Genomic DNA, 55,317 nt, shown 5'->3' on the forward strand with positions numbered 1-55,317 from the left:
CCACTGCCTCCAGAAACACGAACTGTTCGACGAACAGACCGCGTTCCCAACCCAACTTGCCACCGCAGCTTGACACTTAGCCGCGTGAGGTGTCTCAGTGGGCGGGAGGCCGTCCCCGCCAACTCAGCGATGACGACGAGGATTTCGTCATCGCGACGGCCACCACACGACCGGTCAAGCTCGGCCAGCCGTTCACTCGCTGGTCGCTGCGCAAGCTGGTCGCCTACCTGCGGAAAGTGCACGGCCGGGTGATCCGCATCGGCCGCGAGGCGTTACGGTGCCTGCTCGCCCGCCGCGGCATCACCTTCCAGCGCACCAAGACGTGGAAGGAGTCCCCGGACCCCGAGCGCGACGCCAAGCTCGACCGTATCGAGGAAGTCCTGGACCGCTTCCCGGACCGGGTCTTTGCGTTCGACGAGTTCGGCCCGCTCGGGATCCGGCCCACCGCGGGCTCGGGCTGGGCCGGACAAGGGCGTCCCGACCGGCTGCCGGCCACTTACCACCGCACCCACGGAGTCCGGTACTTCCACGGCTGCTACTCCAACGGCGACGACACCTTGTGGGGCGTGAACCGCCGCAAGAAGGGCGCCGGGAACACGCTGGCCGCACTGAAGTCGATCCGCGCCGCACGGCCCGACGGCGCACCGATCTACGTGATCTTCGACAACCTGTCCGCCCACAAGGGCGCCGACATCCGCCGCTGGGCGCGGAAGAACAAGGTCGAGTTGTGCTTCACCCCGACCTACGCCTCCTGGGCGAACCCCATCGAGGCGCACTTCGGACCGCTGCGGCAGTTCACCATCGCCAACTCGAACTATCCCAACCACACCGTGCAGACCCGGGCCCTGCACGCCTATCTGCGCTGGCGCAACGCCAACGCCCGCCACCGCGACGTCCTGGCCGCCGAACGCAAGGAACGCGCCCGCATCCGCAGCGAGAAAGGAATCCGCTGGGGCGGACGTCCTCTCAAAACCGCAGCTTGATCCAACCCAGTGTACCTATGCGGTCACAGCGCCAGCCGAAGACGCCTGCGGGCGATCGGCGCCGCCCCTGACTACGCACCCGCCCGGCCCGGCTCCGCTACGAGCCGCTTTCCACCACGAAGCGCAGGTACCGTTCCGCGGAACGTTGGACCGCGGCCGCCCCGTCGGCGCTGACCACACGCCCCCAGAACGCCCCGTAGATGCGCTCGAAGGCGAAAGGTTCGACCAGCGCAAGCGCGCGGCGGATGATGCTCGGTCGCTCCGGAATGAAGTTGGGGATGCTGTACATGAAGCTGACCCACCGCCGGTCCATCACCACCATGAAGATGTCACCGCTGAACAGCGCACCGCGCCTCTCCGGGTCGTCAGCCCAGTGCAGCACGGTGCCTCCGGCGAAGTGCGTGCCTGCGTTGATCAGCGTCATGCCAGGCGCGATCTGGTGAGTGTCGCCCGTCCAGTACTCGATCACCGGATCGGGCCGTCCGACCCAGTCACGGTCCGCAGCATGGACGTACACGGGAACGTCGAAGGCCCGGCCCCACTCGGTCATTACGCCGTAGAAATGCGGATGGCTGACGGCGATCGCGCTGATCCCACCCAGATCCTCAATTTCGGCGGCAAGGTCGTCATCGAGGTAGCCCACGCAGTCCCACAGCACGTTGCCCGACGGTGAGCGGATCAGCAGCGCGCGCTGGCCGACGGCCACCGACGGCACCGCACCCACCCCGATCACGCCGGGTCCCTCCTCATCAAGCCGACCGCGACGGCCGCTGGCGCGCAACTCGGCCAGCGTCGTCCACTGTTGGCCATCCCAACCGACGTACTGCCGCTCGTCCAGGCAGATCGGGCAATCAGCGCGCGGTGCCCCGTACTGCACGCCGCACGTGCTGCAGATCGGAAGCCGCACACCCGTGACCGACGCGACCCGCTTCGAAGACGACACCAGAACCTACCCCTCCATGAACTCACCACTTGACGACGCCGACATCAACAGCCGACCCTGCTGGGCCTCTTCCCGAGACCCTCCCCGACGAGACAATCCGCTGAGGCAGTTCACCCACTGGTACCGGCGCTGGCGCAACGCCAACGCCCGCCCCGCTGGGGCGAACGCCTCGTCGCACCCGCAGCCTGGCCGACCCGGCGAACCTATGCGGTCACAGCACTAGCTAGATGAATGAGTCCAAGGGCTCGTGGCCATAGGCCGCCAGCGAGCGGTGACACATGGCTGCCATCGCTCGCCCAGCTGGAGAACAGCCTTGAGTCTCCAGTGACTGGAGACGGCAGAGTGAGGGACATGGACGTTACGACCCTCTACTCAATCGGGGAGCTGTCCCGGCGGACCGGCTTGTCTGTGAGGACGATCCGGTTCTACTCCGATTCGGGGGTGGTAGCGCCGACCACCCGAAGTCCCGCCGGTTATCGGCTCTACGACCTCAACGCACTGCTTCGTTTGGAACTCCTCCGCACACTGCGCGAGCTGGGCATGGACCTGCCCACGATTCAACGGGTACTGGACCGGGAGCTCTCGGTGGCGGAAGTCGCCGCGGCGCACGCCGACGCCATGGACGTCCAGATCCGGATGCTGCTACTGCGTCGGAGCGTTCTGCGAGTCGTGGCCAGACGCGGGTCCAGTCCCGAGGAGACCAAGCTCATGCACAGGCTCACGCGGTTGTCCGGCGAGGAACGCCGGCGTTTGATCGACGATTTCGTGGATGGCACCTTCGGCACAGTGGATGCCGACCCGGCCGCGGTGGCCATGGTTCGCGCTGCCACTCCCGACCTCCCCGATGATCCGACCAGCGAGCAGGTCGCCGCGTGGGTGGAGCTCGCCGAGCTGGTCGGCGACGAGGATTTCCGTGCCCGGATGCGCCGGACGGCCATGTGCCAGGCCGCCGGGCGCACGCTCGACATCGAGAGCGATGCCGGCGAGGAACTGATGGAGTTCACCCGTCAGAAGGTGGCCGAGGCCATGGAGTCGGGCATCGACCCGCTCAGCGACAGGGGCGCACCCGTCATCGACGACCTCGTGCACCGCTTCGCCGAGGTGTTCGCACGCACCCCTGACACGGAATTCCGGGCCTGGATGGCGCAGCAGTTCGAAGAGGCGCACGATCCCCGGGTGGACCGGTACTGGCGGCTGGTGTGGATCGTCAACGGCTGGCAGGTAGTACCGAACCTGATCCCGGTGTACCCCTGGCTCATCCAGGCCCTGCGAAACGACCACGCCGCATAGTCACTGCAGTAGGGATCGCCCGGGATCCCTGAATGAATCCAAAGGGTGGCCTGCGGACATGGCGCGAGGGTGTCCAATGCCGGTGTGTGATGACTGACTCGGACACTCTCGCAACGGCACTGTACGTCAGGGTCGACGACGCGTTGAAGGCTTCGCCGCATCTGGTTCCGTGGCGTCCGGCCGTTGGAATCGCGCCCACGCTCAGTGACGCCGAACTGGTCACCGTCGCGGCGATGTCAACGCTGCTCGGCTACATCTCAGAGCGGAGGTGGCTGCGGCGCGCCGGCCGGGACTTCCGCCACCTCTTCCCGTACCTGCCTCAGCAGTACGGCTACAACAAGCGACTCCGCAACGCATCCGAGCTGCTCAAGCACATGATCAGGATGCTGGCGCAGGACACCTCGCTGTGGAGCGACGACGTGTGGGCGGTCGATTCCACCCCGGTCGGCTGCGGCTGCTCCCGTGAGACCGCCAGGCGCTCGGACCTCGCAGGCTGGGCACAGTACGGCTACTGCGCGTCGCACTCCCGGTACTTCTGGGGCCTGCGCCTGCACCTGATGTGCACGCTGGGCGGACTGCCCGTCCTGTTCGCGCTCACCGGCGCGAAGGCCGACGAACGCGAAACACTGCACGACATGCTCGACACCGCACCCGACGTCGCCGCCACCCATCCAGGACAGACGATCATCGGCGACAAGAACTACTACGGCCGCGACTTCGAGCGCGATCTCACCGATCGGCACCTGGACTTGTTACGCCCGGCCCGCAAGGGCGGGGCGGCGACGCCGCGTGCGCCGTGGTCGGATCCGGTGCCCGGTCCTGGCCGCCGCTCGCGGAACTCACGCCGGTGAGTACGTCGTGAAGATCGCGTCGGGGCGAGGGGCCGCGTACGGCGAGGCCGGGGCCGTGTTCCCGGCCGGCCCGGGTCAGCCCGGGTGTCGCTGCGGTTCGGGCTGGGTGTCCTCGGCGAGAGCGGTGCGTGCGGCCTGCAGCAGCTCTTCGGAGATCGGATTGCCCCGGGTGGCGCGAGCGAGGACGAGGGCACCGACCATGGTGCACAGCTGGGCCATCCCGTCGTCATCGCCGGTGGCCAGCCGAGCGGCACGGTTGCGTACTCCGTTGATGTAGACCTGCTGGGTGCGGGCGGCCTGCTCGGGCTCGCGCCCCAGGTCGGCAGCGAATCCGGAGACAGGGCAGCCCTCCGCAGGGTGATCACGGTGCCAGACCGACAGGTAGTCCTCGATCAGCGTCCGGCGGGCGGCCTCGTGCTCCCCGGTGTGCTCCTCGAATGTCATCGCCGAGTGTGCCGCCTGCTCGGCGAAGGCGTGGGCGATGGCCTCGTCGACCAGGTCCTCCTTGGAGGCGAACTGCTTGTAGAACCCGCCATGGGTGAGCCCGGCGGCCTTCATCAGATCGGCGACGCTGACCGCGGTGCCCTTCTCGCGGAACATCCGGGAGGCGGTGGCCACGACACGCTGTCGGTTCTCCTGTGCCTGCGCTTGGGACACGCGGCCCATGCGATCACTTCCCTAGGATAGATGTCACTTGCCATCTATCCTATCTCCTGTTTAGATTTCGAGTGACATCTATTTCGGATGGGAGATGCCCTGGCAGATCAAGCAGGGCTCTTTTCCTGCCATCCGCTGTCTGCGGCCGACGGCCTCCGTCCGGCGATCGCAGAACCACCGAAAGCTCTGGAGATCCTTGTGGCATCACCGCCCACCCCCACCGGTTCCCCGACGCCCGGAAGCTCCGCGCCGTCCGCGCCGGCTGCCCGGCACCGAAGCGTTTCCGAGGCAGTGCACCGCCGGCGCTGGGCCATCCTGGCCGTGCTCCTGTGCAGCCTCCTGGTGGTGATGCTGGACAACTCGATCCTCAACGTGGCGATGAAGACCATCGCCCAGCCCGCTCCCGCCGGACTCGGCTCCACCCAGGCCCAGCTGGAGTGGGCGGTCAACTCCTACACGCTGGTCTTCGCCGGACTCCTCTTCACCGCGGGCCTGCTCGGTGACCGGCTCGGCCGCAAGAAAGTGCTGCTCTTCGGCATGCTGGTGTTCGGCGCGGGATCCGCGCTGTCCGCGCTGTCGGACTCCTCCGGGCAGCTCATCGCCTTCCGCGCCCTGATGGGCTTCGGCGGCGCCTTCATCCTGCCCGCCACTCTCGCGATCATCATGAACGTCTTCGAGCGCGACGAGCAGCCCAAGGCCATCGGCATCTGGACGGGCGCGGTCGGTTTCGCCATCGCCGCCGGCCCCATCACCGGCGGCATCCTGCTGGAGCACTTCTGGTGGGGCTCGGTCTTCCTGGTCAATGTGCCGATCGTGGTCGCCGCGATGGCCGCGATGGCCGTGATCGTCCCCGACTCCAAGGACCCCGGACCCGGCAGGCTCGACCCGGTCGGCGTGCTGCTGTCGATCGCCGGTCTGGCACTGCTGGTCTACGGCATCATCAAGGGCGGCCAGCTGGGCGACTTCACCCGGCCCGAGTCCTGGGCGGCGATCCTCGGCGGCCTGGCGGTCCTCGGCGGCTTCGTCGGGTACGAGGCCCGCAGCGACCACCCGGCCCTCGACGTCACCTCTTTCCGCAACCGGCGGTTCTCCGCGTCCGTCGCCGCCGTCGGCCTGGTCTTCTTCGCCCTCATGGGCGTCACGTTCTTCAGCGTCTTCTACAACCAGAGCGTGCGGGGCTACAGCGTCCTGCAGTCCGGTCTGCTCGTGCTGCCGCTGGCCGCCTCCCAGATGTTCTTCGCCCCGCGGGCCCGGCTGGTCGTGGACCGCTTCGGCGCCCGGGCCGTGTGTGCCACCGGCCTCGCCCTGACCGCCGTGTCCTTCGCCGGCTTCCTGCTGCTCGGCCAGGACACCCCCATATGGGTGCTTGAGGTGCTGTTCTTCCTGATGGGCACGGGCATGGCCCATGTGATGCCGCCCGCCACCGTCATGATCATGTCGTCACTGCCGCGGGAGAAGGCCGGCTCCGGATCCGCGGTCAACAACACCTTCCGGCAGGTCGGCGGGGCCATGGGGGTCGCCGTGCTCGGATCGCTGCTGTCCACCACCTACCGCAACGGCATCGACAGCCACCTGGCCGTACTGCCCGCCTCCGACCGGCACACCGCAGGCGAATCCCTCCAGGCCACCCTGGCAGTCGCCGAGAAGATGGGACCGGCCGGCCGGGCGCTGGTACGGCCCGCGAACGACGCCTTCATCCACGCCATGCACCTCACCGCGATCGGGTCGGCGGCCGTCGCCCTGGCCGGCGCGGTCGTCGTACTGGCCTTCCTGCCGGGCAAGGAGTCCGCCCCGGCCGCCGGCGGAGACAAGCCCCGGCGCCAGACCGCAGGAGCCCGACAGTGATCACGAACCATCCCCGCCAGACCCCCGGTCAGCCGCCGCCTGCCGTCCCCTCAGTACCGACGCCGGCCCGCGTGGTGCGGGTGGGGCCTGCACCGGCTTCGCTGTGGCCGGCCCCCATCGGCCCGGCCATCGCACGACGAACGCCAGCACTGCTTCCGCTGACGCTCTGATCACACCCCGACCCGGATGTCCCATCACTCCCAAGGAGATCGACTCATGGTTGCCAGCAACCTTGTTCTCATCCCAGGCGCCGGCGGCGTGGGCCGTACGGTCTTCGAGCAACTGCGCGCACAGGACGTACCGGTGCGTTTCATGGTCCGCCGCGAGGACGAGCGTGCGGATGAACTGCGCGCGCTCGGTGCGGAGGTGGTCACCGGTGACCTGACCCGGCCCGAGACGGTGGCGGCCGCACTGCAGGACGTGACGCGGATGTACTTCGCGATGCGTGTGTCTCCGGACCACCTGCTGGCGGCGACCGTGGTGGCCTCCGTCGCGCGGGAGTACGGGAATCTGGAGGCCCTGGTCGACCTGTCACAGATGACGGTGTCGCAGATGACCGCCACCAGCACCGAGGAGTCGCACCAGCAGCGGCTGCACTGGCTGGCGGAGCAGGTCTTCGACTGGTCCGGCCTGCCCGTGGTGCACATCCGGCCGACGGTGTTCCTGGACTCACCGCTGTTCACCACGATGGCGGCGCGGTCGATCCGGGCGAACGGCACCATCGCGCTGCCGTTCGGCACCGGACGCACCTCACCGATCGCCGTCGACGATGTCGCCCGGGTCGTCGCCACCGTGCTGCGCGACCCGGCTCCGCACGTCGGCCAGGTCTACGAGCTGACCGGGCCGCGCTCGGTGGACATGACAGAGCTGGCCGCGGAGTTCTCCCGGGCGCTGGGGCGGCCGGTGTCCTACGTGGACGTGCCCGCGCAGAGGTGGGAGGCACAGCTCCCGAAGCTGGGGATGCCGCCGCACCTCGTACAGCACATCGCCACCATGGCCCGGCTGCACCGGGACAACCGTTACGACCGCACGGCCGAAGGCGTCGAGCGGGTGACGGGCACCCCCGCCCGGTCCATCGAGGCGTTCGTGGCCGCCCGCAGAGACTTCTACCTGGGCTGAACCGCGGTCGGGATGCCGCGAAACGAGTCGTCCCGGCCATCGTCCCGGCCATCATGCCGCCGGCGAGCGTCTGCGGGAAAGCCGATGAACACACCGGCGGCGATCGCGTAGCGGTGCTCCACACGGGCCTTCCTGGCCGCGTAGCCGGGGTCGCGGGAGGCGCCGTCGATCCGGAACCGCAACCGGGCCGCCCGACGGGGGCCACGGCCTTCCCGAGGGCGTGTGAGCTTCAGTGGTGGGCCGGATCAGGGCCCTGCCAGGAACCCGCACGGGCCCGGGCCGAGGCGAGGAGGCTCGGGTCGTGGGCGTTGACGAGCAGGAGGTCATGGTCCGCGGCCTGCCACAGCTCGGCGAGCCGCTCGTGGTTGGCCCGTACTCTGCGCCAGTCGTGGGCGACGGCACGTTCCATGGCGAGCAGCGACTTCGGCACCTTGCCGACGCCGTCGACCTGGCCGTGGTGGTAGAACGCGTCGCCTGCGTGGAGCACCCAGTGGTCGCCGGCGTCGACGGCGATCGCGGCGTGCCCGCGGGTGTGTCCGGTCAGGCCGATCAGCACGATGCCGGGCGAGATCCCGGTGAGCTCGGTGGCGGCCGCGAACCCGCGCCAGGCCTCGCCCGTCCCGGGTGTGTGGCGGACGAACGCCGGAGCGTGGGCGCGCTGCGCGGGCCTGTAGCGCCCCTTCTCGACGCGGGTGGCCGGATGGAGCGCCGCGGTGGCCTCGGCGTCGGTGAGGTGGACGCGTGCCCAGGGGAAGTCGGCCAGCCCGCCGACGTGGTCGGCGTCGCAGTGGGTGAGCACGATGTCGCGGACGTCCTTCGGGTCGAAGCCGAGCCTCCCGACCTGCCGGACGGCCGTCTCGGACTCCTCGAACGCGGGGCGCACGAAGTGCCGGGCCGGTCCGAACCGCCGGCCGGGTGCGGCCCCGTCGAGGAGGCCGAGACCGGTGTCGACCAGGGCCAGTCCGGTGTCGGTCTCGACGAGCAGGACATGGCAGACCAGTCCCTCGGGCGTGCCCCAGGGACGCATGGTGCCGCAGTTCAGGTGGTGGACCTTCACCCGAGCGCCTCCATCGTCGCGGCCAGGGCAGCGGGATCGCCGCCGATGAGATCGGCGTCGATCTCCTGGATCGGGTTGGTGCCGTCCCAGTTGGCGGCGGCCAGCCTGATCAGGTCGAAGACGAACTTCTTGGTGCCGCCGGTGTCGGAGATCTCGATGACGGTGCCGGGGTGGTGCCCGGTCTGCAGATAGGCGAACCGTCCGTCGGATCCGCCGATCCGGCCCTCCTGCCCGACGGTGAACCCGGCGGCGAGGGCACGGTCGTACAGGTCCTGGTAGTTCTCGCTCCAGTAGGCGATGTGCTGGACGCCTTCGTGGCCGGCGGCGAGGAAGTCCCGGTACATCGAGGGTGCGTCGTTGACCGGGGTGATGAGCTCGATCTGGATGTCGCCGCTGTTGGCGACGGCCACGTCCATGACCAGGTCGGAGGGCTGGCCCCGGTAGGTGAAGTCTCCGGGCCTGACGCCCTTGAGGTGGAACCACGGGCCGATGCCGGCCCTGGTGAAGTTCTCCATCGACGCGTGGATGTCGCGGACGACATAGCCGATCTGCGCGATGCTGCCGAACATGTTCGCCACCGGGCTGGGGGCGGGCGCCGGTCCGGTGTGGGCGTCGGCGAAGGAGATCACGATCTTGCCGGTGGCGTCGCCGGCGCGTAGCCGGCGGGCAGCCTCGTCGGCCCTCGACACCGGGTAGACGGTGTCCAGGCAGGGGGCGATCTTTCCGTCCGCGACCGCGGGCAGCACGTGTTCGCCCAACGCGGCGACCACCTCGCCGAGTTCGGCACGGGTGCGGATGCTGAAGGTGGTGCCGATCAGCTTCTGGCGGCGGAAGGCGACGGTGTCCAGATCGAGGGCGGTCGCGGGTCCGGCGAGCCGCCCGATGCTCATGATGGTGCCGCCGATCGCGGTGGCCGCCGGGAGCACGGCGAACAGGTCTCCGCCGACGTGGTCGAGGGTGACGTCGGCGCCCTGCCCGTCCGTGGCGGCGAGGACGGCGGCGGCGAGGTCCTCGGTCGCGGTGTTCACGGCGACGTCCGCGCCGGCGTCCAGCAGGGCGGCCCGCTTGGCGTCGCTGGTCGTCGTGGCGATGACGGTGCCCGCCCGGAGTGCTTTGGCGAGCTGGATGCCGATCAGGCCGATCGAGCTGGTGCCGCCGACGACCAGAACGGACTTGCCGGCGGTGAACCCGGCCTGGGTGACCAGCGCGTCGTGCTCGGTGACGAGACCGACGGGGAGGGTCGCGGCCTCCTCGAAGCCGAGCCGGTCCGGGATCGGGACGACCAGTCGTGGATGGCACAGGGCGTAGTCGGCGAACGCGCCGACAGTGATGCCCATGACCCGGGTCCCGGCGGGCAGGTGGGGTGCCAGCGGGCTCCCTGTCTCTACGACGCCCGCGACCTCCATGCCGGCGGTGAACGGCCCCTCGCCCTGTGAGTTGGCGGTGTAGGTGCCTTCGAGAGCGTAGAGGTCGGCCCGGTTCAGACCGGCCGCGTGGACCTGGATCCGGACGGCTCCCAGCTGTGAGGGCAGTTCGGTCTCTTCGAGGCTCCAGGCGTCTGCCTTGCCGCCGATGAGCGCGCGCATGGTGGCCGGAGTCGTCGTGGTGGTCGTCGAGGTCATCGGGGATCTCCTCTGATCGATGGTGGTCAACGGACGAAGTCGGGCGGCGTGGTCGTGAGCAGCCGCGGGTCGGGTGCGGCACCGGACATCGAGAGAAGTCCCCTGAGGATGCGAAGAAGCTTGAGCAGACCCCCCGGACTGCGCTTGTCGACGCCGCCGACGAGTTGCCCGAGGATGGTGAGCCGGTCGAAGTAGATCCGCTCGGTGACGAGGTTCTCGTGCTCGTCGAAGATGAAGTACGCCGTCATACGGGTGCGGTGCCTCGATCCGGTCCGGGGGATCGCGCCGAGCGGCCCGTTGTGGGTGCCCAGCAGCCAGAACTCCACGATCACGGCGTCGACGCTGTGCCGGAACGCGATGATCTCGTGATCCTGGTCGGGGAAGGCCACGCGGGTGTCCTGGTAGTACTCGCGCACCTCTCCGTCGCCGTCGTGGACGGTCATCTGGGCGATCAGTTCGTAGTGCGGATGCGGGAACGTCGACAGCGTGGCGTCCCAGTCCTGGCGGACCTCGTCCCGGAAGTGATCGAGCACGAGCTTCTCGCGGGCGCGCAGCACGGGTTCGGACGGCAGGGTGAATCGCGACATGGTGGCTTCCTCAGACCGGCTGGACGCCGTGGGTGATGTGACCGTGGCTGAACGTCGGCGTCGTGCCGGGGTTCGTCCAGGCACCGGTCAGCTCGCTGGAGGGGAAGAACTGCAGGAAGCGTGGGTCGGCCTGGCTGCGGTCGGCCAACGTCTTCTCCAGGACGGCCGAGTTGTACTGGTCGGCGGTGGTCTCGATCGTGTTGGCGTTGAGCACCGCCTCCTGCTGCCACTGCCGCGCCCACTTGGCGATGCCCGGCAGCCTGGAGTGCTCGGGGGTGAGGGCCTCGGCGGCGATGACGTTCTCGCTGCTGACCCAGATGCCGGTCGACGTGTTGACGACGAGGCTCTGGTTGCCGAAGACGTGGCCCGGCGTCCTGACCACGGCCACGCCCGGACCGAGGACGATCGAACCGTCGATCGGCAGGAACGCCTCGGGCGGAACGTCGCGGTAGGTGTCCGGCTGGTACCAGGGCCTCTGCAGCGGGTGCAGTTCGGCCATGCCGGCGAGCTCGTCCCGCTGGACGATGACCTTGGCGCGGGGGAACGCGGCCCGCGGGCGGGCGTCGAGGTCGTCCTGGTGGGCGGTCGTACCCACCCAGCGGCGCAGGTCCTGCGTGTGCAGGTGGTCGAACATCAGGTAGTCGACATCGCCCGGGCGGATGCCGAGCCTGGCGAGGTGCCCCAGCACCGTGCCGTGCTCGCGGACCATCCGCCGCTCCAGGACGCCCGGCGTCTTCTGGGCGAGGTTGTCGAAATACGGCGTGTAGCGGCCCAGTTCGACGTCGCTCGGCTCGAAGAGCAGTACCCGCGGGCGACCGTCGCTGTCCCGCCAGCGGATGACGAGCATGCGGTTGGTGATCGACAGGAACGGGGCGATCGCGCGCGACGCGCGGAACAGGCCGAACCGCGTGGGGTAGGGCAGCGTGACCAGATCGCAGGTGACGACCGTGTCCGGCCTGCCCGTCCGGGCGAACTCACCGCGGAACGCCCTGGCCTGGACACGTGCCGTCCGCAACCGGACGCCCGGCGGCTCTCCCGACCTCGACAGGTCGGACAAGGTGTCGATGCCGGCGCCGACCGTCGGCAGGTCGGCCACGTCACCGGGACCCCACGGAAATCGCATCGCCGCTCCTTCCCTCTTTTACCCACGCTGTGGGTATTAACTGGGCTGGGCCAAATATACCCACGTCGTGGATTAATTCAATGGCGGGCATCATGGGGTGATGACCGAGACACGAGAGCCCCGACGGGGCCGCCCGCCCAAGGGGGCGCCGCTGCTGAACCGCGACGCGATCGTCAGAGCCACCCTCGAGGTCATCGACCTGGACGGCGTCGACGCGGTCTCCATGCGCTCGGTCGCCCGAGTCCTCGGCGTCGACCCGAAGAGCCTCTACAACCACGTCGCCGGCAAGGACGGCCTCCTCGACGCGGTGGCCGAACAGATCCTGGGGTCGATGCGCCTGCCCGAGCCCACCGGAGACGTGCGCGGCGACCTGCTCGCCGTCGGCCACGCCTTCCGCGCCCGCGCCCTCGCCCACCCCCGGGCGGCGCAGCTCGTACTCACCCGCCAACTCGCGTCGCTCGAAGGGCTCGCCCCGGTCGAAGCCGTCCTCACCGCCCTCCGCGCCACGGGCTGCCCACGGCGCGAGGCCGTCTCGATACTGCGCAGCCTGGTCGCCACGCTGATCGGCACCCTGCTCCGCGAGGTGCACGCGGGACCCACGTACGGCATGACCGACGCTCCCGGCATCGCACAGCGCCAGGCCGTGCTGGAGCGGTCGGGCCTCCCCCGGGTCGCCGAAGCCGCTGCCGACCTCGCTCGCTTCGACCGCGACGCCGAGTTCGAGTTCACCCTCGGCCTCGCGCTCGACGCCGTCATGGCCCGCCTCGCCGCGTCCTGATGCGACGCGACCGTGCACAGAGGGCACGGCTGTGGGTCCGCGGAAGCCCCGTGAACTCATCCCGGCGAGCTCATCCTGTGGGCCGTGACGGCGGTCGTCGCCGACGCCGGCACGCGGGGGCGGTGGACTCGCGTACCTGACGGCCGTGCAACCATCCGACATACGTCGGGCGTCCGTACATCAGTACGGTCATGGCTGGTGCACAGCTGCGGTACGGGAGGGGACGACTGTGGACAGTGGTGCGATACGCCGGCGGCTGGCGCTCGGTGTGGCCTTGCTGGCCGCCTCCGGGGTGTTCGCCCTCGTGGCACCGGCCGAGGCCCAGGCCGTGACGACCGCGAACTGCGCCGGACGCGAGGTGCGGACCCTGTCCTTCGCCACCGGCACCGTGCACGTCTACCGGCAGGGCGGCTACGTCTGCGCGATCACCCTCCCCAGAAAGTCCGGCGGCAGGCGGATGATGTCCGTCAGCGTCCAGGCCCGCGGCAACCGCCCGGTCGTCGACAAGGGCAGGTACAGCCACCGCGCGGGCCCGGTCACGGTCCACGCCGGGCACCGGTGCGTGTGGGTGCGGGGCGCGGTGGGGCGCAGTTCGGTGAGCTCGGGGTGGATCCTCTGCTGAGGAGGATGATCCCGCCTGTGCGCATACGACGAGAGGTCCGCTGGGTCCTGTGGGGGCTGTGGCTTGGGTGTCTGGTGTTCTGCGTCTGGTTCTTCGCCGAGGCGGTCACGCTGTTCCGGCAGGCCGAGTCATGGTGACGCGGGCAGGCCGCGAGTAACGTCTGCGGGATGACCGCGACGCCTGTGGACTTCTTGGCACGTGCCCTGGACGCCCCGGGCGAGCCCCGGCTGCGGCCGCTGCCGGCCTTGGTGGCGGAACTGCTGCGATCCCTGAGCGCCCCGCCTCGGCTGGCGGCGCACCTGCGTGCGGTGCACGACGTTGCGGCCGACCTGGTGGACTGGGTGCAGGACCGGTACCCGGAGCTGGCCGTGGACCGCGACGCCGTCCTCTTCGGCGCGGCGACCCACGACGTGGGCAAGGTCCGCCATCCCGAGGAACTCGCCGGACCCGGCTCGGCCCACGAGGCCGCCGGCCGTGACCTGCTGCTGAGCCGCGGCTTCCGGCCCGGACTGGCCCGGTTCGCCGCCACCCACGCCGACTGGGACAACCCCGAGGTGACGATGGAGGACCTCCTGGTCAGCACGGCCGACAAGGTGTGGAAGGACAAGCGCGTCCCCGGCCTTGAGGACAGGGTCGTCAGGGCGCTGGCAGGTGCGACGCGACGGGAGCCCTGGGAGGAGTACCTCGCGCTCGACGACCTGCTCACCCGACTCGGGGCGGCCGCCGCCTCTCGCCTCGCCTTCCAGTCGGCCTTCCCGGTGCACACCTGACCCGGCCTCAGGATCCGGCGGACCTCCCGGACTTCCCGGACCGCTGAGCGTTCACACCCGGCGGGCGCAGCCCACCGGGTGCTCCCCGCCGAGCTGGACGTACAGGGCGGTGGCCGCCGGGCACGCGTCCCGTGCGGTCACCGCCCGCACCACCTGGTACTGCGGCTTCCGCTTCCCCGATCCGTCGCAGGCGGTCTCCCGGACCTGGCCGTGGCCCGAGCCGTAGACGCAGTCGCCGACGATCGTGCGCGGCCCGCCGCCCCCGCCGGGGTCACCGGGGTGCGGCGGCTCCAGGTTGCGCATGCAGGCGTAGCCCTGCGGGATCGTTCCGTCGCCGTCCTCGTCGCCGGTGGTGCGCTGGGCGCCGATGTGCAGCACGAAGTCGGTGGTGGCCGGGCACAGCGGCCCGTCGGCCACGGCGCCGTCGTACCGGGCGATCACCCGGGCCGCCGCCCGTTCGCCGCTGCAGGGCACCTCGGTGAAGCTCGCGGTCCCGAACGAGCTGCACTCGTCGACCGCGAGGAACTGCGCGCCGTACCCGGACAGCGTCGGGCTCGCCGTCGACCGGGCGCTGCCGGCCGGCGCCCCGGACGAGGACGTCCGGCAGCCAGCCGGCAGCAGCACGACGGCCAGCGCCACCAGAACCCCCGCAAAACGCCTGCTGCGCATACCGACCCCCCTGCCAGCGTGGCCCGCGATCACGGTCCACGCCAGCTGTCCGGGAGGCTTTCCGCCTGATGTGGGTGTTACGCCCGGTTCCGTGACGTACGTCTAGTACGTCAGCCCGTGGCCGATCGGATACAGCACCTGCGCCGGATCGTCCGCCCGCTGCACCGGCACCGGCAGCCTGCCGTGCGGTGCCACCTGGCCCGCGATCACCCGTGCCGCGGCCCGCAGTTCGACGTCGGTCCACGAGTAGGTCGCCAAGCAGGCCTTCACAAAGGGGAGTTGGGCGACATCGTACGGATTGCGCACCGCCACCGCCACCACCGGGCGGCCGGTCGCGACCAGCCGTTCCACCAGCCGCTGCTGTCCGCCGCCCGCCGTCACGTTGTACGTCCCGACCACCACCGCGTCCGCCCCCTGCGCCGCCGCGACCGCCTTGTCGGCGTCGGCGGCGGAGGGGTCCGTACCCGTGGACAACGCGGTTGCGGCGAAGCCCAGTTCGGTGAGGGCGGCGGCGAGCACGCCGGTCGGCGGTCCCGTCGTACCGGACGGGGAGGCCGGGTCGGCGCCGACGACCAGCACCTTGCCGTGCGTACGGCGGGACAGCGGGAGCAGACCGCCCTCGTTGACCAGCAGGGTGGTGGTGCGCTCGGCGATCCGGTCGGCGGCGGCGAGGTGCTGCGCCGTGCCGACCACCCGGCCGACGTCCTTCGCGGGCACGTACGGCCGGTCGAGCAGCCCCAGCCGGGATTTCAGCCGCAGGATCCGGAGGATCGATTCGTCGAGCCGTGACTCGGTCAGCTCTCCCTCCTGTACGGCCTTCAGGACGGCGTTCCAGGCGACGTCCGGGTGGGGCGGGTCGAGGAGCTGGTCGACACCGGCCTTCAGGGCGAGCACGGGCACCCGGTCGTCGCCGTACTTCGTGCGGACCCCCGCCATGCCCAGGGAGTCGGTCACCACGACCCCGTCGTAGCCGAGTTCGCCGCGCAGGATGCCGGTGAGGACGGGGTGGGAGAGGGTGGCCGGGTCGCCGGAGCCGTCCAGGGCCGGGAACTGGATGTGCGCGGTCATGACCGAGTCGATGCCGGCCTCGATCGCCGCCCGGAACGGGACCGCGTCCAGCTTCTCCCACAGCTCCCGGCTGTGCGTGATCACCGGGAAGCCGGTGTGGCTGTCGACGGCGGTGTCGCCGTGCCCCGGGAAGTGCTTGACGGTGGCCGCCACGCCCGCGTCCCGGTACCCCTGCGCCTCGGCGGCGACCAGGGCCCCGACCGCGTCCGGACCGGCCCCGAAGGACCGTACGCCGATGATCGGGTTGGCCGGGTTCACGTTGACGTCGGCGTCGGGGGAGTAGTCCTGCCGGACGCCCATCGCGCGCAGCTCCGCGCCGGAGATCCGGCCGAGGGTGCGGGCGTCGGCCCGGGAGCCGCCCGCCCCCATGGCCATGGCGCCCGGGAAGAGGGTGGCGGGCCTGCCGATCCGGCAGACGGCGCCGTGCTCCTGGTCGGTGGCGATGAGGACGGGCAGACCGCGCGGCTGCGCCAGCGAGGCCCGCTGGATCCCGTTCGACAGCTCGGCGATCTGCCGTGGATCCCGGGTGTTGTGCGTCCAGGTGAAGTAGATGATCCCGCCGACGCGGTACTTCGCGATCAGCTCGGCGGCGGTACGGACGCCGATCTCCTTGAGGTTGGCTTCGATGTCGGCCTGGTCGGGGTCGGTGGCCGAGTGCCCGTAGACCCGCATCACGAACAGCTGACCGACCTTCTCCGCAAGCGACATCCGCGCGACGATCGCCCGGAGCTTCCTGTCGTCGGCGTTCTTCTCCTCGGAGTTCGTGTCGCCGGAGCCGAGGGCGTTCGCGCCGGCGCCGACGGCCAGTGCCGCGGTGACGCCCGCGGTCGCGGCGAGAACGGTGCGTCTGGAGGGCACGTGCACTCCTTTTGGTGGGGAATGCACGGTAACCGGAAAGGGGCCGCCATCGGCGCATTGGAGGGGGGCACGTCGATGGCGGCGGGCCGACGGCCGTGGTGCGGCGGAGAGGGCAGGTCAGCTATCGCAGCCAGCAGCGAGGGCCGACACCACACCACGGAGACTCTTCCGGCAGCCTGCGTGTTGGACGGGCGGGGGAGGGGGCGGGTTCCCGGACGGACCGGAATTCCCGGAAGTTGGGAGCAGGAGGACTGCCGGGACGAATGTGACATGCCCCGTCAGGAGCGTCCCGTAAGGGGCGCGGGGAACTGCGCGACAAGCCCCCACCGACCCGCGCACACCGATCCACCTGTACCACCCCATGGACAAACATCCCCCCGCTCACGAGAAACCAGAGATCATCGGCCCATGCCCGCTGTCGCGATCCCCGGTTCCAAGTCCGTCACCGCCCGCGCCCTCTTCCTCGCGGCCGCCGCCGACGGAGTCACCACCCTCGTCCGCCCCCTCCGCTCCGACGACACCGAGGGCTTCGCCGAGGGCCTGGCCCGGCTCGGCTACCGCGTCGGCCGTACCCCCGACACCTGGCAGGTTGACGGCCGCCCGCAGGGCCCCGCGCTGCCCGAGGCCGAGGTCTACTGCCGGGACGGCGCCACCACCGCCCGCTTCCTGCCCACCCTCGCCGCGGCCGGCCACGGCAGCTACCGTTTCGACGCCTCCGAGCAGATGCGCCGCCGCCCCCTCGCCCCGCTCACCCGCGCCCTGCGCGACCTCGGTGTCGACCTGCGCCATGAAGAGGCGGAGGGCCATCATCCGCTGCGCATCGAGGCGGCCGGGGTCGAGGGCGGCGAGGTGACGCTCGACGCCGGGCAGTCCTCGCAGTACCTCACCGCCCTGCTGCTGCTCGGCCCGCTCACCCGCAAGGGCCTGCGGATCCGGGTGACGGACCTGGTGTCCGCGCCGTACGTGGAGATCACGATCGCGATGATGCGGTCGTTCGGGGTGGCGGTGGCGCGCGAGGGCGATGTCTTCGTCGTCCCGTCCGGCGGCTACCGGGCCACCACCTACGCGATCGAGCCCGACGCCTCCACCGCGAGCTACTTCTTCGCCGCGGCGGCCGTGACGGGCCGTGAGGTCACCGTGCCGGGGCTCGGGCGGGGTGCACTCCAGGGCGACCTGGGGTTCGTGGACGTGCTGCGGCGGATGGGCGCGGACGTCGAGATCGCCGAAGGCAGCACGACCGTGCGGGGCACCGGCACGCTCCGCGGCCTGACCGTCGCCATGCGGGACATCTCCGACACCATGCCGACCCTCGCGGCCATCGCCCCCTTCGCGAACGGTCCCGTCCGCATCGAGGACGTGGCCAACACCCGGGTGAAGGAGTGCGACCGGCTCGACGCCTGCGCGGAGAACCTGCGCCGGCTGGGGATCGAGGTCGCCACCGGCGAGGACTGGATCGAGATCCGGCCCGGCACCCCCGCCCCGGCCGGGATCAAGACCTTCGGTGACCACCGCATCGTGATGTCCTTCGCGGTGACCGGCCTCCGCACGCCCGGCATCTCCTTCGACGACCCCGGGTGCGTGAAGAAGACCTTCCCGGGTTTCCACGAGGCGTTCGGGGAGCTGGCCGCGGGGTGGGGGATCCCGTTCGCCGGCGCCTGACCGCGCCGGCGGGATCCGGGCTCACGCCGAGTCGTTGAGCAGCCGCGCCAGGTGTTGCCGCCCCGCCGCCAGCAGTCCGGGCAGCGGGGCCGCCGCCTCGTACCAGCGCTTCTCGTACTCCCAGCACAGCCAGCCGTCCCAGCCGTGCCGGGAGAGCACCTCCACGCACTCGGACAGGGGCAGGATCCCGGCGCCGAGCGGCAACGGGGTGGTGTCGTCGGCCGAGGCGATGTCCTTGACCTGGACATAGCCGAGGTGCGGGGCGAGCGCCGCGTAGCTCTCGGCGGGCTGCTCGCCGCCCAGCCAGGTGTGCATGACGTCCCAGAGCGAGCCGACCATGCGGTGGCCGACCGGACCGAGGATCCGGATCGCGGCGGCGCCGGTGCGGTGCGAGTCATGGGTCTCAAGGAGGACCCGCACACCGAGCGCGGAGGCGTCCTCGGCGACCGTGCCGAGCCGCCGGGCGGCGATCGCGTCGGACTCGGCGGCGGGCAGGTCCGGGTCGGCGCCGGGGAAGACGCGCACGTAGGAGGCGCCCAAGTCGTGGGCGAGCTGGAGGAGTCGGCGCGTCTCGTCGAGGACCGGGGCGTCCTCGCCGGGCGCCGCGACCCGCGCGTACCCGGCGACGCCCAGCACCTCCACCCCGGCCGCCTTGAACTCGGCGGCCACATCGGCGCGCGCGGCCGGGCCGAGGCCGGGATGCACGGGCTCCTCGGGGTGGGCGCGCAGCTCCACGCCGTGGTAGCCGTGGGCAGTGGCGAGCGCCAGCACGTCCGGCACCGGCAGACCGGGAACCCCGAGGGTGGAGAAGGCGAACCTCATGCTCACCAACCTACTTCTCACCGGCCGGTTCCGTGCAGGTCCAGCCGCCAGTCCTGGCCGACCAGGTCCTTGCCGAAGGAGCGGTGCGGTTTCTCGGCGGTGAGGACGAAGCCGTGGCGCTGGTAGATGCGGCGGGCGGCGGACAGGACGTCGTTGGTCCAGAGGACCAGGTCGCGGTAGCCGACCCCGCGTGCGAAGTCGATCACGGCGGTGACCAGCCGGTCCCCGACGCCGAGTCCCCGGGCGTCCGGCTCGACGAGCAGCAGCCGCAGCCGTGCGGTGCCCGGGGCGTCGTCCCGTACGCACATCACGCAGCCCACCGGCCGCCCGGCCCACTCGGCGATCCAGGTCCGCTCCAGGTGCGGGTCGTGGTCCTCGGCGTAGTCGGCGACGATCCGGGCGACCAGGCCCTCGTAATCGGCGTTGAAGCCGTACTCGGCGGCGTACAGGGCGGCGTTGCGCTGCACGATCCAGCCCAGGTCGCCGGGGTGCGGCTCGCGCAGCACGACCTCGCCGGGGCCCTCGGGGGCGTGCCCGTCACCGAGGATCGTGCGGATGGTGCGCATCGCATCGGCGAGGCGCGGCCGCTCGCCGGGGTCGACGGCGCCCAGCAGCGAGCCGACCGATTCCCGGGCCCGCTCGTCCAGCAGCCCGGCGGCGGCCCGGCCGCCCGGGGTGAGCGAGACGCGCCGCCGCCGCGGGTCCTTCTCCGAGGGGGCGCGCTCGACCAGCCCGGCCTCCTCGAACTTGTTGAGGATCCGGCTCAAGTAACCGGCGTCCAGTGCGAGATCGGACCGCAGGTCGGCCGCGTCGGTGTCGGTGGAGTGCGCGAGCTCGTACAGCACGCGGGCCTCGGTCAGGGTGTACGGGGCGTAGAGGTGGCGGCCGTAGTCGAGGGCGCCGATGAGGTTGGTGTAGAAGCGGTTGAAGGCACGGATGTCCTGGACGGTCATGGCTGGATTCCGATGTTTGACTGAGTCAGAGATACCGTGCCTCCGAGGCTATCCCGCCACCCCCTCCGGCCGGAAGGAGTCGGCTCGAACGGCGGTCCCGCAGGCTTTACTTGTTCTTGTTTACTTGGCCGTGGTCCTGCTTTTGACTTCATCGCGGCAGCGCCGTAGATTTGTACATGAACGTCACTAATGTCCGTTTCAACAAGGATGTGACGTGGTCCGCCGCAGAGCCCGAACGGGTGCGGAGAAACCCGGGCAATCGCGGGCGGCGGACGCGCTCGGAGCTGCGCGCAGGTTCCGGAGCGCACGCAGGGCGGCCGGCCCTCCTGACACGGCGGCCGTCGTTACACAACCACACCCTCGGAGAGGGGCGAAACCATGCGCGCGCACACCACACGTATGAAGAGGGTCGCCATTGCTGCGATTTCGGCACCCATCCTGGCGCTCGCCGCCGGAGCCGGAGTCGCCAGCGCGGCCACCCACGCGGCGCCTGACCACGTCGTCTCCTACCAGGACAACGGCGGTGGCGGCGGCGGTCACGGCGGCGGTGGCGGCGGTCACGGCGGCGGTGGCGGCGGCCATGGCGGCGGCGGTGGCTACGGCGGCGGTCACGGCGGAGGCGGCTACGGCGGCGGTGGCTATGGCGGCCACGGCGGCTACGGCGGAGGTGGCTACGGCGGCCACGGCGGCTACGGCGGAGGTGGCTACGGCGGCCACGGCGGCTACGGCGGCTGGGACGACGACTACGGCTGGAGCGGCCACGGCTACGGTGGCTGGGGCGGCGGTGGCTGGGGCGGAGGTGGCTGGGGAGACTAGCCAGGTCACAGCGTTTGAAGCTCCCTGACAGCAAAGGGTGGATCCGGGTGCCCGACCCTTGGGCACCCGGACCCATGCATCCCAACCCCTGCGGGCCCCCGGGTCCCGCGGCCGTGGAGGCGGTGACCGGATGAGGATCGTCTGTGCGGGCGGAGGCCCGGCCGGACTGTACTTCTCGATCTCGGCGAAACTGCGGGACGCCGGGCACGAGATCATCGTTCTGGAGGCGGACCCGCCCGAGGCCACCTACGGCTGGGGCGTCGTCTACTGGAGCGACCTGCTGGACATCCTGCACCGCAACGATCCCGAGAGCGCACGGGCGGTCAGCGCCGGCTCGGTGCTCTGGCAGCAGCAGGACATCCACGTGCACGGCAACCGGTACGACGGCACCGCGTACTTCGGCGGCTACGGCTACAGCATGGGCCGCGCCGCCCTCCTCGACGTCCTGACCCGGCGTGCGAAGTCCCTCGGCGTGGACGTACGGCACGGAGAGCGCCTCGCCGACCCCGCCGACCTGCCCGACGCCGACCTGATCCTGGCCGCCGACGGAGCCGGCAGCCGGATCAGGCAGAGCCGCGCCGAGCGCTTCGGCACCCGCCTGGAGACCGGCCGCAACCCCTTCATCTGGCTCGGCACGGACCGGCAGTTCGACAGCTTCGTGTTCGCCTTCGAGGAGACCGAGGCGGGCTGGATCTGGTTCCACGCCTACCCGTCGTTCAAGGGCGTCGGCACCTGCATCGTGGAGTGCTCCCCGGAGACCTGGCAGGGCCTCGGCCTGGACACGCTCGACGAGGAGGACGCCGTACCCCTGCTGGAGAAGATCTTCCACCGCGCACTCGACGGGCACTCCCTGATCAGCCGGTCGCGCGGGGCGCCCGCCAAGTGGCAGCGGTTCACGCACATCAGCAACAGGACCTGGGTCGACGACGGCGACGGCCGCCCCGTCGTGCTGGCCGGGGACGCCGCGCACACCACCCACTTCACGCTGGGCTCCGGCACCCGGCTGGCGATGATCGACGCGATCGTGCTGTCCGAAGCCCTCAAGGGCTTCCCGGATCCGCGGGTCGCGCTGCGCGAGTACGACAAGCGGCGCCGCGCGGAACTGCATCCCGTCCAGGCGGCGGCGCGCACCAGCATGGCCTGGTTCGAGCGGCTGGACGACTACCTGGACCGCGACCCGGTCGACTTCGCCTACGCGATGGCGGTCCGCCAGGGCGGCCACCAGTCCCCCTGGCGCTACCAGACCCACCTCGCCATCCAGCGCAAACCGGTACGCCGCGCCCGCCGGGCCTACGACACGGGCAAGCGCTGGTACCAGGACCGCAAACGCGGCGAGGCACCGCTGCCGCTGCTGAGCCGCTCCCTGCCGGAGGACCGCTGACGGTCGTCGGTCGGCTGCGGGCCGGTGGGGGCTTGTCGCGCAGTTCCCCGCGCCCCCAAAAGAAGGGGCGCCGCGCAACCCCCTGTTTTTCAGGGGCGCGGGGAACTGCGCGAGCAACCCCCACGCACCCGCAGCCGAAACACGACCCGGCGCGGCGGGAGCGGGCACGCCGGCCGGGACGGGAAGCCGTCGGGACGAGGGATGGTCGGGGGCACCTGAGCCGCGCCCCCCGGTGTCGGGGTTCTCGTCGCCGGTGGGTGGTCAGGTGCGGGGTACGCCCGAGGAGCCCCGCACCATCAGCTCCCCGCGGACCGTCGCGATCCCGCCCGGCGGCGGTTCCTCGCGGCCCATGGCGATGCGGCCGGCCCGCGCCCCCGCCTCCGCCAGCGGCAGCCGTACCGTCGTCAGCGACGGCACCGCGTCGATGCTGAACGGCAGGTCGTCGAAGCCGGCCACCGACACGTCCGCCGGGATCCGCAGCCCCGACTCCCGCAGCGCCGCGCACGCGCCGAGCGCGACGGAGTCGTTCGCCGCCACCACCGCGGTGAGCGACGGGTCCCGGCGCAGCAGCTCCAGCGTCGCCTCGTACCCCGCCCGGCGGTCGTACCGCCCGTGCACGGTCCAGCGCGGGTCCTCCTCGATGCCGGCCTCGGCCAGCGCCGCCCGGTGGCCCTCCAGACGGTGCCGGGTGGTGGTCCGCTCCTCGGGTCCCGCGATGTAGCCCAGCCGCCGGTGGCCGAGCCCGATGAGATGCTCGGTCAGCTGCTTGCCGCCGCCGCGGTTGTCGAAGGTCAGCGCCACCGCGTCGGTGTCCGGCGCCGGCGGGCGCCCGCACAGCACCACCCGGGTCCCCGCGTCCGCCAGCTTGCGCAGCTTCGCCGCCACCGCCGCTGCGTGCGGCGCGTTCTCCATCGCCCCGCCGGTCAGGATCACCGCCGCCGCCCGCTGCCGCTGCAGCAGGGTCAGGTACGTCAGCTCCCGCTCCGGCGACCCCCCGGTGTTGCAGGTCACCGCCAGCCGCTCGCCGCCCGCGCGCCCGCCGGGACCGCCGATCTCGGACTGGATCGCGCTCGCCATGATCCCGAAGAACGGGTCGGCGATGTCGTTGACCAGGATGCCGACCAGGTCGGAGGTGGCCGCCGCGAGCGCGCTCGCCGGCCCGTTGAGTACGTAGTCCAGCTCGTCCACCGCCCGCAGCACCCGTTCCCGGGTGGTCGCCGCCACGGGGTAGTTGCCGTTCAGTACGCGCGACACCGTCGCGGGCGAGACCTGGGCGCGGGCTGCCACGTCCGCCAGGGTCACCGTCATCTCGTCGTCCTCCGGTCGCGCATCTCGTCGTACGCCGTCGTACACAGGCCGATCAACAGCCAGCTCAAAGGAAGCCCCCTTGCCGTGCAGACCATAAGGCCATTCACTCCTGTTGTTCGCCCCCTCGAACAACTCGACCCCATCACGGTCTTGTACAGACCAGGGTTCAAAGGCTAGCTTCTGACCAGATAGAAAGCGCTTGCTGCGTTGCTGAGACGCACGCGGACGAAGGGAAACACGTGAACCGCAAGACGGTGCGTATCGCCATGAACGGCGTCACCGGGCGCATGGGCTACCGCCAGCACCTCGTCCGCTCGATCCTCGCCCTGCGCGAGCAGGGCGGACTCGACCTCGGCGACGGCACGGTGCTGTGGCCGGAACCGGTCCTCGTCGGCCGCCGCGAGTACGCGCTCCGCGAGATCGCCGACCGCCACGGTCTGTCCGACGAGCACATCTCGACGGACCTGTCGGCCGTCCTCGCCGACCCCACCATCGACATCTACTTCGACTCCCAGGTCACCTCGGCCCGCGAGGAGGCCCTCCAGCAGGCCATCGCCGCCGGGAAGCACATCTACACCGAGAAGCCGACGGCCACCTCCCTGGAGGGCGCCCTGGAGCTGGCCCGGCTCGCGCACGCCAAGGGCGTCAAGTCCGGTGTCGTCCAGGACAAGATCTTCCTGCCCGGTCTGCTGAAGCTGAAGCGGCTCATCGACGGCGGCTTCTTCGGCCGGATCCTGTCGGTCCGCGGCGAGTTCGGCTACTGGGTCTTCGAGGGCGACTGGCAGGAGGCGCAGCGCCCGTCCTGGAACTACCGCGCGGAGGACGGCGGCGGCATCGTCGTCGACATGTTCCCGCACTGGGAGTACGTCCTGCACGAGCTGTTCGGCCGGGTGAAGTCCGTCCAGGCCCTCACCGCCACCCACATCCCGCAGCGCTGGGACGAGAACGGCAAGCCCTACGATGCGACGGCGGACGACGCCGCGTACGGCATCTTCGAGCTCGACGGCGGCGCGATCGCCCAGATCAACTCCTCCTGGGCGGTCCGCGTCAACCGGGACGAACTGGTCGAGTTCCAGGTGGACGGCACCGAAGGCTCAGCGGTCGCCGGCCTCCGGAACTGCCGTGTCCAGCACCGCAGTGCGACCCCCAAGCCGGTCTGGAACCCGGACATCCCGGCCACCTACGCCTTCCGCGAGCAGTGGCAGGAGATCCCCGACAACACCGACTTCGACAACGGCTTCAAGGCCCAGTGGGAGCTGTTCCTCAAGCACGTCTACGCCGACGCCCCCTACCACTGGGACCTGCTGGCCGGCGCCCGCGGCGTGCAGCTCGCCGAGCTGGGCCTGAGGTCCTCGACGGAGGGCCGCCGCATCGACGTACCGGAGATCGAACTGTGACCATCCACCTCCCCGCCGCGGACGGGTCGGTGCGGGCGTACGAACCCCGCACCGAGCCGTTCGCGCTCACCCCGGGCACCCCCTTCACCTCGCGTACGGTCTTCTCGGCGGCGCACGTCGTCGCCGACCCGTTCGCCGACACGAACCCCGACGCGCCCGCCGCCGTCGACTGGGACGCCACCCTCGCCTTCCGCCGCCACCTGTGGTCGCACGGCCTGGGCGTCGCCGAGGCGATGGACACCGCCCAGCGTGGCATGGGCCTGGACTGGGCGGGCGCGGCCGAGCTGATCCGGCGCAGCGCCGCCGAGGCCCGTGCCGTCGGCGGCCGGATCGCCTGCGGGGTGGGGACGGACCAGATCACGGGCGGCTCCCTCGCGGAGATCCGGGCCGCGTACGAGGAGCAGCTCGCGCTCGTCGAGGAGTCGGGCGCCCAGGCCATCTTGATGGCCTCCCGGGCGCTCGCCGCCACGGCCACCGGCCCCGAGGACTACCTCGACGTCTACGGCCACCTGCTGCGCCAGGCCGCCGAGCCGGTGGTGCTGCACTGGCTGGGCCCGATGTTCGACCCGGCGCTGGCGGGCTACTGGGGCTCGGCCGACCTGGACACGGCCACCGACACCTTCCTGGAGGTCATCGCCGCCCACCCCGACAAGGTCGACGGCATCAAGGTCTCCCTGCTGGACGCGCAGCGCGAGGTCGACCTGCGCCGCCGTCTGCCGCAGGGCGTCCGCTGCTACACCGGCGACGACTTCAACTACCCCGAGCTGATCGCGGGCGACGAGCAGGGCTTCAGCCACGCCCTGCTCGGCATCTTCGACCCGCTGGGGCCGCTGGCGGCTCAGGCGGTCCGGCTCCTGGACACCGGTGACACGGCGGGCTTCCGCGGCCTTCTGGACCCCACCGTGGAGCTCTCCCGGCACCTCTTCCAGACCCCCACCCGCTTCTACAAGACGGGCGTGGTGTTCCTGGCCTGGCTGGCGGGTCACCAGACCCACTTCACCATGGTCGGCGGCCTGCAGTCGGCGCGCTCCCTGCCGCACTTCGCGCGCGCCTACGAACTCGCCGACGGCCTGGGCCTGTTCCCCGACCCGAAGCTGGCCGAGGACCGTATGAAGACCCTCCTCGCCCTGTACGGAGTCAACCAGTGACCGGCGACCTGTCCCGCTTCTCCATCAACCAGATGACCGTCAAGCAGCTGTCGCTGCCCGAACTGGCCGAGGCCTGCCTGGAACTGGGCGTGCCGGGCGTCGGCCTGTGGCGCGAGCCGGTCCGGTCGTACGGCCTCGACGCCACCGCCAAGCTGGTCCGCGAGGCGGGCCTGACCGTCACCACCCTGTGCCGGGGCGGCTTCCTCACGGCGACCGACCCGGCCGAGCGCGCCGCCGCGCTCGCCGACAACCGGCGGGCGGTCGAGGAGGCCGCGACCCTCGGCACGGACACCCTGGTCCTGGTCTCCGGCGGCCTGCCGGCCGGCTCCAGGGACCTGCACGGGGCCCGGGAGCGGATCGCCGACGCCCTCGCCGAACTCGGCCCCTACGCCGAACAGCACGGCGTCCGCCTGGCCATCGAGCCCCTGCACCCGATGTTCGCCTCCGACCGCTGCGTGGTCTCCACCCTCACCCAGGCGCTGGACCTCGCGGAACGCTTCCCGGCCCACCAGGTCGGGGTCACGGTCGACACGTACCACATCTGGTGGGACGACCAGGCACCCGCGCAGATCGCCCGGGCCGGTGCGGGCGGCCGCATCCACACCTTCCAACTCGCCGACTGGACCACCCCGTTGCCGGAGGGCGTCCTCAACGGCCGCGGCCAGATCGGCGACGGTGCGATCGACATGCGGGAGTGGAAGGGGTATGTGGAGGCGGCCGGTTACACCGGTCCCATCGAGGTCGAACTGTTCAACGACGGGCTGTGGGCGAGGGACGGCCGCGAGGTGCTGGCGGAGACGGCGAACCGGTTCGTGCAGCACACGGCGGACTGACGGCCGGTGGCCTGCCCGCGTCCTGTGATGACGGGCAGGCCACGCCCCTAATATCGGGGTGACACCCGAGCGAACGGACGCCGCCGACCATGTACGTCAGCCGGATCATCGTGGAGGACATCAAGTCCTTCCACGGCCCCCGCGAAGTCGACCTCACGCTGACCCGCCCGGACGGAAGTCACGCCGGGTGGACGGTGCTCGCCGGGCGCAACGGCTCGGGCAAGACGACGCTGCTGCGGGCCATGGCACTGGCGCTCACCGGGCCCGGGGTGGCCCGCAGTCTGGTGCCTCAGTTCGAGAACTGGGTGACGGAGGAGCGAACGGCGGGTCTGGTCGAGGTCGAGATCAGCCGTGACACGCAGCACGACCGGTTCTCGCAGGGCCGTCCGCCCGCTGGTGCGTTCTGGGCCGGGTTGAGTTGGAAGACGCCCCGCGACGGCATCGCAGGCAGGGTTCCGATCCGCCGGGGCGTCCTGTCCGGACCCGACGAGATCAGGTACACCAAGGCACAGACGAGCATCGCCCGCCGCGGTCCCTGGGCCGACGGTCCCGCGGGCTGGTTCTCCGCGGCCTACGGGCCGTTCCGGCGGATGGCCGGCGGCTCGGGCGAGGTGCAGCGGCTGATGCTGGCGTCCGGGCCCGTGGCCAGGCACACGAGCCTCTTCCACGAGGACGCCTCCCTCGCCGAAGGCGTCACCTGGCTGATCGAGCAGCATCTGCGCGCGCTGGAAAGAAGATCGGGCGCCCAGGGACTGAAGGAGTTCGCACTGGCGCTGCTCGGAGACGGGCTGCTGCCGGACGGGTACCGGATCGACGACGTCGACTCCGAGGGCCTGTGGGTCGAACGGCACGGCAGCCGCTTCCCGCTGCGGGAGATGAGCGACGGGTTCCGCACGGTGGCGGCACTCGTCGTCGACATCCTCAAGCAGCTGCACGACGTGTTCGGCGACGACCTGTGGGAGTCCCGTCCCCGGGCGGCCGACGGGGAGCCGATCGCGCTGATGACGCCCGGGGTCGTCATCATCGACGAGATCGACGCCCATCTGCACGTCTCCTGGCAGCGCCGGATCGGGCCCTGGCTGACCGCCCACTTCCCCCGCATCCAGTTCATCGTCACCACGCACAGCCCCTACATCTGCCAGGCGGCCGACCCCGGCGGCCTGATCCGGCTGCCGGGCGTGGACGAGGCGCGCCCGCCCGAGGTCATCGACCAGGACCTGTACGACCGCGTGGTGTACGGCAGCGGCGACGACGCCGTGCTCTCCGACCTCTTCGGTCTCGACACGCCCTACTCCGAGCGGGCCGAGCAGGTGAGGGCCGAGTTCGTGGAGCTGGAGGCGGAGATCTACGACGGCGCCCCGTCGGCGGAGTCGCTCGCCCGCTACCGGGAACTCAAGGGGCGGCTCGCCAGCTCGCCGTCGGCCCGCGTGGACGAGGTGGGTGCGCACCTCCGACGGATCGCGGAGGAGATCAAGGACGAAGCGGAGTGATCCGGCTTCGGCGTGCCGTCCTGCCGGCGGACACGGCGGAACGGCTGAGGGACTACACGGACGACATCCGGCAGCAGGCCACGGAGAAGGAACGCAAGGACAGGGCGAAGGAGCTCTGGGAGAGCCGTCGGCGGGTCCGCCCCGCACTTCTCATGGGGCTCGCGGAGATGGCTCCCGGCCACGAACGCTGCATGTACTGCGGTGACGGCCAGGGCACGGACATCGACCACTTCGAACCGAAGAGTCTCGCTCCGCTGCGTACCTTCGACTGGCTCAACCACCTGCTCGCCTGCTCGTTCTGCAACAGCAACCAGAAACGGAACCTCTTCCCCACCGCGGCCGACGACAGCCCCCTGCTCGTCGACCCGACGGCCGAGGACCCCTTGGACCACCTACGGCTGGTGCTCCCGCTGGGGACGTACCAGGGCCTGACCGACCGGGGGCGGGCCTGCATCGAGGTGTTCGGCCTCAACGCGAGAGCGGTCCTGGTCAAGGGACGCGTGGACGCCTACTGGACGGCCAGGGACTCCATCGAACTGTGGCGCACAGCCATGGACAAGGGCCAACGTGACAAGGCGAAGCGGATCGTCCGGGTCGCCTGGGACCGCCCCCTCATCGATGTTCTGGTAACGATGTTCCACCAGTCCGGCCATCCGGCGGCCGATGCCCTGTTCGCGGGGGAGGAGGAGGTCCTCGACCTCCTCCGCGATTCCGAACTGCGGTCTGCTTTCCTGCACTTCCGGGGTGTCAGCTACTGATACGACCGCCCCGCACGGCCCCGACGAACGCGGCCCAGCCGCCGGACGAGAAGACCAGCGCCGGGCCGGTCACGTCCTTGCTGTCGCGGACGGGCACGCCGATATGGCCACGGGCTGCTTCCAGGCACTCGCCCTGGCTGCCGCCGCTGTAGCTGGACTTGTACCACCCGGTGAGGGTGGACGCATCAGAGACGGTGTGCTCACTACTGGACATGTGCGTGTTCCTCCGCTGCCGCTCTGACGAGTGCAAGTGACTCCTGCTGCGACAACGTTCAGCAGACCAAGACCACCGTCACCCGGCATCACGGTGCTGCTGTGGCGATCGGACGGCGTGGCCTGGGACACAGGATCGGCGTCGGCCAGGTGTGACCGCACCCGACCAGAGGATCGGGCGGCGGAGAGCTACCAGCCAGGCCGTATCCCTCCCCAGGCCGCGCGGGACCACGGGCCCACCCACGACAGCGGGCACGCCCCACCAGGGTGGCAAGACCCGACCGTGCCGAAGTGACCAGCCCGTGCTGTTCCCCGGCCTCGAAGACCGCTCGCGAGGTCACCAGGCCCCAACCGGCCCGGTTCATGGCGAGTTGGCCGACACGCTGGCCGACTCCCACAGGAACGGTTGACCCTCGACCTTGTGCAGGGCCCAGAGTGCCTGGTGTGGAGAACGACATGCGCAGCATCGGGGAGACGGCCCGCGACAGCGGCCTGGGTGTGAGTGCCCTGCGGTTCTACGACCGGGCCGGTGTGCTGGTGCCTGCCTGGGTGGATCCGGTGAGCGGATACCGCTGGTACGAGCCCGGACAGGTGGAGGAGGCCCGGGTGCTGGCCCGCCTGCGTCGCGCCGGGATGCCGCTGGCGGACATCCGTCTGGTGCTGGCCGGCTGGTCCGGCCCGGACACCGATCTGGTCCGGAAGCTGCTCACGGCACACCTGCGCCGTCTCGAACAGGGGCTGTCCGATGCCCGCGCCGAGTTCTCCGCGCTCCGAGCACTACTCGATCAACGGGAGAATGCCATGACCTCGCTCCGCACCGCCTCCGTCCGCCTGTCCGTCGCCTCGCCGGAGCTGGCAGCCGCGCTGGACACGGTTCGTTTCGCGGCGAGCACCGACCCCGAGCTGCCGATGCTCGGCGGGGTTCTGTTCGACATCGAGGGCGAGAGCCTTCGTGCCGTGGCCACCGACCGGTACCGGATGGCGTTCGCGCGGACCGCTGTCGCCGGGCACGACGGGGGCCGGGTGCAGGTCATCGTGCCCACTCCGCTCGCCGACGCGATGCGGGCGCTCTTGGACGGCGAGGGATCTGCGCGACTCTCTCTCGACGGTGACCGCGTGACACTGGAGGCCGGGGACCGGCAGGCGGGCGGCCGGTGCCTCGACCATGACTTCCCCGACTACCGCCGTCTCCTGCCCCGGGCCGGCGGACGCCGCGCCGTCGTCGAGGTGGCGGCCTTCCGGCACGCTCTGGAGACGGGTCCGGTCCGCTCCGAGGGGTCCGGGGCACCCGACCTCAGCGTGCTCCGGGTGGAGGACGGCGGGGCGGTGACCCTCTGCGCCGATGGCGACGGAGCCGATGCCGGCGAAGACCCGAACCGTGTCGCCGTCAACCGTGAGTTCCTGCTGGCCGCGCTGGCCGCCGGGGCCCGTGAGCGGCTGATTCTGGAGTTCGGCGCGTCCACGGCGCCGATCGTGATCCGCCGGCCCGAGGACGAGGGCGCCTTCTCGCTCCTGATGCCGGTCCGGCTGGAGAACTGACGGTACGTTCACGCTGCGGGGAGCCGGAACCTGTGTGAGGAGTTCTTCACACAGGTTTTCTTTATTTTCCCTGCTCAGCGTTTGCGGCATTTCACATTTGCTGTGGCTCACCTGTCAGTTCAGGTTTTTTGCAATTGCTCGGAACCGGGTCCGGCCAGGTCGTGTCTATAGGATTCGAGTCAGCCGCAAGGGGCGAGCAAAGGGCCCGACATTGCGGTTGGAAAAGGCAATTAAAAACCAAGGAGCTCTCTGTGAACATGCGTATCGCCGCCGTTGCCGTGGCCTCCGCCGCGCTCGTCGCCGCCGGTGCCACCGCCGCCGTCGCCGCCCCGGCCCCGGCCTCCTCGATCACCCTCAAGGCGAGCGCCGCCACCGTCAAGCTGGGCGATGTCGTCACCTTCACCGGCAAGGTCGACGGCATCAAGGAGGGCAGCAAGGTGACCCTCCAGGTCAAGGACGGCAAGAAGTGGGTCTCGCTGCCCGCGACGGCGAAGGTCTCCAAGGCGGCCTACAAGCTCACCGACAAGTTCGACAAGAAGGGTGTCGAGGTCCTGCGCGTCAAGGACGGCAGCACCGTCTCCAAGAACGTGTCCGTCACGGTCCGCTGAATTCGCCCACGGCACGCTGACGCCGAATACGTCGGTTTCCCCTGACCGACGGCCCTGAGATCCTGCCCCACCCCGTCCGATCCGGGGTGGGGCAGGTGTCGTGGGGGCGCTCACGCGCTCGCCGAATCCTATGGATCCTATGGGTGACCTGTCTTTACGGCTTCCTTAGATTGTCGTTAATTGACGCAGGCGTGGTGGTCGCGCTGGGGCGGGACCCGGCCGCCTTCGGCTGTGTGGGCACGGCGGGGCATCGGCGGAGTCAAATCGGCGGTCGCGTTGTCGGTGTCGTGCTGCACGACTCCCGCCACCTCGTCGGCGCTGTCGACTGCGCACCAGTGGAATAGGGCAGATCGGTCACCGACGGCAAGCACGACTATGAGGCGGGCGACGGGTGGTGAGGGCATCGGCGCTGTTCGGGATGCGGCCGTGGCAATTTGGTTTCGGCATCGTTCACGGGCGAGACCATCCGGCCCACGTTTGTGATTCCGAATCCTGCCGTTCATCTCTCCTCAGAAGACATGGTGTTCGACAGCGGGTGGTCCTGTCCGCCTGCTACTTGACCCTGAGCGAGTGAGTACCGGGCCGGCGTCCGCCTCGCAGCTGTAGCCGACGATCGTGAAGCCCCGCGCGAGGTGCCAGATGAGCCCCGGTCGGGCCTCGTCGTCGACCGACAGGGGGCTTCCCTGCCCCAGGATCTCGACACTGACGCCTGGAGTGTCCCCGCCGCATTCGGCGAGGCGGTGCTCGTAGAGCATGCCGCCGATGCCCATGCCTCGGAACCGGGGGAGGACTTCGGACGAGCACAGGTACACCCCCATGGCGCGGACGGCCGTCCCGTCCAAGGCCACATAGGTGTGCCGATACTGTTGGTACCAGGAGGTGCAGCCGATCACCTGACCCCGATGACGGGCGTAGAGGACGCTCTGGCCCGGGGCGAGGCGATGGGCGGTGCGCGCGGAGGCGAGGCTGTTCAGAGTCGTCCGGTCCGCGAATCCGAGAAAGGCGGCCGGCCACGGGTGCTCCAGTCGCTCTATGAGGACTTCGCTCTTGTCGATCAACAAATTCCCCCAGCTCCCGGGTCCGGTGTCCTACCAGCCGGTGCGGAACCGCGTTGTCCTGAATTCCTTGAGCATGGGTCTGCCCGGCATCAACTGAGGCACGTTCATGCCCCAGTTCGGGTTGCCCTCCAGTACGACGGGCCCGCGGTCGGACAGCCCCACGTCCCAGCCGACCGATCCGACGCAGGGGAAAAGGTCGTGTGCCCTCGTGCACATGTGCCGGACGGCGTCCGCCCGCGTCGGGGGCAGGACGTAGGTGCACGGGCCTCGGTGCACGCCCTGTGCGTCCAGGCCGGCCCCGCAGGACCCGTCTTCGTGGACCAGGTGCGCGAGCCCACCCTGTCTGCGGTTGGCCGCCACGGTTCCGGGCGCGCCGCGGAACAGGACCATGCCCACTGCCTCCGTGTGTCCCCCGAGCCTTGAGGTGACAACTCGCAGAGTCGGCAGGGCCGTGTCCCCGGAATCCGCGAACCAGACCTCTGGGCTGAGCAGTTCTTCCGCCACCAGGCGACCGGAGCGGACCAGCTCCGTCAGCACGACGCCTGCGGTCTCCGGCTCAGGACGCGAGTGGGCGGCCCACACGGACTCTCCCTGCAGCCCGAAGCGGTCCTTCAGCATCCAGCGTGTCCCGTGCGGGACGGTCGTGTGCGAGAACTCCAGAGAACCCCCGATGACCTCTTCGGTTCCCTTCCACACGCGCGTTTCCGGGCTGAGGGGTATCTGATGCGGGACGTCGATTCCCGCGTCACTCAGCCGTCGGTTGCACTCCGCCTTGTCGTTGAGCAGCGCGGCAGCCACGGCGCAGTTGTTCCAGTCGCGGTATTCCGTGCGGCGTGCCCTTGGCACCACACCGCGCAGAGCGTCGAGGTCCCGTCGGCCGCACTTGCGGAGCGCCGCGACATCACGGCTGTCGCAACTCGTGCGCAGCGCCATGAACACGGCGTCCCGTACCGGGTACTCCTGCGCTATCGCCTGTCGGTGGCGCCAGACATCCATCGCGCCCTTGATCCCGTAGAGGAGAGAGCGCAGTGCTCGACCTGCGGCCGTCGGACCGGTCGTCGCGGTAAGGACGGTTCCCCAGGCCAGACGAGGGGCGTTCGCGCGCGTCAGTTGCCGTCGGTGCGACCCGCACACGAACCGGATGGCCAGCCACTGTGGCAACGGACGAGCCGGCGCCCCGGAGGCGCTAGTCATGGACCATCATGCGCGACCGCTCCTGTGCGACGTCCGACCAGCTGCGCAGTACCCGGTTTCTGACGGTGCGTGACTGCGCGGCCTCGAACTCGGACACCGCTGCGGACACCGGGCCCGGGCCCTCCGGTATCCGCCCGGTCTCAAGGAACTCACGGAGCTGGGTCAGAGCGGTGCCGTCCAGGCCGGATCGGACGAACGCTTCGTAGTTCAGCCGGAGGAAGGATGCCGGGTTGCCCACCACGAGTTGCCCTATGCCGACCGTGCGGGTCACCACGGCGGCCATGCCGGCGAAGGACCAATGACCCATCACGGTGCGGGGATGCAACGAACTGCCGATCCCCAGGCCACTCCAGTCGAGCAGGACGCTGTGGCCCCCCACGGAGCAGTTGACCGACAAGGTGACCTGGGAGCCGACGCACGAGTCGTGAGCGAGCAGGCTGCCTGCGCCCACAGAGCTGTTGTCGCCGATCACCGTGGCCTGGCCGACCGGGGCATGCATCACGGCGTGTTCTCCGAAGTAGTTGCCGGAGCCGATGCAGACCCTGCCCTTCCTCTGCCGGGCCGTGCCCTGGCGGTGAGCCTGGCGGCACCGACCGCCGATGACCGAGTACGCGCCGAAGAAGTTGTCGTCTCCGATGACCGCGGGGCCGGAGATCACCACGCCCTGCTCGAAGGTGTTCCGGCGGCCCATCTCGATGTCGCCGATTATTGTCGGCCCCTTGGCCACGGCAGCCCCCCTTCACCAACCGGGTATGTCCAAGGCTTTGCGCACTTCGCCGGTACATGTTCTGATCAGGTCGATCGTCTCTTCTGACAGCGTCGGCTTCAGCCGGGGCGCGGAGCGCCGCCACTGACTGACGATCTCGCCGAAGCCGTCCCTGCGGGCATGATCGGGCAGGTGCTCGTAAGCCCAGAGCGAGACGTCCCAGTCGGCCGCGCGCAGGGCCAGATACTCCTCGGCGGTCTTCCGCCAGCGCTCCGCGTAGAAGACGGCGTACCAGGAGTCCGGGCCGCCGTACTGGGCGGCGATGTCCCCGTGCCGGTCGGGGTCGCACATCGAGCGATAGGCCGCAGCAGGTTCACGGAGGACGAAGACGATGCGTCGCCGGGTGGTGTGCCGCAGGAGTTGCTGCTCCGCCCACGTGCTGAGGACTGCGGTGGTGGCAGCGGCGGCGGACAGACGGTCGAGGTAGTGCTGGATACCGGCGACACCGGGTCTGTCCAGCGTGAAGCCATCGGCTCGCCGTGCGAACTCGTCGTGTTGCGCTTTGCGGCCCTGTTTCACCCAATGGCGATGGTGCACGATGTCGGGCTTGTTGTGCACGGTCATGCCGAACCGTTCCAAGGCATGTCTGAGGTAGGTGGAGCCGGAGCCTCCCATGCCGCAGAAGACCACCGGATCAGACGAGTTCAAAGCGATCACCGTCCGAGAGGATCCGAACCTCGGACCCGCAGCCCTGGAACACGCTCAGCATGGCGTCGTCCTCGGACGAGGGGGTTCCGATGTGGGTCAGCAGGACGGACTGCAACGAGTCGCGCTTACGCACCAGTTCGGCGATGTCTGCGGCACCTGCGTGCCCGGCGTTTCCGGACAGGCCGCCACCGCAGTCGACGACGAATGTCCGCACCGAATCGTCCACCGCACCCGCCAGCCGGTCGTCACAGACGGCGTCGCCGGAGAACAGGGTGTCGAGCACCCGGTAGCCAAGGGCTTCGGTGCCCGCATGGGTGACAGGGAACGCGGTGGCGCGCAGTCCTGCGAGGCCTTCCAGGTCGCTGGTTCGGTCCGCTGCGGCAGGCCTCCAGTCGATGCGGGGGGCGTTGCGCCGCTCCTCCAGCCCGAAGGGAGCGAGCAGAGACCTCGCGATGCGGATCGTCTCGCTCGTGCCGTGGACGGCGAGTGGCTCCTCGCGGAACAGCCCCAGCATCCACAACGAGTGGATCAGGCTGGGAAGACCGTAGACATGGTCGACGTGGCCGTGGGTGAGCAAGAGGTGACGCAACGCCCCGGGGTCGAGGCCGCGACGCATGATCTCGTGTGCGGGACTGCCACTGCAGTCGACAGCCAGCAGCGAGCCGCCGACTTCCACGATGTACGAGGAGTTGGCCCGCCCCGCGCTGGGCTTGGCCGATCCGCTTCCCAGCACGTGAACCGTGCCCGTGACGTGTGCTTGTTCCACTTCTTCCCTCTCACCTTCCCTCTTCGAGTTCCTGCCAGTTGCGCACGCTGGAGTTGCGCTCCGCGAACAGACGGTCGATGTCGAGTGAACGACGTCCCGCCTCCACCGCTTCGCGGATCGCCGTGACCCGCTTGCGGACGTTCCTCCGGTCGAGACCGCCCCGGAAGATCGGGGTCATGGTGTGCAGCAGTACCGGATCACCGACCGCGGCGGCGTATTCGTAGGCCACCCGCGGCTCGACGCCGCCGGTGAGCGCCGGCAGGCTGGCCTTTCGGTTGCTTCGCCTGCTCAGCAGCGGCATTATCGCCTCGTAGAGCGTTCCGGCGCGCAGGGCGGGAACGCTCAACAGGCCTATGTTGACCACGTCTCCGCCCATGGCGTGGATCATCGAGGCATAGGCGGACTGGCTCCAGGAAGTGCGCCCCGAGGGGTAGGCGGTGAGCGTGTAGGCGAAGATCGGTACGTTCCAGGCCCGCAGGTATTCGAGGACGGAGAACCCCATCGCAACCGGACACATGCGGATGCCGATCGTGATGTTGGGGAGCCGTGGCTGCAGCGTCGTGGCGATCTTCTCGACCAGTTGGACCGCGTATTCGAGTCGGCTCGTTGCGTTGAAGAAGAGCACGACCGGGTGGTCGTCCGTCGCCTCCTCCGCTACAGCCGCACTGCGTGTGGTCAGTTCCTGGTCGCTCACATTCAGACTGAGGTCCGTGATGACCTGTACACCGGCTCGTACGAGGGTGCGGCTCACCTCGTTCCATGCCTGACGGGCGGCCGTCTTCGGTACCGGCACCGAGAGCCATGGCGCAGGTCTGGCGGACGCGTCCAGAAGGCCCGTGCCGCGGGCCGGGCCGGGAAAGAAAGTGCCGTCACCGAGGTATCTGAACGCGCTGAGTCGCACGTTCCTGATGGCTGGATCGCGGAAACTCGTCCCCGCGAGCAGGGCGGCCAGCCCCGCCGCGCCGCGCTCTGCCATCCCGAAGGAACCGAGTTCCAGTTCGACGCTCAGAGACAGCCTCAGGTCGTCCTGAGTGGTGTTCGTGCGGTAGGTCATGTCGATCTCGGCCTGGTTGTCGGTCCGGTGGGCCAGCAGTCCCGCCCGGACGGTGGCTACGATCTGGTCCACGTGGGAGGACGGGGCGAGGACGAGGTCGTACTCCAGGCGCAGCGTCATGCCGGCTCCATCGGGCCGACGAGTGCCCAGAGCACGGTGACGGTCGTGGTGACGTTGAGAGCCACCGCCCATGGGCCCAGTGCCGTGTAGTGGGCCGCGGCAGTCGCGATGACGAACGCGAGGAGAGCAAACGCCGCAGCGAACTGGAACCGGACCGAGCGACGCCACATGCGCGCGTTTCCCCCTGGAGTCTTCGGCGTCACCGACGTGCGCAAGGCAGCCAGTGCCACAAAGACTGTTGTGGCGGTGCCGTCGAACTGGGAGAGCAGCCCCATGACAGTGGTGTCGCTGCTGATCGACATGCGCTCGGTCGCCTCGTGCAAGGCGAGGGTCACGAGGAGCATCACGACGACGGGCACCCATAACACACGGGCGTAGAACTTGATACGCACCTCCGGCCGCGTCAGTAGGACCGGACGAACGGGCCGCTCGCGTCGAGTGCGTCGCTGACCCTGAGCGCGCGCAGCGGTGGCATCACCGTGGAGGCCTCTTGCGGGGTCATCCACGCCACATCCGTAGCCTCGTCCGAGACACCGGGTTCACCCTGCACCACGTGGCAGAGGAACGCGATGGATATCGTGCGACGAGGAATGTTCTTGTAGACGCCGGTCAGTCTCACCGGAAGCACGGTGACTCCCGTTTCTTCGAAAACCTCGCGGACAACTCCCTGCTGCAGTCCTTCGCCAACCTCCAGCAGCCCTCCCGGCGGTACCCAGGTGCCGTCGTCCGCTCTCTTGATCGTGAGCAGACGACCGTCGTCCCTCAGAACGATGCCGGTGACGCTGACGGCATGAAGCGGTGCCACGAGATCGGAATCCACATGCGCTCCCCTACAGTCCACCGCATTCTAGCTAGGCGTGACATGAGTCACGCAAGACGCGAGTCGTGGAACGAAGCCCGTGGCCGAGCACGGCATACGGAACGGCGATCCGCGCCACGGGACGGAGACCGAGAAATCCTGTTCCGGCGTACAACCCTCCCCCCACCCCGCCGGTCTCACTTGGCGTCAGGGCTTTCGGAGGGGGATCCGGGGGGATCACGGGGGTTCTGATACGGAGGGGGAAAGCCGAGGGGACCCGGTCGACGGACCGGGTCCCCTCGAACATGTCCGGCTCAGGCCGGGGGTCAGAAGAACACCCCGCACCGCAGCAGCACGTTCGCGTACGGCCGGGCCTCGCCCGTGCGTACGACAAGACGCGCGTCCGCCGACAGTTCCTTCAGCCGTTCGTGCGGGACCAGGGCCAGGTCGGGAAAGCGGCCGTCCAGCAGCCCGGCGGCGGCCGGGTTGGCCTCGCGCAGCTCCGTCGCCGCCGTCGCGCCCTCCACGACCAGCTCCGCCAGCAGCCCGTCCAGCACCTCCGCGAAGGACGGCACCCCGGCCCGGAAGGCGAGGTCCACGACCCGCGGGCCCCGCGGGATCGGCATCCCGGCGTCGCAGACCAGCACCCGGTGCCCGTGCCCCAACTCGGCGAGCGCGCCGGCGAGATGACGGTTGAGGATCCCCGCCCTCTTCACAGCGCGTCGACCTCCGCCGCCGTCGGGTACGACTCCTGCGCACCCCGCTTCGTCACCGCCGCCGCCCCGACCCGGGCCGCGTACGCCGCCGCCTCGGCAAGGGTGGCGCCCCCGCCGAGCCGTACCGCGAGGGCCGCCGTGAACGCGTCCCCGGCGCCCGTGGTGTCCACCGCGTCCACCTTCACGGACGGCACCGACGCGACCCCGTGGCCGTCGGCCACCAGCGCACCCTCCGCGCCCAGGGTCACGACCACCGACTTCGGGCCCTTGGCGAGCAGGAGCCGCGCCCAGTCGGCCGGTTCCTCGCTCACGCACGCCTCGCCGAGGATCACCTTCGCCTCGTGCTCGTTCACGATCAGCGGGTCGCAGGCCGCCAGGACCTCACGGGGGAGGGGCTGGGGCGGGGAGGGGTTGAGGACGAAACGGCTGTCGGGGGCCAGGTTCCGTACGACCTCAAGGACCGTCTCCAGCGGGATCTCCAGCTGCGCGGACACCGCCCGGGAGGCGTGGAAGAGGCTGCCCGCGGCCCGGACGTCCGCCGGCGCGAGACGGCCGTTGGCGCCCGGGGACACCACGATGCTGTTGTCGCCGGAGGGGTCCACGGTGATCAGCGCGACGCCCGTCGGCGCCCCGCCCACCAGCACGCCCACCGTGTCCACACCGGCCGCCCGCTGCGAGTCGAGCAGCAGCCTGCCGTGCGCGTCGTCGCCGACCCGGGCCAGCAGGGCGGTACGGGCACCGAGCCGGGCGGCCGCGACCGCCTGGTTGGCGCCCTTGCCGCCGGGGTGCGTGGCGAGGGCGCCGCCGAGCACGGTCTCACCGGCGGCCGGCCGCCGCTCGACCCCGATCACCAGGTCGGCGTTGGCCGAGCCGACGACCAGGAGGTCGTAGTCGTACATCACAAGACTCCCTAGACACATGGGTTGAGGCGGCCGGGGCTCAATTCAACCGCCCGGCCGCCTCCTTGGTGGCTCAGCCCGTGAAGCCGGCCACGTTGTCCTTCGTGACCACCTTCACCGGCACCTTGATCGCCGACGGGACCTTCTGGTCCTTGACGGACCTGAGGGCGTTGTCCACGGCGATCTTCCCGAGCTGGCTGGGCTGCTGGGCGACCGACGCGTACAGCGTGCCGTTCCTGACCGCGGTCAGGCCGTCCGGGGTGCCGTCGAAGCCGACCACCGAGACCGACGAACCGGCCTTGGAACCCAGCGCCTTGATCGCGCCGAGGGCCATCTCGTCGTTGGCGGCGATGACGCCCTGGACGTCCGGGTGGGCCTGGAGCAGGTTCGACATCACGTCGAGGCCCTTGGTGCGGTCGAAGTCGGCGGGCTGCTGGGCCACCACCTGGATGCCGGGGTAGGCCTTGAGGCCGTCGGCGAAGCCCTGCGCCCGCTCCCGGGCGGCGGAGGTGCCGGCCTGGCCCTGCAGGATCACGATCCTGCCCTGGCCGCCCAGCTTCTCGGCGATGGTCTTCGCGGCCAGCTCGCCGCCGGCGACGTTGTCGGAGGCGACCAGGGTCGCCGTCGTGGCGTTGTTGACGCCGCGGTCGACGGCGATCACCGGGATGCCGGCCTTGTCGGCGGCCTGCACGGAGTTGCTCGCCGCGTCCGAGTCGACCGGGTTGACGATGATCGCGCCCAGCCCCGAACTGGTGAAGTTCTGCAGCTGGTTGGCCTGCTGCGAGGCGTCGTTCTGGGCGTCCGTGACGGTCAGGTCCACGCCCAGCTTCTTCGCCTCGGCCTGGGCACCGGCCCGGATCTGCACGAAGAAGGGGTTGTTGAGGGTGGACAGGGACAGGCCGATCTTCGGGTTGGCGGAGGAGGAGCCGGTGTGCAGGAGGGAGGTCGCGGCGACGAGGGCCACGGTGACGACGGCCGCGAGCGCGTACGTCCCGGCCTGCCGGCCCTTGCCGCCGCCCCCGCCGATGACCAGCGGGGTGGCCCCGGCCTTGCGGCGCACGGTGTCCAGGAGCACGGCGAGCGCGATGACGACACCGATGACGACCTGCTGCCAGAACGCGGACACGTTGAGCAGGTTGAGGCCGTTGCGCAGCACCGCGAGGATCAGCGCGCCGATCAGCGTGCCGGACGCCTTGCCGGTGCCGCCGGCCAGCGAGGCGCCGCCGATCACGACGGCCGCGATGGCGTCCAGTTCGTAGCCGTTGGCGGCCTGCGGCTGCGCCGAGGAGAGCCGGGCGGCCAGCACGATGCCGGCGACCGCCGCGAACAGCCCCGACAGGGCGTAGATGGCGAGCTTCTGCTTGTTCACCCGCAGCCCGGACAGCCGGGCGGCCTCCTCGTTGCCGCCGATCGCGTACATCGAGCGCCCGATGTAGGTCCGGCCGAGGACGAAGGCCGCGATCAGCCCCATCAGGACCATGACCAGCACCGGCACCGGCAGCCAGCCGCCGAGGGTGTCACCGAGGTGCGAGACCGAGTCGGGGAAGGCGATGGGGGAGCCGCCGGAGATGACCAGCGCCAGGCCGCGGCCCACCGACAGCATCGCCAGCGTCGCGATGAACGGCGGCAGCTTGCCGTACGCGATGAGGAAGCCGTTGACGAGACCGGCCGCGATGCCGGTGGCGACGGCGAGGACGACGGCCAGGAAGACCGGCACCCCGTGCGAAGTGGCGGTCCACGCCAGCACGGTGGCCGACAGGGCCGCCACCGAGCCGACCGACAGGTCGATGCCCGCCGCGACGATCACGAAGGTCGCGCCGAAGGCGAGGATGGCCGTCACGGCCGCCTGGACGCCGACGTTGAGCAGGTTGTCGGTGGTGAGGAAGTCCCCGGACAGCGCCGACATGGCGATGACGAGAACGATCAGCGCGGTGAGCGCGCCGTTGTCGAGGAGCAGCCGGCGCACGCCCGCGGCGCCACCGGCGCCCGTGCTGCTGTTCTTGAGCGTGTCAGTGGCCACGTCCGGCCTCCTTGTCGGTTGTGGTGGGGGTGGCAGGGGTGGCGGGAGTACCGGGGGTGCTGACGGCGAGTGCCATCACGGAGTCCTGGGTGGCCTCGTCCGCGGCCAGTTCGCCCGCGATCCGGCCCTGGGCCATCACCAGCACCCGGTCGCTCATCCCGAGGACCTCGGGCAGATCGCTGGAGATCATCAGCACGGCGGCCCCGGCGGCCGTCAGCTCGTTGATCAACTGGTAGATCTCGACCTTGGCGCCGACGTCGATGCCGCGCGTCGGCTCGTCGAGGATCAGCACCTTGGTGTCGGCGAGCAGCCACTTGCCGATGACGACCTTCTGCTGGTTGCCGCCGGAGAGCGTCCGCACGTGCTGACCGAGCCCGGCCATCCGCACGCCCAGCTGCCCGGCGATCCGCTCGGCCGCGACGTGCTGCCCCTTGAGGTCGACGATCCCGGCCCGGGTCGCCTTCCGCAGCGTCACCAGCCCGAGGTTCTCCTCGACGGAGGCGTCGAGCACCAGCCCCTGCCCCTTGCGGTCCTCCGGCACGAGCCCGATCCCGGCAGCCATGGCGGCGTTGACGTCGGACCGCCTGAGCGCCGTACCGGCGACCTTCACGGCCCCCTTGTCGTACGGATCGGCCCCGAAGACGGCCCGTACGACCTCCGTACGACCCGCACCCACAAGGCCCGCGATCCCCACGACTTCCCCGGCGCGCACCTCGAAGCTCACGTCGTGGAAGACGCCGTCGCGGGTCAGCCCCTGGACGGAGAGCAGCGCGGCACCGATCTCGGCGCGCTCACGCGGGTACTGCTGCTCGATGGACCGCCCGACCATGAGCCGTACCAGCTCGTCCTGCGGTGTGGCGGCGGGCACCCGGCCCACGCTCTTCCCGTCCCGGATGACCGTCACCCGGTCCCCCAGAGCGGCGATCTCCTCCAGGTGGTGCGTGATGAAGACGATCCCCACCCCGTCGGCCCGCAACTGCCGCACGATCGCGAAGAGCTTCTCCACCTCCTCCGAGGTGAGCACCGCGGTCGGCTCGTCCATGATGAGCACGCGCGCGTCCAGGCTGAGCGCCTTGGCGATCTCCACCATCTGGAGCCGGGCGATGCCGAGTTCACGGACCCGCGCGCGTGGCGACACGTGCACGCCGACCCGCTCCAGCAGGACCTCGGCGTCGGCCTCCATCTTCTTCCGGTCGATCATCCCGAAGCGGCGCGGCTGCCGCCCCAGGAAGATGTTCTCGGCGACCGTGAGATCGGGGACGAGGTTGAACTCCTGGTAGATGGTGGCGATCCCGAGCCGCTCGGAGTCCTGCGCACCATGGATGCGCACCTCCTCGCCGCCGGCCAGGATCCGCCCCGCGTCGGGGGTGTAGGCGCCGGAGAGCATCTTGATGAGGGTGCTCTTGCCCGCGCCGTTCTCACCGAGGAGTACGTGTACCTCGCCCCGGCGCAGATCGAAGTCGACGCCGTCGAGCGCGACCACGCCGGGGAAGGACTTGCGTATGCCCTCGATGCGCAGCAACTCGTCCGGGTCGCTCACGACGTGCTCCTTTGCACAGGGGAGAGGGGGTGTGGGGGGTCGGGGTTCTCGCCGCAGGAGCGGCGGACGACGAGCCGGGCGGGGAGGATGACGGACTGCGGAGGCCGGCCCTCGATGCGGTCGACCAGCGCGCGTACGGCGGCGCGGCCGAGTTCGCCGGTGGGCTGGGCGATGGCGGTGATGGGCGGGTCGGTGTGGACGAACCAGGGGATGTCGTCGAAGGCTGCCAGTGCTATGTCACATGGCACCCGCAGCCCCCGTGCCCGCACCGCGTCCAGCGCGCCCAGCGCCATCAGGTTGTCCGTGGCGAACACGACCTCGGGCGGCTCGGGCAGGTCGAGGAACCCCTCGGTGACCCGCCGCCCGCTCTCGGCCTGGAAGTCGCCCTGGCCTATGTAGGCGTCGGGGAGGGGGACGCCGTACTCGGCGAGGGCCTCGCGGAAGGCCCGCACACGTTCGCTGCCGGTGGTGGTGGCCGCCGGCCCGGCGATGATCGCCACCCGCCGGTGCCCCAGCCCGCACAGATGGGCGACGAGATCACGGATGGCGGCCCGTCCGTCCGCCCGCACCACGGGGACATCCACCCCCGGGATCCACCGGTCGACGAACACCATGGGCGTCCCGGCCCGCGCCGCCTCCAGCATCAGCGGCGAGCCGCCGTCGGTGGGGGAGACGAGCAGCCCGTCGATCCGCCGGTCGAGCAGCGTCCGTACGTGGTGGTCCTGCAGCTCCGGCCGCTCGTCGGCGTTGCCGATGATGACGCTGTAGCCGAGGGCGCGGGCCTCCTCCTCCACCGAGCGGGCCAGCTCGGTGAAGTAGGGGTTCATCACGTCGCTGATGACCAGGCCGAGGGTGTGGGTCTGGTCGGTGCGCAGGGAGCGGGCGACGGCGTTCGGGCGGTAGCCCAGCGTCGCGACTGCGGCCAGAACGCGGGTACGGGCGTCGTCGCTGACCGACGGATGGTCGTTCAGGACCCGGGACACCGTGGCGACGGAAACGCCTGCCTCGGCGGCGACGTCCTTGATGCTCGCCATCGCCGCTCCACCTCCTCGTGGAACTCGTGCACCGCGTGGAATCGATTACACGGATGCGTGTACCGAGGATTGGAATCGATTACACGGGCGCCGGGCAAGGGCCCGGAGGCGGCCGAAATCCAATCGTGACCGAAGGGGGGACCGGAGGGGACTGGCCCACGCACGGCCTGACCTGTGGAATTCCGGACATGACCCGAACGGAGATACGCGACGGCGCGCTGCTGCTGTTCGTCGCCGTACTGGAAGTGGCCGTGATCGTGGGCGGCGGACTCTCCACCGCCTGGACGGTCGCGGTGGGCGCCGGGTACCTGCTCTTCCTGTCGGCCTACGTTCGCGGGCTGGTGCGCCGCAGGCGGGCCGTCGGCTGAGGCCCGGGCGTCACCACCGCACCGCCGTGAAGTCGATCGGGCGGGGCCGGAGGGCGCGGGTGCGGGATGCCAGTCGCCGGATTCGGGCGGTCATGTCGTCCGGGGGCAGGCGGCGGCGGTCGCCGTGCCCGGGCAGCAGCCACTCGAAGCGCAGCCGGTCGGCGGCCCGGGTCAGCGAGGCGGCCAGTTCGTGGACGGAGTACCAGGTGATGCTGTCGACCACCTCGATGTCCGCCGTCGTACGCGACCAGTAGAAGCTGTCGCCGCTGAAGCAGTACCGCTCGTCGGCCAGGTAGAGCACGCTGCCCCGGGTGTGCCCGGGGAAGGGCAGGGCGAGCACCCCCTCGGCGATCTCGGCCGGTTCGGTGCCGCGCAGCACCCGGTCGGCGTCCGGGGCGGCGTCGAGATCGCCCTCGTGGATCCAGAGCCGGGCGCCGAAGCGGTCGGCGTACCGGCGGCCGTGCGCGGCGTGGTCGCGGTGGGTGAGGAGTACGTCGGTGACGGGCCCCGGCGCCTCGTGGCGGGCGGCGAGCGCCGGGCTCCAGCGCGGGGTGTCGATCATCATCGACGTGCCGTCGGGGCGGCGCAGGAGGTAGGAGTTGGCGCCGGCGGTGTGCGGGGAGTTGTGCCCGCACAGATGCACGGTGCCGGTGTCGTCCAGGGCCATCGGGAACGGATCCCGTGCCGGGTCCAGCCGCCCGCCCGGGGGACGGACGGAGCGGGTGGGGCAGGCGTGCGCCGCCGCGTGTAACCGCTCCGCCTCCGCCGCGTCGCGCGGCTGCCGCAGTACGGCCGAGCGTCCCGCCACCTCCCCGATGAGCCCCGGGGCGAGCTGCCGAGCGGCATCGCAGTTCGCACAGCGCCCGTCCACCCGCCAGCCGTGCCCGGCCTGTTCGGTTCCCATGACCCCGTCCCCCTCCGTTCCCGTACTGCCGGTCGCCTCAGGGGTATCCCGGGCCGTACGGAAAGCGGAAGGGGGTCAGGACCTGGTGGTTACGGCGAGGGGCTGCTCTGTCGCTGCTCTGCCGCCCGCTCCTCACATCTCTTTCGGCTTGAACACCGCGAAGGTCGCGCCCTGCGGGTCGGCGACCACGGACATCCGGCCGGCCATCATCTCGAACGGCGGTGCGATCACCGTGCCGTTGCGCTTGACCAGGGCGTCCACGGTGGAGTCGACGTCGTCGACCGCGAAGTAGGTGAGCCAGTGCGGCGGGACGCCGGGGCGGTCGTCGCCGAGCCGGGCGGCGCCGCCGACGCCGCGGTCGCCGACGTTCAGCGACCAGTAGTTCCCGCCGGCGCCCTCCATCGGCTGGATCTCGATCCCGAAGGCCTCGCCGTAGAAGCCGGTGGCGGCGGGTACGTCGGTGGTGTTCAGCTCGTTCCAGATCAGTGCGCCCGGCTCGTTGACGATCCCGGCGCCGTGGAACTCGCCCGGCTGCCACACCCCGAACACCGCGCCCTGCGGGTCGGCGGCGATCAGCATCCGGCCGATGTCGCCGACGTCCATCACCGGGGCGATCAGCGTGCCGCCCGCCGAGACGATCGTGTCCTGGGTGGCCTGCGCGTCGGTGCTGGCCAGGTAGGTGGTCCACACCGTCGGCGGCTCCGGCTGCCCCTCGGGTGCCATGGCGGAGCCGATGCCGGCCACCGGCTTGCCCTGCAGCGTGCAGACCGCGTACCCGCCGAAGTCGGCCCCGCCGACCTCGCCCTGCCAGCCGAACAGGTCACGGTAGAAGTCCAGCGCCGCCTGCTGGTCCTGCGCCATCAGATCGACCCAGCACGGGGTGCCGGTCGGGTACGGAGTGGTGATCTCGGGCATGTGCATTTCTCCCTGCGCGCGAAGAAGTTCCCCGCCGCCCACCTTCACCGTACCGGCGGGTTCCCGCCACCGGAACGGCCGGAGTTTTACGCTCGGCTCACCCGGAAGTGGCCGCCAGCCCCAGCCGCCCCCGGGTCACCGCCAGGACGACGGCCGCCGCCAGTACCGAGGCGAACAGGAAGGCACGGGTGGTGTTCTCGACCGTGCCGTGCGGGAACAGGTCCGCCCAGGCCACGGAGAAGTAGTTGTTGACGCTGGTGTGCAGCAGCATGACCAGCGGCATGCTCTCGCCGGAGCGGTTGAAGACCCAGGTCATCACGTAGCTGAAGGCGAGCGTGGTGACCATGAACTCCAGTGGCCGCACCGGGCTCACGCCGGGTCCGCCGCCCCATTCGGTGAGGAACAGCGGCAGGTGCCAGGCACCCCACAGCAGCCCGACGACGAGGGTGGCGACCAGCGGACCGTACCGCCGCTGCATCCGCGGCATCGCGAACTCGCGCCAGCCCGGCTCCTCCGCGAGGCCGGTGGTGACCATCTGGACGACCAGGCCCGGTAGGTACGCGGCGAGTACGGCCGCCGGCGGCAGCGCGGGGTCCTGGCCGGTCAGCGCGGCCGAGGCGAGGGTCAGCGCGGCGGGCACGGAGACCGCGACCACCAGGAACCACCGCCACCGCACCTTGAGCCTGGTCATCCGCCCCCGCCACTCCCGCAGCCCGGCGCGCCCCTCCGTCATCCCGGTGACGAACAGCGCCGACCCGATGGGCCCGAGGTAGGCGCCGGGCAGCACCCCGAGCAGCTGACTCCCGGCCGCGCCGCCGGGGAAGGCCCAGTGCCACACCCCCAGCCCGTTCCCGGACAGGATGTACGGCGTCCAGGCCAGCCAGCTCATGCTCATGGCCAGGGCGAAGAACCAGGTCAGCGGGCGGCGGTGGACACGGGCCCGCAGGGATGTGGCGGCCTGCGGCTGCGGGGGGCTGGTGGTGACGGTCACCGGGGTCCCTTCGGGGCGTTCGGAGGTGTGCCTGCGATGCCACCAGCACACCAACACCGAGCCCCGCGATCATTGCCGCGTGCGCCCCGACTGCCGGTACAGCAGGCTGTACCGGGGCGCCCTCGCCGGTGGCGCCGCCGACCCCGTGCAGTCCCGGAGTTCCGCTCGGCCCGCCCGCCCGCCCGCCGTGCCGAACGGCGCACGGATCACGTACTCGACGGATCCGGTGCCCATGCAAAAAGGCGGTCAACTTTGTTGAGGGTGTGGGGATTTGGTGTTGCTCAAGCGTTGATGTGCCCACTTCACTTGCGGCCGTCACGGTGGATATGGCAGCGGGGGATTCGATGCGTACCACGCGTTATTTGTCATGCTCCAGAACCATGCGGTTGGCCGCACGGACGGCCGCGCTCGTCTGCCCACTCGCCCTGCTTGTCCCAGGCGGTTCGGTGGTCGCCGCCGCGGACCCGAACGACTCGTCCAGCGGTGCCACGGACTCGCCGGGTGCCTCGGACACGGCCTTGGCCCGAGCGCAGGCCGAAGAGCAGGGCAAACGGGTCGGGATCACCAGCAAGCGCACCGAGGGCTCGACCACGTGGGCCGACCCGCACGGCACACTGACCACCGAGGTCTTCCAGGAGCCGATCCGGGTCCGTCAGGGCGGTTCCTGGACGCCCGTCGACACGACACTCGCCGACACGGGAGCCGCGGTCACACCCGGCGCGACGGTGGCGGACCTGAACCTCTCCGACGGCGGGGCGGGCCCCTTCGCCAAGGTGGCGGACGACGGGACCTCGCTGGCTCAGAGCCCCGGCCGGGGATCTCCGGTCACCCACCACTACGAGGTGCGCGCCAGGGGCTACTACGGCGGCGCGAAGACGAGTACGGCCTACATCCCCACCGCCAAGCACTGCGCCTACTGCCAAAAAGACACCGAGTTCACCCCGACTACCCCCCGCGCCATCACCTGGACCGACGGCGCCAGTCTCGCCGATGTGATCGGCATCGACTCGTCGGCCGAGACCGGTTACTCCAGCGACGCGACGGTGGATTACATCTTCAACGCCAACCGCTACTTCTGCGGCACCGGCGGAGCGCCGGGCGGCAGCCATCCGTACAACTTCGTCGCCACCACCACGAAAAGCGGACACACCCGATGAACGTAAAGCGGTCGCTGCCGGCTCTCATCCTGCTCGCGGCGCTGGTGACAGGCTGCTCCTTGGTCCATCAACAGGATTCCACGGACGGACCGTTGAACGGACCCGGCTATGCCGACGCCGGATCAGGCGAGGTGTGCATTCCGGCGAAGACGGGCGGCAGCATCGCCTTCGGCGGGGACGAGCTGCACAACTACGGCAGCAAGGCGGTCGTAGTCGACAAGATCACGCTGAAGGAGGCGAGCGGTCTACGACTGGTCGAGTCGGTCATCGTGTCCAACTCGACGGCCTTCATCGGTTACGGCCACGGTTGGCCACCCGATCCAGAGGCAATCGACCAACCCGGCATCGACTGGGCCCACCGCCGCAAGGCCGTGGGAGCGACCATCGCCCCCCAATCGGACAACGCGAAAGTCGCGAACAACCTGGTCCTGCATCTCCAGGTCAGCGCCGCCTCCGGGGTGCGCATGGCCGGGATCCTGGTCCGCTATCACGTAGGCGACTCCACCTACGTATGGCACAACGTGATGGGCCTGACCGTGGAGACGAAGAAGAAGAAATGCTGAACCGCCCATGCCCCGTCGCTTCATGACGAGCATCCCGGCAGCGGCTACGTTTCGTACCCGGCGAGCGATGCACACGGGCCCAGCTCAACCTGGACATCGCTCCCGACCCCGCCTGGCAACTGTGTGCCGTGCCGGCCGCCGACGCCACCCGCAACACCTGCACGGGCGACAAGGGTACGTTCATTCGCCCGGTGCGGCGGCTGGCGCGCGTACGAACTCGGGCTGGTCGAGCAGGCGCAGCCAGCTTCCGTCGGGCTGGCGCCTGACGACCTGGGCCCGTGCGCCGGTGCCGTCCTTCGGCGGGGTCGAGGTGAGGGCGATGTCGCCGCTGACCAACGTCGGCAGCGGTTGTTCCGGCTCGAAGCGGGGGCCGCCCGCCAGCACCTCCTCCCACAGCGCGCGGATCGCCTCCCGCCCCACCGTCAGCTCGCCCGGCGGGAAGGCCAGCACCGCATCCTCCTCGTAGAGCGCCGCGACCCCGGCCGCGTCACCGGCGTTGGACCGCTCGACGAACAGGCGGGTGATGTCCTCGGGCCGCATGGCCTTCTCGTACTCCGGCACGGGGTACCTCCTGAGCTCTGACTCCGTTGTCCGTCAGCCTGGTTGGCGACCAGTCAGAAGTCCAACAGATAGATCTTCTGCCAACTAGAATTGGTGGTCATGGATTTGAGGCAGCTGGAGTACTTCGTCGCAGTCGCGGAAGAGCAGAACTTCACCCGTGCGGCCGAGCGGGTGCACATCAGCCAGTCCGGTGTCAGCGCCCAGATCCGCCAGCTCGAACGGGAACTCGGTGCCGAGCTGTTCGACCGGTCTGCCCGCACGGTCACCCTCACCGTCGCGGGAAGGGTCGCACTCGAACACGCCCGGGCCGCACTCGCCGCGGCCGGGGCGGTCGGCCGGGCGGTGGGTGACGTGACCGGACTGGTCCGGGGCCGGCTCACCGTCGGAATGGTCGTCGGCTGCACCCTCACCCCGCTGTTCGACGCCCTCGCCGCGTTCCACGAGGCGCACCCCGGTGTGGAGATCCTGCTCCTGGAGGACGGCTCCGACCGGCTCGTCGAAGGCGTGCGCAGTGGCGCCGTCGACCTGGCACTGGTCGGGGTCGCGGCCGCCGTTCCCGACGGGCTGGACGCGCTGACCATCGTCAGCGAACGGCTCGTCGTGGCGGTCCCGGACGGGCACCCCCTGGCGGAACGGCGACGGGTCATCCTGCGTGACCTGATGAGCCACCCGATCGTGTGCATGCCGGCCGGCACCGGCCTGCGCGCGGTGTTCGACCGGGCCTGCGCCGCGCAGGAGCTCCAGCCCGTGATCGCGCTGCAGGCCAGTGCCCCGGACGCCGTCGCCGGTCTCGCCGCCCGCGGGCTCGGCGTCGCCGTCCTCAGCGAGTCGATGGCCGCGAACCACCGTGACCGGCTCGTCGCCCGCACCATCGACGACGTCGGGACACCGGCACTGCTGGCCCTGATCTGGAAGAGCGCGCACAACCCGGCGGTGCGCGAACTGCTCCTGCACAGCCGGCAGGCGTTCACCGGCTCCCGCTCCGCCCCTCCCTCTTCCTGAGACGAGTTGAGTCGAGCTGAGATGGGTTGAGCGGTGCGGAGCGGTCACGCCGTCTTCGGCTGCGGGCGCCAGGTGCCGTCCAGCGGGACGCCGGCGGCCGCCGCGACCCGGTCGCGGGACTCCAGCAGGCGGGTCCGCAGCGCCCGCAGGTCCACGTCGACCAGTACGCCGTCCCGCTTCACGACGCGGCCCGCGACGAGGACCGTGTCGACCAGGCCGGGGTGACCGGCGGCGACGATCGTGCCGGCGGGGTCGGTGACCGGGAAGACGGTGAGGTCGTCGGTGCGCAGCAGGATCACGTCGGCGTCCTTGTTGGGCGTGAGGCTGCCCGTGCGGGCGGCGAGGCCCAGGGCGTGGGCGCCGTCGACGGTGGCGAACTCCAGCAGGTCACGGGAGTCGAGGCCGCCGTCCAGACCGCGCTGCACCACGTAGGTGGTGCGCATGGTGGAGAACATGTCGCCGCCGACCGACGGGACGTCGTCGACGGAGAGGGTCGGGCGCAGGCCGGCGGCCAGCATCCGGCCGGTCATCGGCCAGCCGAACCCCATCTTCAGCTCGACGTCCGGGCTGATGGACACCGAGGCGCCGGCGTCCGCGAGCATCCGCAGCTCGTCGTCGCCGAGTCCGTTGGCATGCACGAACGTCGTGGTGTCCCGCAGCAGGCCGTGCTCGTGCAGGTCGGCGACCGGGCGCCGGATCCCTTCGGACTCGACGTGCAGGCTGCTCCGCAGGTTCAGCTCGGCCGCCAGCTTCAGCTCGTCGGCGACGGTCTCGAAGGAGGTGTCCTCCGCGCCGCGCAGCCCGAACGACATGGTGAGCAGGCCGTCGTCGGCGGAGAGTACGGACCGTACGCGGCGGATCTCGGCCTCGATCGAAGTGGCGGTGCCCCAGCCCGCGCCGTGGCAGAAGACGGACCGTCCCGGCACGTCCCGCAGCGCCGCGACGGCGGCGTCCGCGTGCTCCGGGCTCTGCGCGCAGTGGAACCAGTCCAGCATCGTGGTCACCCCGGAGTGCAGGGCCTCAAGACGGCCGAGCAGGGTGCCCGCGTAGACGTCCTCGGGCCGGTACCGGGGCTTCAGCGTGCGGTGCATCGCCTGTGCCCACTCGGGGAACGTCCAGTCCGCGCCGATGCCGCGGAACGCGGTCTGCCAGGTGTGCCGGTGGGTGTCGACGAAGCCGGGCATGACGATCCGGTCGGTCGCGTCGATCACCTCGGCGTCCGGGGCGTCGATCGCCTCGGCCACCTCGACGATCACACCGTCCTCGATCAGCACGTCACCGCGTTCGAGATCGCCGACGGCCGGGTCCATGCTGACCACGGTGCCGCCGGCAAGCAGGATCCTCATCAGAAAACTCCTCTACGAAATTCTGCGAAACTCTGCGGAAGACTTTGTGAAAAGTGGCTGTTTGTCCGTATTGATGACGCGGACAAGTCTTCCCGGGCGGCGCGTCGATGTAAGCGGATCCTGGCAACGTCGGCAGGAAATTGCGCCGCAGCGGGGCATCGGATGGTGGTAGGGGAGACGGGCGGGCAATAATCTGCCCCCATGGATGATGTGGATCGGTCGATCCTCGCCGTGCTCGAGAAGCACGGGCGGATCAGCAACGCCGAGCTCGCCGCGCGGGTCGGTCTGTCGCCGTCACCGTGCCTGCGGCGCGTGCACCGCCTTGAGGAGACCGGGGTGATCCGCGGCTACCGGGCGGAGATCGACCCTGCGGCCGTCGGCCGCAGCCTGCGCGTCTTCGCGGGCGTCCGTCTGATGCGGCACAACCGCGGCGACGTGGCCGCCTTCGAACGCGCGGTCGTCCAGCTGCCCGAGGTGGTCCACGTCCACCACGTCACCGGTAACTACGACTACCTGCTCCAGGTCGAGGTCGCCGACCTGCCGGCCTACGAGGACTTCCACGCCAACCGGCTGGCCGACCTGCCCGGCGTCGCCACCGTCAGCAGCTACGTCACGATGAAGACGCTCTCCGCCCCCTGAGTACGGGCCGTTCAGTCACCCACGGTCGCGGCGCCCACCGCCGCGCCCACCGCGGCGCCCACCGCGTCGGCCGCCGCGACCACGTCGGCGACCAGGTCGGCCGTGTCCTCCGTGCCCGCCGCCAGCCGGACCAGCCCCGGCGGAACCGACGCGGCGATCTGCTCGTCGTCGAGCATGCCCCGCCACATGGACGCCGGGTGCACGGCCAGCGACTCCACGCCGCCGAGGCTGGCCGACCGGCGGGCGTAGCGCAGCCGGCCGAGGAACGCGTCGGCCGCCTCGTAGCCGTCGGTGAACTCGACGCCGAGCACTCCGCCGAACCCGCTCATCTGCTCGGCGGCCAGCCTGTGCTGCGGGTGGGAGGCCAGGCCGGGATAGTGCACCCGGCTCACCGCGGGGTGGGCGTGCAGGGCCTCCGCGAGCGCCTGGCCGTTGGCGTTGTGCCGGGGCATGCGCAGCGGCAGGGTGCGCATACCGCGCAGCAGCAGCCACGCGTCGAACGGCCCGAGCACGGCACCGGTGAGCAGACCGGTGTCCCAGACCTTGTCCAGGAGTTCCGCCGGGCCGGCCAGCACCCCGGCGGACACGTCGGTGTGGCCGTTGAGGTACTTGGTCGCGCTGTGCCAGACCAGGTCGATGCCGAAGTCCGCCGGGCGCTGGTTCAGCGGGGTGGCGAAGGTGTTGTCGGCCATGGTCGGTACGCCGTGCGCGCGGGCCAGGTCCGATACGGCGCGCAGGTCGGTGATCTGGAGCAGCGGGTTGCTCGGGGTCTCCACCAGGATCAGGCGGGTCTGCGGGGTGAGCGCCTTCGCGAACGCCTCGGGGTCGGTCTGGTCGACCAGAGTGGTCGCCACGCCGAACCGGGGCAGCAGGTTCAGCAGCACCGACGCCGTACCGCCGTAGGTGGACCGCTGCCCGATCACGTGGTCACCGGCGGACACCAGGGCCAGTACGGCGGTGGTCAGCGCGGCCATCCCGGACGCGGTGACCATGGCCGCCTCAGTGCCCTCCAGCTCCGCGACGACGGCCGCGACCTGGGCGTGGTTCGGGTTGCCGAAGCGGGTGTAGAAGTCCTTGCCCCGCGGTTCGACGGCGCCCCGCGCGAACGTCTCGCCGTCCGGGGCCGAGAAGGCCGCCGTCTGGTAGATGGGCGGTGCCACGGCGCGGTTGGGGAGGACCTCGCGATCGGCGTGGACGGTGACTGTGCTGCTGCCCGGCATGTGCGTGCCCTTCCGCGGTCCGTCGGTGTGACGTCGTCAAGCGTGACCGACGGAAACCCGGAAGTGAGCCGATCCATGCAATGTTGGCAGCATGTTGCGCGGTTATTGGGGTGCTGAATTGTGCTAGGGGATCGATTCGCGCAATTCTGTGCTCACCCGACGATGCTCACACGACGATGGTGCCGCGGATGCAGACGGTCGTGGCGCCGCTCACCCAGACGGTGCCGTCCGCGTCGGCGGAGACCTCGATGGCCGCGGCCCGTCCCACCCGCGCACCCTGGGAGACCCGGTACGCGGAGGGGGCCGCGCCGGTGCCGGTGAGCCACTGCCCGACGCCGGCGTTCATGCTGCCGCAGGCGGGGTCCTCGGGCACTCCGCAGCGAGGAGCGAAGGTCCGCATCTCGAAGTCGTACGGGGAGCCGTCGGGGTAGGCCCCGATCGCGCCGACCATCGCGTCCGGGATGAGGGCGAGGTCGGGTTCGAGGGCGAGCACCTCCTCGGCCGTGGCCAGCCGGAGCACGGCCCAGCCCGGCCCGTTGTCGACCCACTGGTGGGCCAGGACCCGGTCACGTCCGATGCCGAACGCGGCCACGATCCGCTCCAGGTACGCGTCGTCGAGCGCACCGTCGCGCACCAGGGGCGGCGCGGCGAAGGACAGCATGCCGTCGGCACCGCGACGTACGGTGACCAGGCCGGCGCCGCACTCCTGCACGATCCGGTCGGCCTGCCGCGGCACACCGCCGCCGTCCAGCCAGGCGTACGCGGAGCCGAGGGTGGGATGCCCGGCGAACGGCAGCTCACCGTCGGGCGTGAGGATCCGCAGCCGGTAGTCCGCCTCCGCGACGGTGGGAGCCACCACGAACGTGGTCTCGGACAGGTTCGTCCACCGCGCCACACGCTGCATCTCCTCATCCGTGAGGTCAGTCCCATCGAGGACGACCGCGACCGGGTTGCCCTGATAGGGACTCGTGGAGAACACGTCGACCTGGACGAAGGAACGGGTGCGCGGCGGCATGGTCATCACGGCCTCTCGGTGACGGAATCAGCTCCATCACAACGGGCGCCCGGGCGGTCGGGACATGGCCAGTCACAACAAAGTGGACTGGCTCGGGCCGCGGTCTGTCCTGTTTCGTCGGGTCGCGTGACCTACGCCGCGGCCAGCTCGCACCACACGTACTTCCCCCGGTTGCCGAACCTCGACAGGGGCTGCCAGCCCCACAGATCCGAACAGGCCCGCACCAGCGCCAGCCCCCGCCCGTCCTCCACCTCC

General features: G+C 70.5%; 54 protein-coding genes and 2 pseudogenes (1 of these 56 only partly in view). 23 read left to right on the top strand and 33 right to left on the bottom strand.

Annotation, left to right across the window (positions count from 1 at the left end):
- Positions 1-95: 95 nt before the first annotated feature.
- Positions 96-983: pseudogene (locus tag ACFWPS_RS33825) on the top strand (IS630 family transposase); the annotation flags it as partial.
- Between the two features lie 97 nt (positions 984-1,080).
- Here ACFWPS_RS33825 and ACFWPS_RS33830 read toward each other — a convergent pair.
- Complete coding sequence (locus ACFWPS_RS33830; RefSeq protein ID WP_383712149.1) at positions 1,081-1,926, bottom strand: MBL fold metallo-hydrolase; 846 nt, start codon at positions 1,924-1,926, stop codon at positions 1,081-1,083.
- A 351-nt stretch (positions 1,927-2,277) separates the two neighbouring features.
- Here ACFWPS_RS33830 and ACFWPS_RS33835 point away from each other — a divergent pair, with 351 nt between their 5' ends.
- Both ACFWPS_RS33835 and ACFWPS_RS33840 read left to right on the top strand, forming a co-directional pair.
- Positions 2,278-3,216 (top strand): MerR family transcriptional regulator, encoded by a 939-nt coding sequence (locus ACFWPS_RS33835; RefSeq protein WP_383712151.1) that lies wholly within the window; start codon positions 2,278-2,280, stop codon positions 3,214-3,216.
- Positions 3,217-3,305: 89 nt separating this feature from the next.
- A pseudogene (locus ACFWPS_RS33840) lies at positions 3,306-3,995 on the top strand (IS982 family transposase); the annotation flags it as partial.
- A gap of 147 nt (positions 3,996-4,142) precedes the next feature.
- Here ACFWPS_RS33840 and ACFWPS_RS33845 read toward each other — a convergent pair.
- Positions 4,143-4,733 carry a TetR/AcrR family transcriptional regulator gene (locus tag ACFWPS_RS33845; protein WP_383712153.1) on the bottom strand — a complete coding sequence of 197 codons (591 nt, stop codon included), beginning with the start codon at positions 4,731-4,733 and terminating at the stop codon, positions 4,143-4,145.
- A 189-nt stretch (positions 4,734-4,922) separates the two neighbouring features.
- Here ACFWPS_RS33845 and ACFWPS_RS33850 point away from each other — a divergent pair, with 189 nt between their 5' ends.
- Together ACFWPS_RS33850 and ACFWPS_RS33855 are read left to right on the top strand one after the other, a co-directional pair.
- Positions 4,923-6,569, top strand: a complete 1,647-nt coding sequence (locus ACFWPS_RS33850; protein WP_383712155.1) for an MFS transporter — start codon at positions 4,923-4,925, stop codon at positions 6,567-6,569.
- Between the two features lie 216 nt (positions 6,570-6,785).
- A complete protein-coding gene (locus ACFWPS_RS33855; protein WP_383712157.1) occupies positions 6,786-7,688 on the top strand; it encodes an NmrA family NAD(P)-binding protein in 903 nt (300 codons plus the stop codon).
- 229 nt (positions 7,689-7,917) lie between these two features.
- On the opposite strand, the gene ACFWPS_RS33860 is transcribed toward ACFWPS_RS33855, so the two are convergent.
- The 4 genes from ACFWPS_RS33860 to ACFWPS_RS33875 are packed head-to-tail and all read right to left on the bottom strand — an operon-like array spanning position 7,918 to position 12,077.
- Positions 7,918-8,745, bottom strand: a complete 828-nt coding sequence (locus tag ACFWPS_RS33860) for an MBL fold metallo-hydrolase (protein WP_383712160.1) — start codon at positions 8,743-8,745, stop codon at positions 7,918-7,920.
- Positions 8,742-10,367, bottom strand: coding sequence for a zinc-binding dehydrogenase (locus ACFWPS_RS33865; RefSeq protein WP_383712163.1), 1,626 nt, complete (start codon positions 10,365-10,367; stop codon positions 8,742-8,744). The genes ACFWPS_RS33860 and ACFWPS_RS33865 overlap by 4 nt, the downstream gene beginning before the upstream one ends.
- A 26-nt stretch (positions 10,368-10,393) precedes the next feature.
- The gene (locus ACFWPS_RS33870; protein ID WP_383712166.1) at positions 10,394-10,954 is read right to left on the bottom strand and encodes an ester cyclase; all 561 of its coding nucleotides are present in this window, start codon (positions 10,952-10,954) and stop codon (positions 10,394-10,396) included.
- A gap of 10 nt (positions 10,955-10,964) precedes the next feature.
- Positions 10,965-12,077 carry a hypothetical protein gene (locus tag ACFWPS_RS33875; RefSeq protein ID WP_383712168.1) on the bottom strand — a complete coding sequence of 371 codons (1,113 nt, stop codon included), beginning with the start codon at positions 12,075-12,077 and terminating at the stop codon, positions 10,965-10,967.
- A 100-nt stretch (positions 12,078-12,177) separates the two neighbouring features.
- Between ACFWPS_RS33875 and ACFWPS_RS33880 the strand changes: the two genes are divergently transcribed.
- The 3 genes from ACFWPS_RS33880 (at position 12,178) to ACFWPS_RS33890 (ending at position 14,247) form a co-directional block, all read left to right on the top strand.
- A complete protein-coding gene (locus tag ACFWPS_RS33880) occupies positions 12,178-12,855 on the top strand; it encodes a TetR/AcrR family transcriptional regulator (protein ID WP_383712171.1) in 678 nt (225 codons plus the stop codon).
- Between the two features lie 229 nt (positions 12,856-13,084).
- Positions 13,085-13,477: a hypothetical protein gene (locus ACFWPS_RS33885; protein WP_383712172.1), complete on the top strand. Its 393-nt coding sequence runs from the start codon at positions 13,085-13,087 to the stop codon at positions 13,475-13,477.
- Positions 13,478-13,644: 167 nt separating this feature from the next.
- Positions 13,645-14,247 (top strand): HD domain-containing protein, encoded by a 603-nt coding sequence (locus tag ACFWPS_RS33890; protein ID WP_383712174.1) that lies wholly within the window; start codon positions 13,645-13,647, stop codon positions 14,245-14,247.
- Between the two features lie 51 nt (positions 14,248-14,298).
- Here ACFWPS_RS33890 and ACFWPS_RS33895 read toward each other — a convergent pair whose 3' ends face one another.
- Together ACFWPS_RS33895 and ACFWPS_RS33900 are read right to left on the bottom strand one after the other, a co-directional pair.
- Entirely contained in the window at positions 14,299-14,916 is a 618-nt protein-coding gene (locus tag ACFWPS_RS33895; protein ID WP_383712177.1) for a hypothetical protein, read from the bottom strand.
- A 102-nt stretch (positions 14,917-15,018) separates the two neighbouring features.
- Positions 15,019-16,842 carry a glycoside hydrolase family 3 protein gene (locus ACFWPS_RS33900; RefSeq protein ID WP_383712180.1) on the bottom strand — a complete coding sequence of 608 codons (1,824 nt, stop codon included), beginning with the start codon at positions 16,840-16,842 and terminating at the stop codon, positions 15,019-15,021.
- Between the two features lie 408 nt (positions 16,843-17,250).
- Between ACFWPS_RS33900 and aroA the strand changes: the two genes are divergently transcribed.
- Complete coding sequence (gene aroA, locus ACFWPS_RS33905) at positions 17,251-18,501, top strand: 3-phosphoshikimate 1-carboxyvinyltransferase (protein WP_383712182.1); 1,251 nt, start codon at positions 17,251-17,253, stop codon at positions 18,499-18,501.
- A 21-nt stretch (positions 18,502-18,522) separates the two neighbouring features.
- On the opposite strand, the gene ACFWPS_RS33910 is transcribed toward aroA, so the two are convergent.
- Both ACFWPS_RS33910 and ACFWPS_RS33915 read right to left on the bottom strand, forming a co-directional pair.
- On the bottom strand, positions 18,523-19,323 hold the full coding sequence (locus ACFWPS_RS33910; RefSeq protein WP_383712185.1) for a sugar phosphate isomerase/epimerase family protein: 801 nt from the start codon (positions 19,321-19,323) through the stop codon (positions 18,523-18,525).
- 17 nt (positions 19,324-19,340) lie between these two features.
- Complete coding sequence (locus ACFWPS_RS33915; RefSeq protein ID WP_383712188.1) at positions 19,341-20,276, bottom strand: GNAT family N-acetyltransferase; 936 nt, start codon at positions 20,274-20,276, stop codon at positions 19,341-19,343.
- 378 nt (positions 20,277-20,654) lie between these two features.
- Here ACFWPS_RS33915 and ACFWPS_RS33920 point away from each other — a divergent pair, with 378 nt between their 5' ends.
- Positions 20,655-21,092, top strand: coding sequence for a hypothetical protein (locus tag ACFWPS_RS33920; protein WP_383712191.1), 438 nt, complete (start codon positions 20,655-20,657; stop codon positions 21,090-21,092).
- A 130-nt stretch (positions 21,093-21,222) separates the two neighbouring features.
- The gene (locus ACFWPS_RS33925; protein ID WP_383712193.1) at positions 21,223-22,473 is read left to right on the top strand and encodes an FAD-dependent monooxygenase; all 1,251 of its coding nucleotides are present in this window, start codon (positions 21,223-21,225) and stop codon (positions 22,471-22,473) included.
- Between the two features lie 261 nt (positions 22,474-22,734).
- Here the strand turns inward: ACFWPS_RS33925 and ACFWPS_RS33930 are convergent, their stop codons facing one another.
- Entirely contained in the window at positions 22,735-23,781 is a 1,047-nt protein-coding gene (locus tag ACFWPS_RS33930; RefSeq protein WP_383712196.1) for a LacI family DNA-binding transcriptional regulator, read from the bottom strand.
- Between the two features lie 239 nt (positions 23,782-24,020).
- Here ACFWPS_RS33930 and ACFWPS_RS33935 point away from each other — a divergent pair, with 239 nt between their 5' ends.
- The 5 genes from ACFWPS_RS33935 (at position 24,021) to ACFWPS_RS33955 (ending at position 29,407) form a co-directional block, all read left to right on the top strand.
- Positions 24,021-25,178 (top strand): Gfo/Idh/MocA family protein, encoded by a 1,158-nt coding sequence (locus ACFWPS_RS33935; protein WP_383712198.1) that lies wholly within the window; start codon positions 24,021-24,023, stop codon positions 25,176-25,178.
- Positions 25,175-26,326 carry a dihydrodipicolinate synthase family protein gene (locus tag ACFWPS_RS33940; RefSeq protein WP_383712201.1) on the top strand — a complete coding sequence of 384 codons (1,152 nt, stop codon included), beginning with the start codon at positions 25,175-25,177 and terminating at the stop codon, positions 26,324-26,326. The genes ACFWPS_RS33935 and ACFWPS_RS33940 overlap by 4 nt, the downstream gene beginning before the upstream one ends.
- 32 nt (positions 26,327-26,358) lie before the next feature.
- Positions 26,359-27,159, top strand: a complete 801-nt coding sequence (locus tag ACFWPS_RS33945; RefSeq protein WP_383712325.1) for a sugar phosphate isomerase/epimerase family protein — start codon at positions 26,359-26,361, stop codon at positions 27,157-27,159.
- 89 nt (positions 27,160-27,248) lie between these two features.
- Positions 27,249-28,649 carry an AAA family ATPase gene (locus ACFWPS_RS33950; protein WP_383712204.1) on the top strand — a complete coding sequence of 467 codons (1,401 nt, stop codon included), beginning with the start codon at positions 27,249-27,251 and terminating at the stop codon, positions 28,647-28,649.
- Entirely contained in the window at positions 28,646-29,407 is a 762-nt protein-coding gene (locus tag ACFWPS_RS33955) for an HNH endonuclease (protein ID WP_383712206.1), read from the top strand. The genes ACFWPS_RS33950 and ACFWPS_RS33955 overlap by 4 nt, the downstream gene beginning before the upstream one ends.
- On the opposite strand, the gene ACFWPS_RS33960 is transcribed toward ACFWPS_RS33955, so the two are convergent.
- Entirely contained in the window at positions 29,397-29,621 is a 225-nt protein-coding gene (locus tag ACFWPS_RS33960) for a DUF397 domain-containing protein (protein ID WP_383712209.1), read from the bottom strand. The two genes, ACFWPS_RS33955 and ACFWPS_RS33960, sit on opposite strands and share 11 nt — an antisense overlap.
- Positions 29,622-30,076: 455 nt before the next feature.
- On the opposite strand from ACFWPS_RS33960, the gene ACFWPS_RS33965 reads away from it, so the two are divergent.
- On the top strand, positions 30,077-31,159 hold the full coding sequence (locus ACFWPS_RS33965) for a MerR family transcriptional regulator (RefSeq protein ID WP_383712212.1): 1,083 nt from the start codon (positions 30,077-30,079) through the stop codon (positions 31,157-31,159).
- A 257-nt stretch (positions 31,160-31,416) separates the two neighbouring features.
- The gene (locus ACFWPS_RS33970; RefSeq protein ID WP_383712327.1) at positions 31,417-31,767 is read left to right on the top strand and encodes a hypothetical protein; all 351 of its coding nucleotides are present in this window, start codon (positions 31,417-31,419) and stop codon (positions 31,765-31,767) included.
- A gap of 509 nt (positions 31,768-32,276) precedes the next feature.
- Here the strand turns inward: ACFWPS_RS33970 and ACFWPS_RS33975 are convergent.
- From ACFWPS_RS33975 to ACFWPS_RS34035, 13 genes are all read right to left on the bottom strand, one after another.
- Positions 32,277-32,825 (bottom strand): GNAT family N-acetyltransferase, encoded by a 549-nt coding sequence (locus ACFWPS_RS33975; RefSeq protein WP_383712215.1) that lies wholly within the window; start codon positions 32,823-32,825, stop codon positions 32,277-32,279.
- A gap of 30 nt (positions 32,826-32,855) precedes the next feature.
- A complete protein-coding gene (locus ACFWPS_RS33980) occupies positions 32,856-33,821 on the bottom strand; it encodes a sugar-transfer associated ATP-grasp domain-containing protein (RefSeq protein ID WP_383712217.1) in 966 nt (321 codons plus the stop codon).
- 190 nt (positions 33,822-34,011) lie between these two features.
- Positions 34,012-34,746, bottom strand: coding sequence for a hypothetical protein (locus ACFWPS_RS33985; RefSeq protein WP_383712220.1), 735 nt, complete (start codon positions 34,744-34,746; stop codon positions 34,012-34,014).
- 12 nt (positions 34,747-34,758) lie between these two features.
- On the bottom strand, positions 34,759-35,349 hold the full coding sequence (locus tag ACFWPS_RS33990; RefSeq protein ID WP_383712223.1) for a hypothetical protein: 591 nt from the start codon (positions 35,347-35,349) through the stop codon (positions 34,759-34,761).
- A 70-nt stretch (positions 35,350-35,419) separates the two neighbouring features.
- On the bottom strand, positions 35,420-36,199 hold the full coding sequence (locus ACFWPS_RS33995; protein ID WP_383712225.1) for an MBL fold metallo-hydrolase: 780 nt from the start codon (positions 36,197-36,199) through the stop codon (positions 35,420-35,422).
- A 10-nt stretch (positions 36,200-36,209) separates the two neighbouring features.
- A complete protein-coding gene (locus tag ACFWPS_RS34000; RefSeq protein ID WP_383712228.1) occupies positions 36,210-37,373 on the bottom strand; it encodes a hypothetical protein in 1,164 nt (387 codons plus the stop codon).
- The gene (locus ACFWPS_RS34005) at positions 37,370-37,765 is read right to left on the bottom strand and encodes a hypothetical protein (protein WP_383712231.1); all 396 of its coding nucleotides are present in this window, start codon (positions 37,763-37,765) and stop codon (positions 37,370-37,372) included. The genes ACFWPS_RS34000 and ACFWPS_RS34005 overlap by 4 nt, the downstream gene beginning before the upstream one ends.
- A gap of 11 nt (positions 37,766-37,776) precedes the next feature.
- Positions 37,777-38,193 (bottom strand): NUDIX hydrolase, encoded by a 417-nt coding sequence (locus ACFWPS_RS34010; RefSeq protein WP_383712234.1) that lies wholly within the window; start codon positions 38,191-38,193, stop codon positions 37,777-37,779.
- Positions 38,194-38,498: 305 nt separating this feature from the next.
- A complete protein-coding gene (gene rbsD, locus ACFWPS_RS34015; protein ID WP_383712237.1) occupies positions 38,499-38,888 on the bottom strand; it encodes a D-ribose pyranase in 390 nt (129 codons plus the stop codon).
- Complete coding sequence (locus ACFWPS_RS34020; RefSeq protein ID WP_383712240.1) at positions 38,885-39,787, bottom strand: ribokinase; 903 nt, start codon at positions 39,785-39,787, stop codon at positions 38,885-38,887. The genes rbsD and ACFWPS_RS34020 overlap by 4 nt, the downstream gene beginning before the upstream one ends.
- 73 nt (positions 39,788-39,860) lie before the next feature.
- A complete protein-coding gene (locus ACFWPS_RS34025; protein ID WP_383712243.1) occupies positions 39,861-41,807 on the bottom strand; it encodes a substrate-binding domain-containing protein in 1,947 nt (648 codons plus the stop codon).
- Positions 41,797-43,347: a sugar ABC transporter ATP-binding protein gene (locus ACFWPS_RS34030; protein WP_383712246.1), complete on the bottom strand. Its 1,551-nt coding sequence runs from the start codon at positions 43,345-43,347 to the stop codon at positions 41,797-41,799. Before ACFWPS_RS34030 ends, ACFWPS_RS34025 begins: the two co-directional genes overlap by 11 nt.
- On the bottom strand, positions 43,344-44,381 hold the full coding sequence (locus ACFWPS_RS34035; protein ID WP_383712248.1) for a LacI family DNA-binding transcriptional regulator: 1,038 nt from the start codon (positions 44,379-44,381) through the stop codon (positions 43,344-43,346). Before ACFWPS_RS34035 ends, ACFWPS_RS34030 begins: the two co-directional genes overlap by 4 nt.
- Before the next feature lie 188 nt (positions 44,382-44,569).
- Here ACFWPS_RS34035 and ACFWPS_RS34040 point away from each other — a divergent pair, with 188 nt between their 5' ends.
- Positions 44,570-44,749, top strand: a complete 180-nt coding sequence (locus ACFWPS_RS34040) for a hypothetical protein (RefSeq protein WP_383712251.1) — start codon at positions 44,570-44,572, stop codon at positions 44,747-44,749.
- Between the two features lie 10 nt (positions 44,750-44,759).
- On the opposite strand, the gene ACFWPS_RS34045 is transcribed toward ACFWPS_RS34040, so the two are convergent.
- The 3 genes from ACFWPS_RS34045 to ACFWPS_RS34055 all read right to left on the bottom strand — a co-directional run bounded on the left by ACFWPS_RS34045 (position 44,760) and on the right by ACFWPS_RS34055 (position 47,559).
- Positions 44,760-45,653, bottom strand: coding sequence for an MBL fold metallo-hydrolase (locus ACFWPS_RS34045; RefSeq protein WP_383712254.1), 894 nt, complete (start codon positions 45,651-45,653; stop codon positions 44,760-44,762).
- A gap of 132 nt (positions 45,654-45,785) precedes the next feature.
- The gene (locus ACFWPS_RS34050) at positions 45,786-46,568 is read right to left on the bottom strand and encodes a VOC family protein (protein WP_383712257.1); all 783 of its coding nucleotides are present in this window, start codon (positions 46,566-46,568) and stop codon (positions 45,786-45,788) included.
- 97 nt (positions 46,569-46,665) lie between these two features.
- Positions 46,666-47,559: a CPBP family intramembrane glutamic endopeptidase gene (locus ACFWPS_RS34055; RefSeq protein ID WP_383712260.1), complete on the bottom strand. Its 894-nt coding sequence runs from the start codon at positions 47,557-47,559 to the stop codon at positions 46,666-46,668.
- A gap of 380 nt (positions 47,560-47,939) precedes the next feature.
- Between ACFWPS_RS34055 and ACFWPS_RS34060 the strand changes: the two genes are divergently transcribed.
- Both ACFWPS_RS34060 and ACFWPS_RS34065 read left to right on the top strand, forming a co-directional pair.
- Positions 47,940-48,716, top strand: a complete 777-nt coding sequence (locus ACFWPS_RS34060; protein ID WP_383712263.1) for a hypothetical protein — start codon at positions 47,940-47,942, stop codon at positions 48,714-48,716.
- The gene (locus ACFWPS_RS34065) at positions 48,713-49,279 is read left to right on the top strand and encodes a hypothetical protein (RefSeq protein WP_383712264.1); all 567 of its coding nucleotides are present in this window, start codon (positions 48,713-48,715) and stop codon (positions 49,277-49,279) included. The genes ACFWPS_RS34060 and ACFWPS_RS34065 overlap by 4 nt, the downstream gene beginning before the upstream one ends.
- 180 nt (positions 49,280-49,459) lie before the next feature.
- On the opposite strand, the gene ACFWPS_RS34070 is transcribed toward ACFWPS_RS34065, so the two are convergent.
- A complete protein-coding gene (locus ACFWPS_RS34070; protein ID WP_383712267.1) occupies positions 49,460-49,840 on the bottom strand; it encodes a YybH family protein in 381 nt (126 codons plus the stop codon).
- A 99-nt stretch (positions 49,841-49,939) separates the two neighbouring features.
- On the opposite strand from ACFWPS_RS34070, the gene ACFWPS_RS34075 reads away from it, so the two are divergent.
- Positions 49,940-50,842: a LysR family transcriptional regulator gene (locus tag ACFWPS_RS34075; protein WP_383712270.1), complete on the top strand. Its 903-nt coding sequence runs from the start codon at positions 49,940-49,942 to the stop codon at positions 50,840-50,842.
- Between the two features lie 44 nt (positions 50,843-50,886).
- Here ACFWPS_RS34075 and ACFWPS_RS34080 read toward each other — a convergent pair whose 3' ends face one another.
- Positions 50,887-52,188, bottom strand: a complete 1,302-nt coding sequence (locus ACFWPS_RS34080; protein WP_383712273.1) for an amidohydrolase family protein — start codon at positions 52,186-52,188, stop codon at positions 50,887-50,889.
- Positions 52,189-52,389: 201 nt separating this feature from the next.
- Here ACFWPS_RS34080 and ACFWPS_RS34085 point away from each other — a divergent pair, with 201 nt between their 5' ends.
- Positions 52,390-52,827: an Lrp/AsnC family transcriptional regulator gene (locus tag ACFWPS_RS34085; RefSeq protein WP_383712275.1), complete on the top strand. Its 438-nt coding sequence runs from the start codon at positions 52,390-52,392 to the stop codon at positions 52,825-52,827.
- Positions 52,828-52,838: 11 nt separating this feature from the next.
- Here ACFWPS_RS34085 and ACFWPS_RS34090 read toward each other — a convergent pair whose 3' ends face one another.
- The 3 genes from ACFWPS_RS34090 to ACFWPS_RS34100 form a co-directional block, all read right to left on the bottom strand.
- The gene (locus ACFWPS_RS34090; RefSeq protein ID WP_383712278.1) at positions 52,839-54,047 is read right to left on the bottom strand and encodes a trans-sulfuration enzyme family protein; all 1,209 of its coding nucleotides are present in this window, start codon (positions 54,045-54,047) and stop codon (positions 52,839-52,841) included.
- 166 nt (positions 54,048-54,213) lie between these two features.
- Positions 54,214-55,068 (bottom strand): PhzF family phenazine biosynthesis protein, encoded by an 855-nt coding sequence (locus ACFWPS_RS34095; protein WP_383712281.1) that lies wholly within the window; start codon positions 55,066-55,068, stop codon positions 54,214-54,216.
- 125 nt (positions 55,069-55,193) lie between these two features.
- Positions 55,194-55,317: the 3' portion of an ATP-binding protein gene (locus ACFWPS_RS34100; protein WP_383712284.1), read on the bottom strand. The gene runs 281 nt beyond the window's last position; the window shows 124 of its 405 coding nt (coding positions 282-405); the start codon falls outside the window, past its right edge — the gene reads right to left on this strand; it ends in the stop codon at positions 55,194-55,196.

This window comes from Streptomyces sp. NPDC058457, assembly GCF_042720695.1.
GTDB lineage: Bacteria > Actinomycetota > Actinomycetes > Streptomycetales > Streptomycetaceae > Streptomyces.

Bases quoted from the DNA above. Each gene is read 5' to 3' on its own strand.
- ACFWPS_RS33835 (WP_383712151.1), top strand. From the start codon at position 2,278: ATGGACGTTACGACCCTCTACTCAATCGGGGAGCTGTCCCGGCGGACC.
- ACFWPS_RS33845 (WP_383712153.1), bottom strand. From the start codon at position 4,733: ATGGGCCGCGTGTCCCAAGCGCAGGCACAGGAGAACCGACAGCGTGTC.
- ACFWPS_RS33855 (WP_383712157.1), top strand. From the start codon at position 6,786: ATGGTTGCCAGCAACCTTGTTCTCATCCCAGGCGCCGGCGGCGTGGGC.
- ACFWPS_RS33865 (WP_383712163.1), bottom strand. From the start codon at position 10,367: ATGACCTCGACGACCACCACGACGACTCCGGCCACCATGCGCGCGCTC.
- ACFWPS_RS33870 (WP_383712166.1), bottom strand. From the start codon at position 10,954: ATGTCGCGATTCACCCTGCCGTCCGAACCCGTGCTGCGCGCCCGCGAG.
- ACFWPS_RS33875 (WP_383712168.1), bottom strand. From the start codon at position 12,077: ATGCGATTTCCGTGGGGTCCCGGTGACGTGGCCGACCTGCCGACGGTC.
- ACFWPS_RS33880 (WP_383712171.1), top strand. From the start codon at position 12,178: ATGACCGAGACACGAGAGCCCCGACGGGGCCGCCCGCCCAAGGGGGCG.
- ACFWPS_RS33890 (WP_383712174.1), top strand. From the start codon at position 13,645: ATGACCGCGACGCCTGTGGACTTCTTGGCACGTGCCCTGGACGCCCCG.
- ACFWPS_RS33895 (WP_383712177.1), bottom strand. From the start codon at position 14,916: ATGCGCAGCAGGCGTTTTGCGGGGGTTCTGGTGGCGCTGGCCGTCGTG.
- aroA (WP_383712182.1), top strand. From the start codon at position 17,251: ATGCCCGCTGTCGCGATCCCCGGTTCCAAGTCCGTCACCGCCCGCGCC.
- ACFWPS_RS33910 (WP_383712185.1), bottom strand. From the start codon at position 19,323: ATGAGGTTCGCCTTCTCCACCCTCGGGGTTCCCGGTCTGCCGGTGCCG.
- ACFWPS_RS33915 (WP_383712188.1), bottom strand. From the start codon at position 20,276: ATGACCGTCCAGGACATCCGTGCCTTCAACCGCTTCTACACCAACCTC.
- ACFWPS_RS33920 (WP_383712191.1), top strand. From the start codon at position 20,655: ATGCGCGCGCACACCACACGTATGAAGAGGGTCGCCATTGCTGCGATT.
- ACFWPS_RS33925 (WP_383712193.1), top strand. From the start codon at position 21,223: ATGAGGATCGTCTGTGCGGGCGGAGGCCCGGCCGGACTGTACTTCTCG.
- ACFWPS_RS33930 (WP_383712196.1), bottom strand. From the start codon at position 23,781: ATGACGGTGACCCTGGCGGACGTGGCAGCCCGCGCCCAGGTCTCGCCC.
- ACFWPS_RS33945 (WP_383712325.1), top strand. From the start codon at position 26,359: ATGACCGTCAAGCAGCTGTCGCTGCCCGAACTGGCCGAGGCCTGCCTG.
- ACFWPS_RS33950 (WP_383712204.1), top strand. From the start codon at position 27,249: ATGTACGTCAGCCGGATCATCGTGGAGGACATCAAGTCCTTCCACGGC.
- ACFWPS_RS33960 (WP_383712209.1), bottom strand. From the start codon at position 29,621: ATGTCCAGTAGTGAGCACACCGTCTCTGATGCGTCCACCCTCACCGGG.
- ACFWPS_RS33965 (WP_383712212.1), top strand. From the start codon at position 30,077: ATGCGCAGCATCGGGGAGACGGCCCGCGACAGCGGCCTGGGTGTGAGT.
- ACFWPS_RS33970 (WP_383712327.1), top strand. From the start codon at position 31,417: ATGCGTATCGCCGCCGTTGCCGTGGCCTCCGCCGCGCTCGTCGCCGCC.
- ACFWPS_RS33980 (WP_383712217.1), bottom strand. From the start codon at position 33,821: ATGGATGTCTGGCGCCACCGACAGGCGATAGCGCAGGAGTACCCGGTA.
- ACFWPS_RS33990 (WP_383712223.1), bottom strand. From the start codon at position 35,349: ATGACCGTGCACAACAAGCCCGACATCGTGCACCATCGCCATTGGGTG.
- ACFWPS_RS34000 (WP_383712228.1), bottom strand. From the start codon at position 37,373: ATGACGCTGCGCCTGGAGTACGACCTCGTCCTCGCCCCGTCCTCCCAC.
- ACFWPS_RS34020 (WP_383712240.1), bottom strand. From the start codon at position 39,787: ATGTACGACTACGACCTCCTGGTCGTCGGCTCGGCCAACGCCGACCTG.
- ACFWPS_RS34035 (WP_383712248.1), bottom strand. From the start codon at position 44,381: ATGGCGAGCATCAAGGACGTCGCCGCCGAGGCAGGCGTTTCCGTCGCC.
- ACFWPS_RS34040 (WP_383712251.1), top strand. From the start codon at position 44,570: ATGACCCGAACGGAGATACGCGACGGCGCGCTGCTGCTGTTCGTCGCC.
- ACFWPS_RS34045 (WP_383712254.1), bottom strand. From the start codon at position 45,653: ATGGGAACCGAACAGGCCGGGCACGGCTGGCGGGTGGACGGGCGCTGT.
- ACFWPS_RS34050 (WP_383712257.1), bottom strand. From the start codon at position 46,568: ATGCCCGAGATCACCACTCCGTACCCGACCGGCACCCCGTGCTGGGTC.
- ACFWPS_RS34060 (WP_383712263.1), top strand. From the start codon at position 47,940: ATGCGGTTGGCCGCACGGACGGCCGCGCTCGTCTGCCCACTCGCCCTG.
- ACFWPS_RS34065 (WP_383712264.1), top strand. From the start codon at position 48,713: ATGAACGTAAAGCGGTCGCTGCCGGCTCTCATCCTGCTCGCGGCGCTG.
- ACFWPS_RS34075 (WP_383712270.1), top strand. From the start codon at position 49,940: ATGGATTTGAGGCAGCTGGAGTACTTCGTCGCAGTCGCGGAAGAGCAG.
- ACFWPS_RS34080 (WP_383712273.1), bottom strand. From the start codon at position 52,188: ATGAGGATCCTGCTTGCCGGCGGCACCGTGGTCAGCATGGACCCGGCC.
- ACFWPS_RS34085 (WP_383712275.1), top strand. From the start codon at position 52,390: ATGGATGATGTGGATCGGTCGATCCTCGCCGTGCTCGAGAAGCACGGG.
- ACFWPS_RS34090 (WP_383712278.1), bottom strand. From the start codon at position 54,047: ATGCCGGGCAGCAGCACAGTCACCGTCCACGCCGATCGCGAGGTCCTC.
- ACFWPS_RS34095 (WP_383712281.1), bottom strand. From the start codon at position 55,068: ATGACCATGCCGCCGCGCACCCGTTCCTTCGTCCAGGTCGACGTGTTC.